The sequence below is a fragment of the Streptomyces sp. NPDC057002 genome (assembly GCF_042673825.1).
Taxonomy (GTDB): Bacteria; Actinomycetota; Actinomycetes; order Streptomycetales; family Streptomycetaceae; genus Streptomyces.
The window spans coordinates 57,672-111,546 of the sequence record NZ_JBHURZ010000014.1 but is presented as its reverse complement, the minus strand read 5'-3'; the positions used below and the strand labels follow the sequence as shown (position 1 = coordinate 111,546).

Here is a 53,875-nt window from a genome sequence, read left to right as displayed (position 1 = left end):
GGTACTGCAGGGGGGACCCTGTGGGAGAGTAGGACGCCGCCGAACAAATATTGAGAAAACCCCCGCATCTTCGGATGCGGGGGTTTTCTGCGTTTCAGGGCCCCGTGGGGCCTTGAATGTCATAGGCGTCCGGCCGCCTTCAATGCCAGGTACGCATCCGCGAGTGCCGGCGCCAGGTCGTCCGGTGTCGCGTCCACGACTGTGACGCCGTGGCGGCGCAGTTGTTCTGCCGTGCGGTGGCGTTCGGACTGGGACTGGGCTGCCGCTGCGGCCTCGTAGACGGCGTCGGTGTTTCCGCGTGCTGTGGCCATTTCGGTGATGTGCGGGTCTGCCACCGATGCCAGTAGGACTGTGTGGCGCTGGGTGAGCTGGGAGAGAACCGGGAGCAGGCCTTCTTCGATGGGGGCCGTGTCCAGGGTGGTGAGCAGGACGATCAGGGAGCGGCGGGGGGATGTACGGAGGGCGGTGGCGGTGAGGCCTCGGGCGTCCGTTTCCACGAGCTCCGGCTCCAGCGTGGCCATCGCGTTGACCAGGGACGGAAGGACGTCGCCTGCGGTGCGGCCCTGGACGAGGGCGCGGACCCTGCGGTCGTAGGCGAGGAGGTCGACGCGGTCGCCGGCTCGGGACGCGAGGGCCCCGAGGAGGAGGGCCGCGTCCATGGAGGCGTCGAGGCGGGGTGCGTCGCCCACGCGGCCTGCCGAGGTGCGGCCGGTGTCGAGGACCAGGAGGATGTGGCGGTCGCGTTCGGGGCGCCAGGTGCGTACGGCGACCGTGGTCTGGCGGGCTGTGGCGCGCCAGTCGATCGAACGGGTGTCGTCGCCGGGGACGTACTCGCGGAGGCTGTCGAATTCGGTGCCCTCGCCGCGGGTGAGCACGCTGGTGCGGCCGTCCAGTTCGCGGAGGCGGGCCAGTTTTGAGGGCAGGTGCTTGCGGCTGGTGAACGGGGGCAGGACGCGAACCGTCCAAGGGACCTTGTGGGTGCCCTGGCGGGAGAAGAGGCCGAGGGGGCCGTAGGAACGGATGGTGACCCGGTCGGCTTCGCGGTCGCCTCGGCGGGTGGGGCGGAGGCGGGTCGTCACGCGTCGGCGTTCGCCTGCGGGGACGGTGAGGCGGTGTCGGGAGGCCGTCGTTTCCGTGCCCGGCTGCCAGCTGCTGGGAGGCCAGGCGTCGCGCAGGTGGGCGCGGAGTGGGCGGCGGGACGGGTTGGTGATTGTGAGGGTGACGTCTGCTGTGTCTCCGAGGCGTACCGAGGTGTCGCCGGAGTGGGTCAGGCCCAGGCGTCGTACGGGCGCGGCCAGCGCGAAGTCGCAGGCGCAGGCCACGGCCAGGGGTGCGTTGACTGCCAGGATGCCCGTCCAGCCGGGTGCCCAGATGCCGACGGGGAGGGAGCCCAGGGCCGCGAGGAGGGCGGCGCGTCCGGTGAGTGCCATCAGCGGGGGACGGGGACGTGGGTGAGGATCGCGTTGATGACGGAGTCGGCTGTCACGCCTTCCATTTCGGCCTCCGGGCGGAGTTGTACGCGGTGGCGGAGGGTGGGGAGGGCCAGGGCCTTCACGTCGTCCGGGATGACGTAGTCGCGGCCGGTCAGCCAGGCCCAGGCGCGGGCGGTGGCCAGGAGGGCCGTGGCGCCTCGGGGGGAGACGCCGAGGGTGAGAGAGGGCGACTCGCGGGTGGCGCGGCAGATGTCGACGACGTAGCCGGTGATCTCCGGGGAGATGGTCGTCTTGGCGACCGCCGCGCGAGCTGCCTCCAGGTCGGCGGGGCCCGCTACGGGGCGTACGCCGGCGGCGTGGAGGTCGCGTGGGTTGAAGCCCTCGGCGTGGCGGGTGAGGACGTCGATCTCGTCCTGGCGGGAGGGGAGGGGGATGGTGAGTTTGAGGAGGAAGCGGTCCAGCTGGGCTTCCGGGAGGGGGTAGGTGCCTTCGTACTCGACCGGGTTCTGGGTCGCTGCGACCAGGAACGGGTCGGGGAGGAGGCGAGGGGTGCCGTCGACCGTGACCTGGCGTTCCTCCATGGCTTCCAGGAGGGACGACTGGGTCTTGGGGGGCGTGCGGTTGATCTCGTCCGCGAGGAGGAGGTTGGTGAAGACCGGGCCGGGCTGGAAGGAGAACTCGGCGCTGCGGGTGTCGTAGACCAGGGAGCCGGTCACGTCGCTCGGCATCAGGTCGGGGGTGAACTGGACGCGTTTGGTCTCGAGTTCGAGGGCCGAGGCGAGGGCGCGGACCAGGAGGGTCTTGGCGACGCCGGGGACGCCTTCGAGGAGGACGTGGCCGCGGCAGAGCAGGGCGACGACGAGGCCGGTCACGGCGGGGTCCTGGCCGACCACGGCCTTGGCGATCTCGGCGCGCAGGGCCTCCAGGGCGGCTCGGGCGGTGCCCGGGTCCCCGGTCTGCCCGGCGTTGTCAGTGGTCGGGTCCATCATGGACGGCGTACCTCTCTTTCGAGGGCGTCGAGTCGGTCGGCGAGTGCGATGAGTGCCGCGTCGTCGCTGGGCGGTGGTCCGAAGAGGAGTGCGTGCAGGTCCTGTCCGTCGCCGTGGAGTTGGGCGGACAGGGCGGGGAGCAGGGCCTCGGCCGTGTGCGCCTGGGTGACGGGGACGCCTGTGAGGGGGGCGAGGCGGGTGCGGGTCGTGGAGCGAAGAGCGTTTGCCGCGCGGTCGCGGGCGTCGGCCTTGCGGTAGAGGCGGGCGCGGCCTTCGGCGGTTTCGGAGGCGCGGATCGCGACGGGGAGTTTTTCGGGCACAAGGGGGCCGAGCCGGCGTGCCCGCCAGAGGGCGGCCAGGGCTGCGGCGATGAAGAGTTGCAGAGTGCCCCAGAGCCAGCCCGAGGGGAGCAGGTCGAAGAAGCCGCGTTCGTCGTCGGGCGCGGTGGCCGACGTGTCGGAGAGCGAGGGGAGGTACCAGACCAGATGGGGGCGGGAGCCGAGGAGTTGGAGGGCGAGCGAGGCGTTGCCCTGCTGGTCGAGGCGGTCGTTGAGGAGGATGTCGGGTGCGCCGAGGGCGACGGTGTCGCCGTTCCCGGTCGGGTCCGGGATGCGCAGCAGGGTGGCCAGGCGCTCGCTGGGGTAGCACTGGTCGGCGTCGAGGTGGGTGGTGGTGTAGCGGACGCCGCCCGTGTCGGCGGTGCCCGCGCGCTGGGCGGCGGGCAGGTCGCAGTCGGGGGCGAGCGTCGAGTCGAGGCTGGTGGCGGGGTCGGCGGTGACGCCGGGGGCGAGCCGTTCGACGGAGGCGCTGCCGGAGGCGACCAGGACGGTTCGGCCGCCGGAGCCGGCGAACGAGTCGTGCAGACGGGACTGCTGACTTCGGGTCAGCAGGTCGGGGGCGGCGACCAGGAGGGTCGTGTCCGGGCCGGATGCGGCGGCTGCCTCGTCCAGGGTGGTCACCACGCGGGTGTCCACCCCACGGTCGGCGAGGAGTTCGGCGACGGCGCGGCTGCCGCCCGGGTCGACGGAGCGCGGGTCGAGTTCGCCGTGCCGGGCGTCGGAGCGGATCACGGCGATGGCGATGGCTCCCGCGATGAGCAGCACGAGGGCGAGTGCGATACCGCGCGTGCGGGTCCACACCTGGCGGGCGGTGGGCGAGGCCGAGGTGGTCGGGAGCGTGGCCTCGGTGGTCATTCGGCGGCTCCCTGGCGGGTGTGGGGGGCCGTCTGGGCGCTGCTTGTGGCGAGCTGGGGCTTGGTGCGTTCCAGGTCGCGGTCGAGTTCGGCGATGCGGTGGTACGACTGCTCGGTCGCCGAGCGGCCGCCGTACGTCACGTCGTCGAAGTCCCGGGCGGCGGCGCGCAGTCGGTCGGTGTGGGCGGGCAGGGCCCGGCCGGCCTCGGCGGCGGCCTCGTCGGCGGTGCGGCCGGGGCGGACGTCGAGGAGTGCGCGTTCCTCCAGGGCGCGGACGAGGGCCCGCATGCGTTCCTGGACGGCCTGGTTCCAGTGGCCCTGGGCGGCGTGTGCCTCGGCGGCCGCGCGGTGGTCGGCGGCGCTGCGGGGGCGGTCGTCGAACAGGGCTGCGGACGAGGTGGGTTGGCGGCGCGGGGTGCCCAGGCGCCACCACAGGGCGCCCAGGACCGCGACGACGGCCAGGATGATGACGACCAGGCCGAGTGTGCCGCCGGGTGTCGCGGACGAGGCGGCGTTGAACAGTTTGTCGAGCCAGTCCCAGAAGGCGTCGAGGGCGCGCTGGAACAGGCTGGGGTCGTTCTCGTGGTACATCCCCTTGGACAGCTCGCGTCGGGCCGCCTCGCGCGCGGGGTCGCGTGGGGTGGTGAGGGGCGGCTCGTCGGTGGAGCGCGCCGACGACAGTACGGAGGTGTCGCCGGCGTGCAGCAGCGTCCGCATGGCGGTACGTGGCAGTGCCGTTGTGAGAGGTTCCCCCGCCCAGCTCACCGCATCAGCTCCCCGGGGTGGTGCCGGGGGCGTTGGCGCCGTAGCCCTGGACGCCTGCGGCGCGGGCCAGTTCGAGGTCGAGGGCCTCGCGGCGGATGCGCTGGTCGATGTAGAGGAGCACGGTGACGCCGGCCGTGATCGGGAAGGTGATCATGGAGCCGATCACCGCGCCGATGCCGCTGACGATGAGGAAGGTCCAGCCGAGGCCGGCGCCGCCGCTGTTGAGCCAGCCGGTCACGCCGTCGCCGCTGAGGGCCGCGGCGAGGAAGGTGAACGGGATGACGATGATCGAGGCGACGACGTTCGCGATGATCGTGGCGAGCAGCTGGATGCCGAAGATCCGCCACCAGGTGCCCTGGACCAGCTTCGTGGAGCGGCTCATGGCCTTCTTGATGCCCTGCTTCTCCAGCATGAGGGCGGGCGAGGCCAGGGAAAAGCGGATCATCAGCCAGAGGGCGACGATGCCGGCGCCGATGACGCCCAGGACAGTGAGGGCGACGCCCGGCCCGGTGCTCCCGGAGGCGGTGATGAGAATGCCGGGCAGGGTGCCCACGGTGACGATGCCGGCGGTGATGAGCAGCAACAGGCAGATGAGGCCGAACAGTTTGGCGACCTGAGGGCGGGCGTCCCGCCAGGCCTCGCCGATGGTCACCGACTTGCCGAGCACGGCGCGGCTGGTGACGGTGGTGAGCAGTGCGGTCGCGATGACGGTGCCGACCAGGGAGATCACGAAGACGACGCTGGAGTTGAGCAGGGCGTCGCTCATGGCGCGGCTCAGCTCGCTGAGGGTGGCGCTCGGGTCGTTGAGGGCTTCGGTGCTGGAGTCGTCCAGGACGAGGCCCTGGAACAGGACGACGATGATCTCGGTGAGGACCGCGACGGTCAGGGAGATGCCCAGGACGGTGCGCCAGTAGGTGCGCATGGTGGAGACGGCGCCGTCGAGGATCTCGCCCACGCCGAGCGGGCGGAGCGGGATGATGCCGGGCTTGGCGGCGGGCGGGGGGCCGCCCCAGCCGCTTCCCCAGCCGCCGTAGGGGCCAGGGCTGCCGGGGGCTCCGTATCCGCCGTGTCCGCCGGGGCCTGCGGGGCCGCCAGGGCCGTATCCGGCCGGGCCGTGGCCGCCGGGGGGCTGGGTGCCCCAGCCCGGGCCGGGTGGCGGGGGCGGGGGAGCCTGTCCGGGGACGGTCGGGCCGCTGGGGGCGGACCACTGGGCGGGTGGCGGCTGGTCCTTGGACCACTGTGGGCCGGGGCCCTGCGGGGCCTGGCCCGGCTGGGCCGCTTGGCCGGGCTGGTCCGCGGGCTGTGCGGGGCCGGGGCGGTCGGTGGGCTCGGCAGTACCGGACGAGTCCGGCTTCTGCCCGTCGGACGGGGCGGATCCGGGCGAGGCCCAGCCCGGAGTGTCGTTCATCGTCGCTCCTTCACGGTGCCCGTCCGCGGTCGCGGCGGCAGGTTGGCAGCCATCGTGCCATGGGGTGGTCTTGGAATGACCGGCCGCGGTATGGGCTGCGTACCTTCAATTGTCCGCTCGATTGGGGGCAGACTGACCGCATGGCTGATCAGTACGCGTACAGCGGCGATGACAAGCGGCCGACCGAGATCCCCGCGATCCGTTGGGAGGAGCCACCGGAAGGACCCGTTCTGGTCCTTCTCGACCAGACGAGGCTGCCGGCTGAGGAGGTCGAGCTGGTCTGTACGGACGCGTCCGCGCTGGTGGAGGCGATCGGCTCGCTCGCCGTGCGCGGGGCGCCGTTGCTCGGTATCGCGGGGGCGTACGGTGTCGCGCTCGCCGCCGTGCGGGGCTTCGACGTGGACGAGGCCGCGGCGGCGCTGGCGAGTGCCCGGCCGACCGCGGTGAACCTGGCCGTCGGTGTGCGCCGGGCGCACTCGGCGTATGAGGCGGCGCTCGCCAAGGGCGGTGATGTCAGGCAGGCGGCCTCGGCGGCGCTGGCCGCGGCGCGGCAGTTGCACCGGGAGGATGCCGAGGCCAGTGCGCGGATGGCCGAGCACGGGCTGACGCTGCTGGACGAGCTGCTGCCCGGCGGCGGGCACAGGGTCCTCACTCACTGCAACACCGGTTCGCTGGTGTCGGGCGGGGAGGGGACGGCGTTCGCGGTGGCGCTCGCGGCGCACAGGGTGGGCAGGCTGCGGCGGCTGTGGGTGGACGAGACACGTCCGTTGCTGCAGGGCGCTCGCCTGACGGCGTACGAGGCGGCGCGCAGCGGGATGGCGTACACGCTGCTCACCGACAACGCGGCGGGGTCGCTGTTCGCCGCCGGGGAGGTGGACGCGGTGCTGATCGGAGCGGACCGCATCACGGCGGACGGCTCGGTCGCGAACAAGGTGGGGAGCTATCCGCTGGCGGTGCTGGCGCGGTACCACCATGTGCCGTTCATCGTGGTGGCACCGGTGACAACGGTGGATCCGGACACCCCGGACGGGGCGTCCATCGAGGTCGAGCAGCGTCCTGGTCACGAGGTGACCGAGGTGGTGGCGCCGCAGGTGCCGGTGGCCGGTGCGCCGGAGGCGGGGGGTGGCATTCCCGTGGCGCCGCTGGGGACGCAGGCGTACAACCCGGCGTTCGATGTGACCCCGGCCGAGCTGGTGACGGCGATCGTCACGGAGGAGGGTGTGGTGTCGCCCGTGACGGCTGAGGCGCTCGCCGAGGTGTGTGCGCGGTCGCACAGGGTGACGGCGGGCTGAGCCGTACGGCTGCCGGGGTCTGCGCGGGGCGGGTGGGCTCCGGCGGCGGCGTCCCTCGCCCGTGTGCCTGGGCCCGGGCCTGCGGGCGTCGTCGAGATCAACTGTGGGCCGGCGAGGGCAGACAGTAGCGCTTGCTGCGACTATGGTCACTGGCCGGTGACCTACCTCACCACTGCCTTCGCCACTGTTATGAGAATGGGATGATGTCGTTTATGAAGGGACGAGTCCTTGTCGTCGACGACGACACCGCACTGGCCGAGATGCTCGGCATCGTGCTGCGTGGTGAGGGTTTTGAGCCGTCGTTCGTGGCCGACGGTGACAAGGCGCTGGCCGCTTTCCGTGAGGCCAAGCCCGATCTGGTGCTGCTGGACCTGATGCTGCCCGGCCGGGACGGCATCGAGGTGTGCCGTCTGATCAGGGCGGAGTCCGGGGTGCCGATCGTGATGCTCACGGCGAAGAGCGACACGGTCGACGTCGTGGTGGGCCTGGAGTCGGGTGCCGACGACTACATCGTGAAGCCGTTCAAGCCGAAGGAGCTGGTCGCCCGGATCCGGGCGCGGCTGCGGAGGTCGGAGGAGCCCGCTCCGGAGCAGCTGGCCATCGGTGACCTGGTCATCGACGTTGCCGGGCACTCCGTGAAGCGGGACGGGCAGTCGATCGCGCTGACGCCGCTGGAGTTCGACCTGCTGGTCGCGCTCGCGCGCAAGCCGTGGCAGGTGTTCACGCGCGAGGTGCTGCTGGAGCAGGTGTGGGGCTACCGGCACGCGGCGGACACGCGTCTGGTCAACGTGCATGTGCAGCGGCTGCGCTCCAAGGTCGAGAAGGACCCGGAGAAGCCGGAGATCGTGGTGACCGTCCGTGGCGTCGGGTACAAGGCAGGACCGAGCTGACATGTCCGGCGACAGTGCCGCTTCGGCGCCCGGACGGTCCGGGGCCCGCCCGGGGCGGCCTGTCGGGCGGAAGAAGGCGGGTTCCCGCTGGGGACGGTTCCTGGAGAGCGGGCTGCTGCTCCAGGGCGGGGTTCAGGGCAGTCCGGTCATCCGCCTGTTCATGCGGTGGGTGCGCCGGCCGCTGCTGCCCGTCATGCGGCTGTGGCGGCGCAACATCCAGCTCAAGGTCGTCGCCACAACGCTGTTGATGTCGTTGGGCGTGGTGCTGCTGCTGGGCTTCGTCGTCATCGGGCAGGTGCGCAACGGCCTGCTGGACGCCAAGGTGAAGGCGTCCCAGAGCCAGGCCACCGGCGGGTTCGCGGTGGCCAAGCAGCGGGCCGACGAGGCGGCGAGCGGGACCGGCGACGATGTCGCCACGGCGGACGGCCGTCCCGCGCAGAACGTCATCCAGTGGATGAGTGATCTGGTGTCCTCGCTGTCCAGCGGCGGGCAGGGCGCTTTTGACGTGGTCACGCTTCCGGCTTCCGACGCCGATGGTGCCGGCGGGCGCGGTCCGCGTGCCTCCGGTGAGGTGGACTGGAGCAAGAGCGTGCCCGCGGCGCTGCGGGAGCGGATCGGCAGCAGTACGGCGGCCGCGCAGAGCTACAGCAGGGTCATCTACAACAACGACACCAAGGACTCCCAGCCCGCTCTGGTCATCGGCAAGCAGGTCAACGACCCGAACGGCGATCCGTACCAGCTCTACTACCTCTTCCCGCTCACCCAGGAGGAGAAGTCACTGAGCCTGGTCAAGGGGACGCTGGCGACGGCCGGGCTGTTCGTCGTGGTGCTGCTCGGGGCCATCGCCTGGCTCGTGGTGCGCCAGGTCGTCACGCCGGTGCGGATGGCGGCGGGGATCGCCGAGCGGCTGTCGGCCGGGCGGCTTCAGGAACGTATGAAGGTCACCGGCGAGGACGACATCGCGCGGCTCGGCGAGGCTTTCAACAAGATGGCGCAGAACCTTCAGCTGAAGATCAGCCAGCTGGAGGACCTGTCGCGGATGCAGCGCCGGTTCGTGTCGGACGTGTCGCACGAGCTGCGTACGCCGCTGACGACCGTACGGATGGCGGCGGACGTCATCCATGAGGCGCGGGAGGACTTCGACCCGATCACCGCGCGGTCGGCGGAGCTGCTCGCCGACCAGCTGGACCGGTTCGAGTCGCTGCTCGCGGACCTGCTGGAGATCAGCCGTTTCGACGCGGGTGCCGCGGCGCTGGAGGCGGAGCCGATAGATCTCAGGGAGGTCGTGCGGCGGGTGGTCAGCGGGGCCGAGCCGCTCGCGGAGCGCAAGGGGACGCAGATCCGGGTGTCCGGAGACCAGCAGCCCGTCGTCGCCGAGGCCGACGCCCGGCGCGTGGAGCGCGTGCTGCGCAACCTCGTCGTGAACGCCGTGGAGCACGGCGAGGGCAGGGACGTCGTCGTCAAGCTCGCCGCGGCCGGCGGCGCGGTGGCCGTCGCGGTGCGGGACTACGGGGTCGGGCTGAAGCCGGGCGAGGCGACCCGGGTGTTCAGCCGCTTCTGGCGGGCCGACCCGGCACGCGCGCGTACCACGGGTGGTACGGGCCTGGGGCTGTCCATCGCCCTGGAGGACGCGCGGCTGCACGGAGGCTGGCTGCAGGCGTGGGGCGAGCCGGGCGGCGGCTCACAGTTCCGGCTGACGCTGCCCAGGACCGCGGACGAGCCGCTGCGGGGCTCCCCGATACCGCTGGAGCCCAAGGACTCGCGGCGCAACCGGGGGCTCGACGACGCGGGTCTGCCGTGCGGTGGCAGGGACGGTGAGAAGCGGGCGACCGTGCCGGCGCAGCCGGCGGGCGGTCCGGTGCCGCCGGGGCAGGCGCGGAACCCGATACCGCCTCGGGCGGGCACCGTGGCTCCTACGGCCGATCCGACGGCGCTGCCCGGCAACGGCGCGCGCGTGGTGCCGCGGCCCGCCTCGGGCACGCGGCGGCCGGACGATCCGACGGCGGCGGAGCAGTCGGGTCGTGGCGGGGATGCAGAGAGTTCGGCCGGCGCCGGCGGTGTGGGAGGGCCGGCGGGGGCGGATCGCGACGAGGCTGCGGGCGATCCGGCCGGAACGGCTGGTGACGGGGCCGGCGGTGATTCTGCGGGGGCGCCCCGGGAATCGGTTGTGAGCGGGCCGCGGGACAAGGACAACGGCTCCGCGGACTCGGGCAGGGAAGTCGAGCCAGGACACGCGGACAGGCAAGGGGAGGCATCTCGTGGGCGCTGACCGCGAGGGGCGCGGTCGGCGTACGCCCGCGCGCGTGATGGCGTACGCCGCGGGTGGCGTGCTGGTGCTGGCGGGGTGTGCCTCGATGCCGGACAGCGGGGATCTGCGGGGCGTGGAGTCCACCCCGCGCCAGGACAGCCAGGTGCGGGTGTTCGCCGTGCCGCCGGGGGAGGACGCGCCGCCGTCGGAGATCGTGCAGGGCTTCCTGGAGGCGCTCACCAGCGACGATCCGCACTACAAGACCGCGCGCCAGTACCTGACCGGCGAGGCCGCGAAGACCTGGCGGCCCGAGCTGTCCACCACGGTGCTCACGGACGGGCCGGGTGCCAAGGCCGAGGGTGCCGGCGGCCGGGAGGACACCGGCGAGATCTCGTACACGCTGACCGGCACCAAGGTGGCCACCGTGGACGCGCAGCAGTCGTACGCGCCGGCGACCGGGGCCTACGGCAGGACCGTGCACCTGACGCAGGACGAGAAGACGAAGCAGTGGCGGATCGACGTGCTGCCCCAAGGCGTCCTCATGGGCCAGTCGGACTTCCAGCGCAACTACATGTCCGTCAACAAGTACTACTTCGCCTCGAACACCATGGCGGCCGGGGCGAACACGCAGCCCACGGCGGTCGCCGACCCCGTCTACGTCCGCCGTCGCGTGGATCCCATGACGCAGATGGTGCGCTCCCTGCTCAACGGCCCCACGCGATGGCTCGGGCCCGTGGTCAGGTCGAGCGTCCCCACCGGTACGGCGCTGGCGAAGGATGCCGGAGCGCTGACGCCCGACGAGCGGAACAAGCTGACGGTCCCGCTCAACGACAAGGCCGCGGGCATCGGCACCAACAGGTGCCAGGAGATGGCCGCCCAGATGCTGTTCACGCTGCGCAACCTCAGCCCGGCGGTGGACGAGGTCGAGCTGCGGGCCGGCGGGTCCGAGCTGTGCTCGCTCACGCAGGAAGCGGCCGATGCGGCGGCCTTCCGGACCACGGCGCGCCACCCCGACTACCTGTACTTCGTCGACGCCAAGGACCGGCTCGTACGGATCCCGGCGGGCAGCAGCGACACCAAGCCGGACACGGCGCCGGGGGCGCTGGGCGAGGGTGACACGGCGCTGCGGTCGGTGGCGGTGTCGCGGGACGAGCACACCGCGGCCGGTGTCGGCCTCGACGGCAGGTCGCTGTACGTGGGGTCGCTGGTCTCGGGCGGTTCGCTGGGCGAGCCGGTGCTGCGCAGCCAGGGCCGGACCGAGGAGGACCGGCTGACGACGCCCAGCTGGGACGCGGACGACGGCCTGTGGGTGGCCGACCGCGACCCGGACGACCCCCGCCTGCTTCTGTTCCAGGAGGGCAAGGGCGATCCGCTGGAGGTGCGCACACCGCACCTGGACGGGCGGATCCAGTCCGTGCGGGTGGCCGCCGACGGGGTGCGGATCGCGCTCGTCGTGGAGAAGGGCGGCAAGAAGACCCTGCTCATCGGGCTGATCGAGCGGGAGGAGAAGGCGGGCGAGAAGCCGGCCGTCAGGGTGGTCGAACTTCGCTCCGCGACGCCGGAGTTGGAGGAGGTCACGGCCATGTCGTGGGCCGGGGACAGCCGGCTCGTGGTGGTCGGGCGCGAGCACGGGGGCGTGGAGCAGATGCGGTACGTACAGGTCGACGGCTCCACGCCGGACGTTCCGGCACCCGCGGCGCTGACCGGCGTCAAGGAGGTCACCGCCGCCGAGGACGACCGGCTGCCGCTGGTGGCGTACTCGGTGGACGGGATCGTCCGGCTGCCGTCGGGCGCGCAGTGGCAGAAGGTGACGGAGGGGACGGCGCCGGTCTATCCGGGGTGAGGCGTCCTGGTGGGGGTGCGAGGCGTTCTGGCGGGGGATGTGAAGCGTCCTGGTAGGGACGTGAGGTGTCCTGGTAGGGACGTGAGGTGTCCTGGTAGGGACGTGAGGTGTCCTGGTAGGGACGTGAGGTGTCCTGGCGGGGGTCGGTGAAAGCGGGCCGTCGGCCCGCCCCGCGCGTTGTCCACAGGTGGTTGTCCACAGGGGTGGCAGGGGGGCCTCGCTGTTGGCACAGTGGTGGACATGCGGGGGTGGTGGCAGGACCTCACCGACCTGGTGCTGCCGGGCGAGTGCGGGGGCTGCGGGGCGCCTCGGACCGTGCTGTGCTCGAAGTGCCGTGCGGTGCTGGGCGGAGCCGTGGCGCATCGGGTGCGGCCGGTGCCGGAGCCGCCGGGGCTGCCGGTGGTGCACGCGGCGGCACGGTACGCGGACGAGGTCCGGGCGACGCTGCTGGCCCACAAGGAACGGGGTGCTCTGGTACTCGCCGGTCCGCTCGGGGCTGCTCTGGCGGGAGCGGTACGGGCGGGGCTTTCAGAAGCGCGGAGAGGGGTGAGGGCCGGAGGGGCGTGGTCGCGGGGCACCGGGGCGCCTGTGCTGCTCGTGCCCGTTCCGTCCGGGCGGCGGGCCGTGCGGGCCCGGGGGCATGATCCGGCGCGGCGGATCGCGCTCGCGGCGGCGGGTGAGCTGCGGCGGAGCGGAGTGCCGGCCAGAGCGCTCGGCGTGCTGCGGCAGCGGCGGGCCGTGGCCGACCAGTCGGGGCTCAACTCCCGGCAGCGGCTGGACAATCTCGCGGGCGCGCTGGCGGTGGTGCCCGGTGGCGCCCGGCTGCTCTCGGAGGGCCCGGTCGTCCTTGTCGACGACGTGATGACCACGGGGGCGTCCCTGGCGGAAGCCGCGCGTGCCGTGCGGTCGGTGGTGGGGCTGGTTTCGAACGCTGCGGGGACTGGGCCCGTGTACAGGGGAGAGACCTGGGAAAGCAGAGAAGAACAGAATGTCGGAACAACGCGAGAGAGGACGGGCCGGTGGCCCGCCCGGCAGGGAATCACGGGCGCGGGCGGCGCCGGCGGAGTCGTTGACGTGGTGTGCGCGGCTGTGGTCGCGGCATCGCCGGACTCTTTCGAAATAAACCGGAACTGACTGAGAACTTGCGTCGTTGCAGGTAACGAGAGGGCCTATTCACCTGAACGGAGGTACGCCGCAGTAGAGGGTGACGACATCCGTCCGGGCGAGATATGTTCGGTTGAGAGGGAAAGCCGCAGGCCACACCTCTCAAAACCGAATGCCGTGCTGCGGGTTTTTCTTCATCACTCGCGACGGTGGAGTGGAGATCTCGCTCACGGGGGAGGAGGTGGAAGTCACCGAGTGTCCGAGGTTCCGGGCCTCACCGGAACCTGGTGCAAAAGGGAGATGCTCCGCACCGAAGCGGAGTGATCCGGGAACGGAGTTCTGCGTGGACATCGTCGTCAAGGGCCGCAAGACCGAGGTGCCCGAGCGGTTCCGGAAGCACGTGGCCGAGAAGCTGAAGCTGGAGAAGATCCAGAAGCTCGATGGCAAGGTGATCAGCCTCGACGTCGAGGTGTCCAAGGAGCCCAACCCCCGGCAGGCCGACCGCTGTGACCGAGTGGAGATCACGCTCCGCTCCCGCGGTCCGGTGATCCGGGCGGAGGCAGCGGCGAGCGATCCGTACGCGGCGCTCGACCTGGCGGCGGAAAAGCTGGAAGCCCGGCTGCGCAGGCAACACGACAAGCGGTTCTCGCGCCGTGGCTCGCGCCGGATCCCGGCCGCCGAGGTCGCCGATCACGTCCCGGGCGTGGCGACGCTCAACGGCAACGGCCTGGTGCCGACTCCGGAGGAAGAGCCGGACGCCGTGCCCACGAAGAAGATCGGCTCGCTGGAGGTACAGGGTGACGGCCCCATCGTCGTCCGCGAGAAGACCCACGTCGCAGCGCCCATGACCCTCGACCAGGCTCTCTACGAGATGGAGCTGGTCGGGCACGACTTCTACTTGTTCGTCGACTCCGAGACCAAGGAACCGAGTGTCGTCTACCGACGGCACGCCTACGACTACGGCGTGATCCACCTCAGCACGGACACGATGGTCACGCAGGTGCACGCCCCCGATGCGGGCGGTGCGCTCGGCGGCTGACCGTGCCGGGCGACAGCGGAGCAGGTGCCCCTGGAGCGCGTGTGCGCCCCCAGGGGCACCCCTGTGCGACCACTGCGCGCCCCGCTCGGTCGCCCCGGTGCCGTCCGGGCATGAAATCATGGTGGCCACGACCCAACCGGTGGGTCGTTGCTCTGGGTTGGCGATGGCTCAGGACCTCAGGCCACAGCCTTCAGGGGGAGGAACGATGGCGGACAGCTTCGGACCGATGCGTGACGAGGATGCCGACGACGGCGTCGTCGGCATGGGCCCGGACACGGGCTCTCCACGCAAGGAACCGATCAGAGTCCTTGTGGTGGACGACCACGCCCTGTTCCGCCGTGGCCTGGAGATCGTGCTCGCGGCCGAGGAGGACATCCAGGTCATCGGGGAGGCCGGTGACGGCGCCGAGGCCGTCGAGAAGGCCGCCGACCTGCTGCCCGACATCGTCCTGATGGACGTGCGGATGCCCAAGCGGGGCGGGATCGAGGCGTGCACCTCCATCAAGGAAGTCGCGCCCAGCGCCAAGATCATCATGCTGACGATCAGCGACGAGGAAGCCGATCTCTACGACGCCATCAAGGCGGGTGCGACCGGCTATCTCCTCAAGGAGATCTCGACGGACGAGGTGGCCACCGCCATTCGCGCGGTGGCCGACGGGCAGTCGCAGATCAGCCCGTCCATGGCGTCGAAGCTGCTCACCGAGTTCAAGTCGATGATCCAGCGTACGGACGAGCGTCGGCTGGTGCCCGCGCCGCGGCTGACGGACCGCGAACTCGAAGTCCTCAAACTCGTCGCGACGGGGATGAACAACCGTGACATCGCCAAGGAGTTGTTCATCTCCGAGAACACCGTGAAGAACCATGTGCGCAACATCCTGGAGAAGCTGCAGCTGCACTCCAGGATGGAGGCGGTGGTGTACGCGATGCGGGAGAAGATTCTCGAGATCCGGTGAATCGGTGAAACGGTGATCCGCTGGAGCTCAGCCCATAGAGCTCAGCCCAGGATGCGGGCGATCTCCTTCGCGAGGGGCTCGCGCAGGGCCGGGGTGTCGACCCGCTCCACGCGCACGTCCGTGCAGTCCACCCAGGTCGCCGCCTCGGCCAAGGCCTGGGCGACGGCCGGGACCGCCTTCGGGCCGTCGAGCGTGACCTGCCTGGCCACCAGCGTGCCGCCCTCGCGGGCCGGGTCCACGCGGCCGACGAGCCGGCCGCCGGCCAGCACCGGCATCGCGAAGTAGCCGTGCACCCGCTTCTGCTTGGGGACGTAGGCCTCCAGGCGGTGGGTGAAGCCGAAGATCCGCTCCGTGCGCGCCCGCTCCCAGATCAGGGAGTCGAAGGGCGACAGGAGGGTGGTGCGGTGGCGGCCGCGCGGAGGTGTCTCCAGGGCCGCGGGGTCGGCCCAGGCCGGCTTGGACCAGCCCTCGACCGAGACCGGGACCAGGCCCGAGTCGGCGATCACCGCGTCGACCTGTTCGCCCTTGAGGCGGTGGTAGTCGGCGATGTCCGCGCGGGTGCCGACGCCGAGGGACTGGCCCGCCAGACGGACCAGGCGGCGCACGCACTCGGTGTCGTCGAGTTCGTCGTGCAGCAGGGGGCCCGGGACGGCGCGCTCGGCAAGGTCGTAGAGGCGCTTCCAGCCGCGGCGCTCCACGCAGACCACCTCGCCGTACATCAGGGCGCGTTCGACGGCGACCTTAGTGCCGGACCAGTCCCACCAGTCGTTCGTCTTCTTAGCGCCGCCCAACTCCGTCGCGGTGAGGGGGCCTTCGGAGCGGAGCTGCTTGATGACCTGGTCGTAGACACCGTCCGGGAGATCGTGGTTCCAGTGCGGGCGGTTCCGGTAGGCGCGGCGGCGGAAGGCGAAGTGGGGCCACTCCTCGATGGGGAGGATGCACGCCGCGTGAGACCAGTACTCGAAGGCGTGCGTGTCCTTCCAATACGCGTTCTCGACTGTCTTTCGGCCTACCGCGCCCAGGCGGGCGTACGGGATGAGCTCGTGGGAGCGGGCCAGGACCGAGATGGTGTCGAGCTGTATCGCGCCCAGGTGGCGGAGGATGCCGCGGACGCCGGAGCGGCGGTCCGGGGCGCCGAGGAAGCCTTGGGCGCGGAGCGCCAGTCGCCGGGCTTCGTCTGCGGAGAGCTGTGCGGCGGGGGGCGGGGTGGTCATGGGTCCGCACGATAGGGGGTGGGACTGACAGAGGGGCGTGACCTGCGGGGTTGGGTGTCTGGTGCTGGGCGTTGCGGCTGGGGTGGGGGCGTTCCGCAGCCCGGCGGAGCGGGGTGCCGCTGCGCCCACCTGTGCCGCCCCTGGCGGCACGCATGCCCGCAGCTAGGCGGGGGCGGGCAAGTAAGGCGCTGTTGACGGGAGGCTCAGGTCTGAGGGGATGAGGGAGCCTACCCAGGAGTCTCGGCGGACTCCCTTGTTGTTGACTGCGGCGCGCAGGGTGCCTTCGATGGTGAAGCCGGAGCGTTCCGCGACGGCGCGGGAGGCGCGGTTGCCCACCTCGGCGCGCCATTCGATGCGGTCGAGGGCGGCGTGGACGAAGGCCCAGCGGCAGGCGGTGAGGACGGCCTCCGTGATGTAGCCGTTGGCGCGGTGCTGCTTCGTGGCCCAGAAGCCGATCTCGCCGACGCCCAGGGCGCGCATGGTGATGCCGAGCATGCCCGCCAGCTCTCCGGAGTGGAGGAAGACGCCGAGAGTGAACATGGACCCGTCCGTCCAGCCGTCCGGGACCATCTGTTCCGTGAAGCCCTGGGCGTGCTCGCGGAGGTAGGGCGAGGGGATCGTGGTCCAGCGCTGGATGTCGGGGTCCTGGCAGGCGTCGTACACCGCGTCGGTGTCCTGAGGGCCGACCGTGCGCAGCAGGAGGCGGTCCGTGGTGAGGGTGACGGGGTCCATCGGCCGATTCTGCTCGGACGTCGCCGAACGTGCCATCTGTTTGCTGTGGGTGAGCGCCTTATCACGCTTCGCTTAATTCGGTCGGGGGATGCGGCACTATCCGCGGCGCCCGGACGTTGTCCCCTTTGAAGCACACGTGAATCAGAATTGAAGCAGCGGACGGTCGCCGTCACGGCAGGCCCTCCCGGCGCGGTGGGGTCCTCGCATACGATGGCCGTTGCTCAGTAAGTCAAGTGGTAACCGACCGTCCCAGGCCCGACCGGCAAGGAGACCAACCCCCGTGTCCGTCCTCTCGAAGATCATGCGTGCAGGCGAAGGCAAGATCCTGCGCAAGCTGCACCGCATCGCGGACCAGGTCAACTCCATCGAAGAGGACTTCGTCGACCTCTCCGACGCCGAGCTGCGCGCCCTCACCGATGAGTACAAGCAGCGCTACGCGGACGGCGAGACCCTGGACGACCTGCTGCCCGAGGCGTTCGCCACCGTCCGCGAGGCCGCCAAGCGCGTCCTCGGCCAGCGTCACTACGACGTGCAGATGATGGGTGGCGCCGCCCTGCACATGGGCTACGTGGCGGAGATGAAGACCGGTGAGGGCAAGACCCTCGTCGGCACCCTGCCGGCGTATCTGAACGCGCTGTCCGGCAAGGGCGTCCACATCATCACGGTCAACGACTATCTGGCCGAACGCGACTCCGAGATGATGGGCCGCGTCCACCGGTTCCTGGGCCTCGAGGTCGGCTGCATCCTCGCCAACATGACGCCGGCTCAGCGTCGCGAGCAGTACGCCTGCGACATCACGTACGGCACGAACAACGAGTTCGGATTCGACTACCTGCGCGACAACATGGCGTGGTCCCAGGACGAGCTCGTCCAGCGCGGTCACAACTACGCCATCGTCGACGAGGTCGACTCGATCCTCATCGACGAGGCCCGTACGCCGCTGATCATCTCCGGCCCGGCCGACCAGGCCACCAAGTGGTACGGGGACTTCGCCAAGCTGGTGAAGCGACTCAAGCGCGGCGAGGCCGGCCAGCCCCTCAAGGGCCTCGAGGAGACCGGCGACTACGACGTCGACGAGAAGAAGCGCACGGTCGCCATCCACGAGACCGGTGTCGCCAAGGTCGAGGACTGGCTGGGCATCGACAACCTCTACGAGTCGGTGAACACCCCTCTGGTGGGCTACCTGAACAACGCCATCAAGGCGAAGGAGCTCTTCAAGAAGGACAAGGACTACGTCATCATCGACGACGAGGTCATGATCGTCGACGAGCACACCGGACGTATCCTCGCCGGCCGCCGTTACAACGAGGGCATGCACCAGGCGATCGAGGCGAAGGAGGGGGTGCCGATCAAGGACGAGAACCAGACGCTCGCCACGATCACCCTCCAGAACTTCTTCCGCCTCTACAAGCGCCACGACCACAACGAGAAGGAAGAGCACGGTCTGGCCGGCATGACCGGTACGGCCATGACCGAGGCCGCCGAGTTCCACCAGATCTACAAGCTCGGTGTGGTGCCGATCCCGACCAACCGGCCGATGGTCCGCAAGGACCAGTCGGACCTGATCTACCGGACCGAGGTCGCCAAGTTCGAGGCGGTCGTCGACGACATCGAGGAGAAGCACCGCAAGGGTCAGCCGATCCTCGTCGGCACCACCTCCGTCGAGAAGTCCGAGTACCTCTCGCAGCAGCTCAGCAAGCGCGGCATCCAGCACGAGGTGCTGAACGCCAAGCAGCACGACCGTGAGGCGACGATCGTCGCCCAGGCCGGCCGCAAGGGCGCCGTCACGGTGGCCACGAACATGGCCGGCCGTGGTACGGACATCAAGCTCGGCGGCAACCCCGAGGACCTCGCCGAGGCGGAGCTGCGCCAGCGCGGGCTCGACCCCGAGGAGCACATCGAGGAGTGGGCGCACGCCCTGCCCGAGGCGCTCAAGCGGGCCGAGAAGGCCGTCCAGGCCGAGAAGGACGAGGTCGAGAGGCTCGGCGGGCTCTACGTGCTGGGCACCGAGCGGCACGAGTCGCGGCGGATCGACAACCAGCTGCGCGGTCGTTCCGGCCGTCAGGGCGACCCGGGCGAGTCCCGCTTCTACCTCTCGCTCGGCGACGACCTGATGCGGCTGTTCAAGGCCCAGATGGTCGAGCGCGTGATGTCGATGGCGAATGTCCCGGACGACGTGCCGATCGAGAACAAGATGGTCACGCGCGCGATCGCCTCCGCCCAATCGCAGGTCGAGCAGCAGAACTTCGAGACCCGTAAGAACGTCCTGAAGTACGACGAGGTCCTCAACCGCCAGCGCGAGGTCATCTACGGCGAGCGCCGCCGCGTCCTGGAGGGCGAGGACCTGCACGAGCAGGTGCAGCACTTCATGGACGACACCATCGACGCCTATGTGGGCGCCGAGACCGCCGAGGGCTTCCCCGAGGACTGGGACCTCGACCGGCTGTGGGGCGCGTTCAAGCAGCTCTACCCGGCCAAGGTCGCGATCGAGGAGCTGGAGGAGGCCGCCGGTGACCGGGCGGGCCTGACCGCCGAGTTCATCGGCGACTCCATCAAGGACGACATCCACGAGCAGTACGAGACGCGTGAGGCGCAGCTCGGCTCCGAGATCATGCGTGAGCTGGAGCGCCGGGTCGTGCTGTCGGTCCTGGACCGCAAGTGGCGCGAGCACCTCTACGAGATGGACTACCTCCAGGAGGGCATCGGCCTGCGCGCGATGGCCCAGAAGGACCCGCTGGTCGAGTACCAGCGCGAGGGCTTCGACATGTTCACCGCGATGATGGAGGGCATCAAGGAGGAGTCCGTCGGCTACCTGTTCAACCTGGAGGTCCAGGTCGAGCAGCAGGTCGAGGAGGTCCCGGTCGAGGACACCAAGCCGGTGGCCGACCTGGCGAAGCAGGACGCGGTGCCGGCGCAGGCGGGCTCCCGGCCGGAGATCCGTGCCAAGGGGCTCGACGTCCCGCAGCGGCGCAACCTCCACTTCTCCGCGCCGACGGTCGACGGCGAGGGCGGCACCATCGAGGGCGACTTCACCGAGGACGGCGAGCCGGTGCGTTCCGAGTCCGACGGCCTCACGCGCGCGGAGCGCCGGAAGCAGGCGAAGGGCCGGGGGCGCCGTAAGAAGTGACGGCGGCCGTGGCACCGTAGCGGCTTGAACGTGAAGGGGCCGGACGCCCGAGGGTGTCCGGCCCCTTCGGTTTGCCTGTGGCGGTCGTGGCTCGGCTGGACCGGGCTCAGCAGGCCTCTGGGCGGGGTGGGCGGGGGCCGCCCAGTTCCACGGCCGTGCAGCGCCAGCGGAGGTCCTGGCCGAGTTCCAGGCGGAAGGCCATGGCGCGGAGCCGGTCGCCGGCGCCGATGCGGGCGAACGCCTCGATGGCGCCGGGGCGGGGCTCGTACCAGCCGATGTCCCGGACGACGGGGCGGGCGCCGCGGGTGCGCAGGGGGCCGCGTTCGGCGAGCCAGGCCAGTTCGTCGTAGGCGCGGCCCCGGGTGTGGCGGAGCATCGAGTGGACGGGGCGGCGGCCGCTGAGGACGGCGAGCAGGAGGTCGGCGAAGCGGTCGGTGGGGAGGAGCGGCTGCGGGACCGGCCGGCGGGGGCTTTGGGCCGGGACGCGGGGCGTGGGGTCCGTGGGGGTGCCGGGCGTCGGCCGGGTTGCCGTGGGGGTGCTGGGCGTCTGCCGGGTTGCCGTGCGGGATCCGGAGGGGGGCGCCGTGCGGGATCCGGAGGGGGTCGGTGGGCGGGTGTCCGCGGGGCGGCTGTGGGCGGTTGCGGCGCGGCCGGTGGTCGGCGGCCGGTCTCCGGCGGCCGTGGTGCGGGCGGGGCCACCGCCGGGGGTGCGCGGAGGGGCTGCGCCGCCGGGGCTGCGTGAGGCGGTGGCGGCAGGGGTGCGTGAAGTGGTGGCGGCAGGGGTGCGTGAGGCTGTGCTGCCGGGGCGGCGGGGGTCGCGGCGGGCCGGGGGGCGGCTCGGTGGGCGGTGCTGTGCCCTGGTCATGACCTTGTTCATGGGAGTCCCCGTTTCATGGGCCGGTTGATACCCGTGGGCCGGTTGATACCGGCGAGTAACTTCTGGTTGGTGATCTTGTACGGGGTGGATGGGGGCACGAGCAAGGGAGAGGGCCTCGGGCCGCGGGTGCCGGAATGTTCACCTATCCGGGTGATCCGGGGGGTGAGGAGCCCGTCGGTGCCGGGGTGCGCCGGGTGAATTCCGGGCCCGGGGTGGACGCCTCGGGCGTCACGGGGCGGAACTCGAAAGGGGACCCCCCGCACGTATCCTGGAGGCCCTCCGGTGCCCTCCTGGGCCCTCCGACCTGAACCGACCACGAAAGAAGCGGCCAGCCATGCGTGTCTACGTGCCCCTGACCCTCCCCGGTCTCGCCGAGGCGTACAAAACGGGTGAGCTGGGAGCCGGGCCGTTCGTGGCGTACGCCGTGACGCCCGCGCTGCGTGAGTGGTACGTCTCCGACGACATCGAGGAACTGGAGTACGCGGCGCTGAACCGGGCCGCGCTGGCCTCCCTGCGGCTGCTGGCGATCGAGCCGGGGGTGCCGCGGCGCCGGGTCGTGGTGGCCGTGGACGTGCCCGACCGGGCCGCGAGTGCCGATCCCGACCGGGGGCTCGATCAGGCGGCGCTGGGAGAGGTACGGGTTTCGGCTCCCGTGGCGCTGGCCAGGGCGGCGGCGGTGCATGTCGACGCGGATGACGCGGAGGCGGATGTGACGGCGGCCGCCGCGGCGCTGGGGGCGGCGGATGCCGGGGACGACGACGCGCAGTTCGTCGTGGACGGTGCCGAGGATCACGAGCTGCTGTGGTTCGCCACGCAGGAGATTCCGAACCTGGTGGGGCAGGGGGACTGAGCGGCCCCGCGCTCGGGCGCCGGGGGCGCGTTGGGGCGCTGTTCTCTTGATTGTCAGTGGGGCCGGGTACGTTTTTGGCATGGGGATGAAGACGGGCGCGCACATTGTCTGGGACTGGAACGGGACGCTGTTCCATGACATCGACGCGATCATCGGGGCGACGAACGCGGCCTTCGCCGAGCTGGGGCTGGAGTCGCTGACGCTGGAGAAGTACCGGGAGCTGTACTGCGTGCCGGTGCCGAAGTTCTACGAGCGGCTCATGGGGCGGCTGCCGACCGAGGCCGAGTGGGAGGCCATGGACGAGATCTTCCACCGGTACTACACGGAGCACCGGGGGGCGTGCGGGCTGACGGTGGGGGCCGCGGAGCTGCTGTCGGGGTGGCGGTCGGCGGGGCGCAGCCAGTCGATTCTGAGCATGTATGTGCACGAGGAGCTCGTGCCGTTGGTGCGGGGATTCGGGATCGAGCCGCACTTCATACGGGTGGACGGGCGGACCGGGCCGTCGGGGGGCAGCAAGGCCGAGCACATGGTGCGGCATCTCGCGTCGCTGACGGGGGTGGAGCCGGGGCGGACCGTGGTGATCGGGGACGCGGCGGATGATGCGGTGGCCGCGTTGCATGTGGGGGCTCGGGCTGTGCTGTACACCGGGGGGTCACACAGTCGGGCGAGTCTGGAGGCGGTGGGCGTTCCGGTGGTGGACACGCTGGAGGATGCGGTTGCGGAGGCTGAGCGGCTCGCGGCGGCCTGACTGGAAACCGGCGGGTTCCGGGTGCTCGGCGTTGGTGCCGGTGCCGGGTGGGCCGCAGCCAGGGAGACCGAACTGTGCAGAACGTCAAACTTCCAGGCCTGGTTTTGTACACATACGGCTCATGACGGGGCCCCTGTAAGGAGCGATAGCCTGGTGGCGTGATCAGCGCGATAGTTCGCGGGGACGTCGTCGTCCCTGCCCTGCGCCCGGAGAGCACGGACCACATCCGTGACCGGGCGGCGGTCGCTGGTCTTCGCGGGCGGTACGGGGCATCGATGACTCCCGGGACGCCGAGCACCACCGGGCCCGAGGCGTCGCAGAGAGCAGCGTCACACCCGTGGGGCAGCTCAAGAATGGCTCAGACACCCCCGCTCCTCTCGTCTGGCGGCATAGCGTCGGAACAGACCGGATACCCCGTGTCACGGCGTGACGTCGTCAGCGCAGAGACCGTACTTCCTTCTACGTCACGCAACGGCGCGCGACAGGAGCCAGAGGACAATGCAGACCAAGCTGGACGAAGCAAAGGCCGAGTTGCTCGAGAGGGCCGCCCGGGTAGCTGAGAACAGCCCGGTCGGGGGGCACCTACCGACCGGGTCGACGGGCGAGGAGACCCCAGACGCCCAGGAGGCCCCGGACCGCGAGTCCCTGATCTCGTTCCTCCAGCGTTACTACCTGCACACGGCCCCGGAGGACCTCGCCGACCGCGACCCGGTCGATGTCTTCGGAGCCGCCGTCTCCCACTACCGGCTGGCCGAGAACCGCCCCCAGGGCACGGCCAACGTGCGGGTTCACACTCCCACCGTGGAAGAGAACGGGTGGACGTGCAGCCACTCCGTCGTCGAGGTCGTCACCGACGACATGCCCTTCCTCGTCGACTCCGTCACCAATGAGCTGACGCGGCAGGGGCGCGGGATCCATGTCGTCATCCACCCGCAGTTCGTGGTGCGGCGCGATGTGACCGGCAAGCTCATCGAGGTGCTGCCCACGCCCGCGACCGGCGCCGGCGACCTCCCGCACGACGCGCACGTCGAGTCCTGGATCCACGTGGAGACCGACCGCGAGACGGACCGGGCCGATCTGAAGCAGATCGCCGCCGACCTGCTGCGCGTGCTGTCCGACGCCCGTGAGGCCGTCGAGGACTGGGGCAAGATGCGGGACGCGGCGACCCGGCTGGCGGAGGGGCTGCCGGACGAGTCCATCCCCGGTGACCTGCCCGGACCGCAGGTCGAGGAGGCCCGCGAGCTGCTGCGCTGGCTGGCCGACGACCACTTCACCTTCCTGGGCTACCGCGAGTATCAGCTGCGCGAGGACGACTCCCTGGCCGCCGTCCCCGGAACCGGGCTCGGCATACTGCGCTCGGACCCGCACCACGCCGCCGAGGAGAGCCACCCGGTCAGCCCGTCGTTCGAGCGGCTGCCCGCCGACGCCCGGGCCAAGGCGCGCGAGCACAAGCTGCTCGTCCTGACCAAGGCGAACAGCCGGGCGACCGTGCACCGGCCGTCGTACCTGGACTACATCGGGGTGAAGAAGTTCGACGCCGACGGCAATGTCGTCGGCGAGCGGCGCTTCCTCGGGCTGTTCTCATCCGCCGCCTACACCGAGTCCGTGCGCCGGGTCCCCGTCATCCGGCGCAAGGTCGAGGAGGTCCTGGAGCGGGCCGGGTTCTCGCCCAACAGCCACGACGGGCGCGACCTGCTGCAGATCCTGGAGACGTACCCGCGCGACGAGCTCTTCCAGACCCCGGTCGACGAGCTGCGGTCCATCGTCACCTCCGTCCTCTACCTCCAGGAGCGCAGGCGGCTCCGGCTCTACCTGCGCCAGGACGAGTACGGGCGCTACTACTCCGCCCTCGTCTACCTCCCGCGCGACCGCTACACCACGGCCGTGCGCCTCAGGATCATCGAGATCCTCAAGGAGGAACTGGGCGGCATCAGCGTCGACTTCACCGCCTGGAACACCGAGTCGATCCTCTCCCGGCTGCACTTCGTGGTCCGGGTCCCGCAGGGCACCGAGCTGCCGGAGCTGTCCGACTCCGACAAGGACCGCATCGAGGCCCGGCTGGTGGAGGCGGCCCGCTCCTGGGAGGACGCCTTCGCCGAGGCGCTCAACGCCGAGCTCGGCGAGGAGCGCGCGGCCGAACTGATGCGCCGGTACGCGCACGCCTTCCCCGAGGGCTACAAGGCCGACCACAACCCGCGCGCCGCGGTCGCCGACCTCGTCCACCTCGAACAGCTCAATGCAGAGGAGGGCAAGGACTTCGCGCTCAGCCTGTACGAGCCGGTGGGCGCAGCCCCCGAGGAGCGCCGCTTCAAGATCTACCGCACGGGCGACGCCATCTCCCTCTCGGCGGTGCTGCCGGTCCTCAACCGGCTCGGCGTCGAGGTCGTGGACGAGCGGCCGTACGACCTGCGCTGCCCGGACCGCAGCGTGGCCTGGATCTACGACTTCGGCCTGCGCATGCCCCGCTCGCAGAACGGCAGCGGGGACTACCTCGGTGACGACGCCCGCGAGCGCTTCCAGGACGCCTTCTCCGCAACCTGGACCGGCAAGGCGGAGAACGACGGCTTCAACTCCCTCGTGCTGAGCGCCGGGCTCACCTGGCGTCAGGCGATGGTGCTGCGGGCGTACGCGAAGTACCTGCGCCAGGCGGCTTCGACGTTCAGCCAGGACTACATGGAGGACACCCTCCGCAACAACGTCCACACCACCCGGCTGCTCGTCTCCCTGTTCGAGGCGCGGATGTCGCCGGACCGGCAGCGCGCGGGCCACGAGATCGTGGACGCGCTGCTGGAGGAGGTCGACGCGGCCCTCGACCAGGTGGCCTCGCTCGACGAGGACCGGATCCTGCGGTCGTTCCTCACGGTCATCAAGGCGACGCTGCGGACGAACTTCTTCCAGGAGGCGGCGGGCGGCAAGCCGCACGACTACGTCTCCATGAAGTTCGACCCGCAGGCCATCCCCGACCTCCCGGCGCCGCGTCCGGCGTTCGAGATCTGGGTGTACTCGCCGCGGGTCGAGGGCGTGCACCTCAGGTTCGGCAAGGTCGCGCGCGGTGGTCTGCGCTGGTCCGACCGGCGTGAGGACTTCCGCACCGAGATCCTCGGCCTGGTCAAGGCGCAGATGGTGAAGAACACCGTCATCGTGCCGGTGGGCGCCAAGGGCGGCTTCGTCGCCAAGCAGCTGCCCGACCCGAGCGTGGACCGGGACGCGTGGCTGGCCGAGGGCGTCGCCAGCTACAAGACCTTCATCTCGGCGCTGCTCGACATCACCGACAACATGGTGGCCGGCGAGGTCGTGCCCCCGGCGGACGTCGTCCGGCACGACGAGGACGACACCTACCTCGTCGTCGCCGCCGACAAGGGCACCGCGACCTTCTCCGACATCGCCAACGGGGTCGCCGAGCAGTACAACTTCTGGCTCGGTGACGCCTTCGCCTCCGGCGGCTCGGCCGGCTACGACCACAAGGGCATGGGCATCACCGCCCGCGGCGCCTGGGAGTCCGTCAAGCGGCACTTCCGGGAGCTGGGCGTGGACACCCAGACCGAGGACTTCACGGTCGTCGGCATCGGCGACATGTCCGGTGACGTGTTCGGCAACGGCATGCTGCTCTCCGAGCACATCCGGCTGGTGGCCGCCTTCGACCACCGGCACATCTTCATCGACCCGAACCCGGACGCCGCCACCTCCTACGCCGAGCGCCGCCGCCTGTTCGAGCTGCCCCGCTCCAGCTGGGAGGACTACAACAAGGAGCTGCTGTCGGCCGGCGGCGGCATCTTCCCGCGTACGGCCAAGGCGATCCCGGTCAACGCGCACATCCGCGAGGCCCTCGGCATCGAGGCCAAGGTCACCAAGCTGACCCCGGCCGACCTGATGAAGGCGATCTTCCAGGCGCGGGTGGACCTGCTGTGGAACGGCGGCATCGGTACGTACGTGAAGTCCTCGGCCGAGTCGAACGCGGACGTCGGTGACAAGGCCAACGACGCCATCCGCGTCGACGGCAAGGACCTGCGCGTCAAGGTCGTCGGCGAGGGCGGCAACCTGGGCCTGACCCAGCTCGGCCGGATCGAGTTCGCACTGCACGGCGGCCGGATCAACACCGACGCCATCGACAACAGCGCGGGCGTGGACACCTCCGACCACGAGGTGAACATCAAGATCCTGCTCAACGGCCTCGTCGCGGACGGCGACATGACCGTCAAGCAGCGCAACAAGCTGCTCGCCGAGATGACCGACGAGGTCGGCCGCCTGGTGCTGCGCAACAACTACGCGCAGAACACGGCGATCGCCAACGCCCTCGCCCAGTCCGGCTCCATGCTCCACGCCCAGCAGCGCTTCATGAAGGACCTGGTCAGGGAGGGCCACCTCAACCGGGCGCTGGAGTTCCTGCCCACCGACCGGCAGATCCGCGAGCGGCTCGCCCAGGGCCAGGGACTGACCGGCCCGGAGACGGCCGTACTCATGGCGTACACGAAGATCACGGTCGCCGAGGAACTGCTGCACACCTCGCTGCCGGACGACCCGTACCTGAGCACCCTGCTGCACGCGTACTTCCCGACCGAGCTGCGCGAGCAGTTCCCCGAGCACCTCGTCAGCCACCCGCTGCGCCGTGAGATCACCACGACCGTCCTGGTCAACGACACGGTCAACACGGGCGGTACGACGTATCTGCACCGGCTGCGCGAGGAGACCGGGGCGTCGCTCGAGGAGATCGTGCGGGCGCAGACCGCGGCCCGGGCGATCTTCCGCCAGTCCCCGGTGTGGGACGGGGTCGAGGGGCTCGACAACAAGGTCGAGGCCGAGGTCCAGACCCGCATCCGCCTGCACTCGCGTCGTCTGGTCGAGCGCGGCACGCGCTGGCTGCTCAACAACCGGCCGCAGCCGCTGAATCTCGCCGAGACGGTCGACTTCTTCGCCGACCGGGTCGAGCAGGTCTGGGGGCAGCTGCCGAACCTGCTGCGCGGCGCCGACCTCGAGTGGTACCAGAAGATCTTCGACGAGCTGACGGGCGTCGGTGTCCCGGACGAACTCGCCACCCGGGTGGCCGGTTTCTCCTCGGCCTTCCCGACGGTCGACATCGTCTCGGTCGCGGACCGTATGGGCCGGGAGCCGCTGGACGTCGCCGAGGTCTACTACGACCTCGCCGACCGGCTGCGCATCACCCAGCTGATGGACCGCATCTCCGAGCTGCCCCGTGCCGACCGCTGGCAGTCGATGGCCCGCGCGGCGATCCGTGAGGACCTGTACGCGGCGCACTCGGCGCTGACCGCCGACGTCCTGGCGGTGGGCAACGGCAGCTCGACGCCCGAGCAGCGCTACAAGGCGTGGGAGCAGAAGAACGCGGCGATCCTCGGCCGCGCCCGCACCACACTGGAGGAGATCCAGGGCTCCGACGCGTTCGACCTCGCCAACCTGTCGGTGGCGATGCGCACGATGAGGACGCTGCTGCGGACGCATTCGTAGTGCGTACGGCCTCTTGGGCGCCCCGGGCCGCTGCCGGCCCGGGGCGCTTTCTTCTTGGCGAGCCTTAGGGCGATTCGACTGGAGGACTTACCGTTTCCGGCTAAGGCTTGTGCCGTGACGGTGAACCTCTCCGAGGAGCGAGTGGCCGCTCCCGCCCTGCCGGTCAGACGCCTCGTCCTCGAAGTGCTGAACTTCGCGCTGGTCGGCGGGAGCGGTGTCGCGGTGAACTTCCTGGTGTTCAACGTGCTTCTGCACGGGCTGCACCGGGCCGCCATGGTCGCGACCGTGCTGGCCAGCCTGGTCGCCATGGGCGGCAACTACCTCGGATTCCGGTACATCACCTACCGCGACAGGGCGTCCCGTACGCGACGCCAGATCGCGCTGTTCTTCGGCTTCAGCGGAATCGGCGTCGCCCTGGAGAGCGGGCTGTTCTACGCCGGATACCACGGTCTCGGACTGGCCGGTCCCCTCGAGTCGAACGCGGTCAAGGCGGCCTCCATCGTCCTGGCCTCCGCCTTCCGGTTCCTCGTCTACCGCACCTGGGTGTTCCAGCACGATGCGCGCCGCGCCTAGAGGGGCCCTCGCCGCGCAGGCCGCCGCGGTGGTGGCCGTCGTGGCGGTCGTCGTGCTGCTGCTCCTCGTGATCCTCCGGCTGCCCTGGGCCGGGGATCTCGGTGTGCACGCGGCGACCGTCCAGCGGCTGCGGCACAATCTCCTCGACCCCGGCAATCCGCTCGTCGACGCGGACACGCCGAGTCCGTACTACTCGCCCTGGATGCTGGTGCTCGGCTGCGTCGCACGGGTGGGTGATCTGTCGGTCTTCTGGGTGCTGCGGATCGGGGCGCTGGCCGGACTCGCGCTGCTGGTGACCGGGGCGTGGCGGTACGTGCGGACGCTGAGCGGCCGTCGTGCCGCGCCCGCCCTGGCCCTGCTGAGCCTGCTGTTCCTGTGGGGGACGGTGCTCTTCAACTGGAGCGGCTTCTACGGGCTCAACTCGCTCGCGCTGACGGTGTCGTATCCGAGCGTGTTCGCCCTGGGGCTGGCGTTTCACCTCTGGGCCTGGCTGGGGCGGGCGGTACGGGAGAACGGGGGGTGGGGGGTGTGGCTCGGGCTGGGGCTGCTGTGGGCGGTGATCCTGCTGTGCCATCAGTTCTCGGGGGTGGTGGCCTCGCTGGGGGCGATCGCGACGGTGGTCGCCGCGCGGCCGGGGCGGGCGGTGTGGGGGCGGCTGGCGTGCGGGGTGGTGCTGGGGCTTGTGGTGCTGCTGGTGTGGCCGTACTACGACTTCTTCGCGCTGGTCGGGGCGTGGGGCGGGCTGGAGTCGGTGCATCGGCCGCTGTACGAGGACCTGTTCGGGCGGTACTGGCTGGTGCTGCTCGGGGTGGTGGCCCTGGGGGTGCGGTGGTGGCGGGATCGGTGGGATCCGCTGGTGCTGTTCTTCGTGCTGGGGTTCCTTGTGGTGGCGGTGGGTGGGGTGAGCGGGCAGTACGCCTGGGGGCGGGCGTTGCCGGCGGTGTTGATTCCGGCGCAGGTCGCGGCCGCGGTGGAGGTGGGGGAGGCCGGGCGGCGTGCGATGCGGGTGGGGTGGGGGTGTGTGCTGGGGGTGGCGCTGGCTGTGGGGGCGTGGACGCAGGTGGGGACGGTGGGGTACGTGGTGAGGCCGGGGGATCTGCCGGTGGCTGTCGCGGAGAAGTACCGGGAGCCGTGGGCGGGGTATCAGTGGATGACGCGGTGGGTGAAGTACGGGGATGTGGTGATGGCTCGGTTGGGGCGGCCGAGTGCGCAGATTCCGGCGTATGGGGCGTACACCGTGGCGCCTGGGTATCCCGACTTCTTCCTGCCGGATGTGGGGCGGAGGGAGGAGGCGGTGCGGAGGTACTTCGGGGGCGGGGTGTCGGAGGGGGAGCGGGGGGTGATTTTGCGGGAGTACGGGGTGCGGTGGGTGATGGGTACGGCGGTGGATGGGCGGGGTGGGGTGGGGTTGCGGGAGGTGGGGCGGGGGCCTGGGGGGCAGGTGTTGTACGCGGTGGTGCGGTGATGTCGAGCGGGGTGTTCTCACTCGTGTTGAGGTGCCGCGGGTGTCGGTGCTGGGGGCGGGTGGGTCCGCAGCCCGGCGTAGCGGGGTGCCGCTGCGCCCACCCGTGCCGCCCCTAGCGGCACGCATGCCCGCAGCTAGGGTGGCCAGCTCAGCGGAGTGCGCTTGCCACCAGGCGTGCTGCTCGCTTCACCCGGGGCCGGGCCAGGCGGCGGACAGTTGGGCGGATCAGTTTGGCTGTTGCTCCTGTGGGTTCCCAGCGGGCCTGTAGGCGGCCGGGGGCGTGGCCTTCGGGTTCGACGGTGAGGTGGTGGTGGGGGACCTGGGCGGTGAAGGCCGCGAAGGTCAGGGGGGCCAGGAGGAGGCCGGTGTGGGAGACGCCCTGGTGTTGCAGCCGGAGCAGGGGGTGGCGGACACCGGAGAAGCCGTAGAAGGGCAGCAGCGCTGCTCCGAGGTCGAGGTGGGCGTGGCCCTCGAAGACGCCGGGCCCGACGGGGGAGAGGCGGAAGTGGACGTGCACGCGGTGGCCGCCGGGGGCGATCAGCAGCGTGGCGCGCCGGGGGCCGACGGGCAGGCGCAGGGCCGGGTCGTAGGTGCGGATCGCCAGGTCGACGGAGGCGCCCGGGCCCCGGGTGATCTCCGTGATCTCGTGGCGGAACTGGGCGCTCGGGAAAGGGCGGGTCTCCAGATCCAGGTCTGAGATGTCCAGTTCGCGGCGGGCCCATTCGGAGGCGGGGATCCGGTCGCCCCAGTACGTGCGGCCCTCCCCGTCCGTCGTGATCCGCCGCGGCCCCACGCCGTGGCCCAGTCCTCGGGCCGCCACCCGGGCCTCCGCCAGGCGCCGGTCGCGGATCAGCTGGAGGACGACGCGTTCGGCGCGCGGGAGTCGGGCGAACGCGCCGGGGGAGAGCGTGTCGAGGTACGGAGTGACCAGGTCCGCGAAGGAGGACAGCCACGCCTCGTCCCGGTAGGGCAGGTCACCGGCGTACATCCGGAAGTCGTGCTTGAGGAACTTGTGGTCCTTGTCCTCGCGCAGCGACTCGTGCCCGTTCTCGGCCAGGAAAGTGTCGATGAGGTGCTGGACGTGGATCCGGTCACGGACGTTGGCGAGCTTGTGCCGCTGATTCGATATCGAGGCCGCCTGGGAGGCCGCGTAGGGCGCCACGTACCAGCGGTAGACCGGCTTCGGGACGATCGTGAAGCTCTTGGCCAGGCAGTACGCCTGCGCCGAGAACAGCTGGTCCTCGTAGTGGATGCCCTCGGGGAAGCGCAGGCCGTGCCGGTCGAGGAAGGCGCGGGCGTACATCTTGCTCGTCGACAGGTGCTCGAAGAACAGGCGTGGGTCGGCCTCGACGCCGTCGAGGGTGCGGCGCTCGGCGACCAGGTGCGGCATCCAGGTCGAGCGGCGGCCGTTGTCCACCCGGACCCGCTGCACCGCCCCCATCGCGAAGTCGATCTCGCGTTCGCGGTGCGCGGCGAGCAGCAGTGCGACGGCGTCGTCGGGGAGTTCGTCGTCGCTGTCGAGGAACATCAGGTACGGCGCCCGGGCGATGTCCAGGGCGCGGTTGCGCGGGACGCCGCAGCCGCCGCTGTTCTGCTCCAGTCGGAGGTGGCGGACGCGGGGGTCCTGGGCCGCGAGACGCCGTGCGACCTCCGCGGTTCCGTCCGTTGAGTGGTCGTCGCTGATGATGATCTCGACGTTCGCGTGGGTCTGCCGGCGGACCGAGTCGACCGCGCGCGTGAGGCGTTCGGCGTCGTTGTAGACGATGACCGTCACGGTGACGTCGGGGGTGCTCATGCGGTCGCCTCCTGCGGGGTCGGGGCCGGGGTGCGTTCCTCGATCGGCAGCACCGGCGGCAGGGAGCGTTCGTCCTGGCCGAGGAAGACCCGGCGTACGACGCGCTCGGCGGCGCGTCCGTCGTCGTACTCGCAGAACCGGCGCCGGAAGACGGCCCGGGTCTTCGCCGCGCTCTCGTCGCGCCAGGCCTCGGTGGTGAGGATCTCCGTCAGCTCCTGCTGGGTGCGGGCGACCGGGCCCGGGGCCTGGTCCATCAGGTCGAAGTAGACGCCGCGGGTGGTGCGGTACGTCTCCCAGTCGTCGGCGTGGATCACGATCGGCCGGTCGAGGTTGGCGTAGTCGAACATGATCGAGGAGTAGTCCGTGACCAGGACGTCCGCCGCCAGGCACAGATCCTCGACCGGGTCGTAGGAGGAGACGTCGATGATCCGGCCCGTGCGACGCAGGTTGGTGAGCGGGGAGGCCGCGCCGCCGTAGAAGTAGTGGCCGCGCACGAGCAGGACCGTGTCCTCGCCGAGGCGGTCGGCGAGGGCGGCGAGGTCCAGGCGCGGTGTCCAGCCGGCCTCGTAGTCGCGGTGGGTCGGCGCGTAGAGGACGGCCCGGCGGCCCGGGTCGATGCCGAGGCGGTCTCGGACGGCTCGGATGTCGTCGGCCGTGGCCGTGTAGTAGACGTCGTTGCGCGGATAGCCGTGGTCGAGGGAGACATAGTGCGAGGGGTACGCGCGCTCCCACATACGGGTGGTGTGGCTGTTGGCGGAGACGCTGTAGTCCCACTTGTCGATGCGCTCCAGCAGCACCTTGAAGTCCAGGCCCTGCGCGGCGGCCGGGTACGCCATCTGGTCCAGGCCCATGCGCTTCAGCGGCGTGCCGTGGTGGGTCTGGACGTGGATCGCGTCCGGGCGTTTGACCACCGCGTTGGGGAAGTTGACGTTGTTGACGAGGTACTTGGCCGTCGCCAGCACCTCCCAGTAGCGGCGGCTGCCGGGCACGACATGGTCGGTGCCGGGCGGGAGGAGGGCCTCGTTCTCCTGGGTGACCACCCACACCGGGTGGATCTGCGGGGCGAGTTCGGAGAGCTCGGCGGCGATCGCGGCGGGGTTGCAGGCGACGCCGCGGTTCCAGTACGCCGCGAAGACCGCCAGGTGGGGGTCGACCGGGCGGGCGAGTGCCCTGCGGTACTGGTGGTCGCGGAGCTTGGCGCCGGCCTGGCGCTTCCGGTTCCGCAGGGCCGACTTGGCGGTGCGGCGGGTGCGGTTGACGGCCTGGAAGGCCCGGTACCTGGAGTAGGCGCCCTCTTCGAGCAGGGAGCGGCGGACGCCTTCGAGACCGGCGGGGCGGCTGTAGCCCTCGGGGCGGCGGCGCAGGGCGGCCAGGGACGCCCGGCGGAAGAACTCCCGCGCGACCTCCTCCTCCATGCCGCCGCGCGCGAAGGCGCGCAGGAGGTCGCGGACCATGACGTCGTAGAGCACGGCGTGGGCGGCGGGGCGGTCCCGGGTGAGGTCGAGGAGGGACTCGTAGCGCTCGACGAGGCCGTAGCGCTGTTCGGGGGTGACCGGCGGCAGGCTCGCGGGGCGCAGGGTGCGGTCCTCGTAGGCGACGTGCGGCAGGCAGGCGACGCGGTCGGCGAGCAGCAGGGCGGCCAGGGCGGCGTGCGGCTCGTCGTCGGTGGTGAGCTGCTGCTCGTGCGCCCGCCAGAAGTCCGCGCGCAGGACGCGGGTGCCGAGCAGCGGAGTGAGGCGCAACAGGGGCGCGCAGACGTCGAGGGCGACATCGGCGCGGCCCGCCCGGGCCAGCAGGGAGCCGTTCGGGGAGGGCATGCCGGAGGTGTGCCAGGTGCTGCGGACGTGGTCGAGCAGCAGGACGTCCACCTCGGCGGGCAGTTCGGCCACCCGCTCGGCGACCGTGCGGGGGGCGCCGGCGGGCAGGCCGTCCTTGGCGTGGACGAAGTGCAGCCAGCGGCCCGAGGCCCGGGCCGCGCCCGCCGCGCGGGCCGCCGCGTCGCCCATGCCGTCCGGCACCGGCAGCACCTGGACGTCCGGGGTGTGCCGCTCGGCCGTCTCCCGGGCCCAGTCGCCGACCGCCGCCACGATCACCTCGGCGTCCGGGAGGGGATGCGCGGCGAGCGAGTCGAGGAGCTCCGTCAGATGGTCCTGAACGTTCGCCCCGTGGACGATGAGGCTGAGCTCGGCCATCGCGAGGGCTCCTTCTCACTGATGCGTCGTATTCGGTCATGGTTTCATCAATAGGACAAAACGGCCGACCGGAGTACGCCTCACGAGCGAACTGGAACCTTCGGCTTGGGCTTCGCGGACTTGTCCCCGGTGAACGCCTCGTACTCCTTGAGGACGTCCTCCGTCGGCCCGTCCATGAGCAGTTCGCCGCGCTCCAGCCACAGCACCCGGTCGCAGGTGTCGCGGATCGACTTGTTGTTGTGGCTGACCAGGAACACCGTGCCCGCGTGCGTGCGCAGCTCGCGGATGCGCTGCTCGGAGCGCTTCTGGAAGGAGCGGTCGCCGGTGGCCAGCGCCTCGTCGATCAGCAGCACGTCGTGGTCCTTGGCGGCGGCGATGGAGAACCGCAGCCGCGCGGCCATGCCGGAGGAGTACGTCCGCATCGGCAGCGTGATGAAGTCGCCCTTCTCGTTGATCCCGGAGAAGTCGACGATCTCCTCGTAGCGCTCCCTGATCTGCTCGCGGGACATGCCCATGGCCAGGCCGCCGAGGTGCACGTTGCGCTCGCCGGTCAGGTCGTTCATCAGGGCCGCGTTGACGCCGAGCAGGGAGGGCTGGCCGTGGGTGTAGATGCGGCCGTTCTCCACGGGGAGGAGTCCGGCCACGGCCTTCAGCAGGGTCGACTTGCCGGAGCCGTTGGTGCCGATCAGGCCGATCGCCTCGCCCTTGTACGCGACGAAGGACACGTTCCGCACGGCGTGCACCCGGCGCACACCGGCCGCCTTCTCGGTCTTCCTGCGGCGCACGATGCGGTTCAGGGCGGCGGTCGCGGAGCCGCGTCCGGCGCCGGTGCCGTTGACGCGGTAGACGATGTCGACGCCGTCGGCGACGACGGTGGGGACCTTGTCGTTGGTGTTGTCAGCCACGGCCGTACGTCTCCTCAGCCTTCCAGAAGTAGATGAAGCCGCCCACGCCGGCGACCAGGGCCCAGCCGGCGGCGAGCGCCCACACATGGGCCGGGAGCTGGCTCGCGTGGAAGCTGTCGATCAGGGCGAAGCGCATCAGGTCGATGTAGATCGCGGCCGGGTTGGTCTCCAGCAGGACCGTCACCACACGCGGCAGGCTGTCCTTGTCGGCCAGCTTGTCGATGCTCCACATGACACCCGAGACATACATCCAGGTGCGCAGCACGAACGGCATCAGCTGGGCGATGTCCGGGGTCTTGGCACCCATCCGGGCCATGACCATGGAGACGCCCGCGTTGAACGTGAACTGCAGGAACAGCGCCGGCAGCGCCAGCAGCCAGGACACGCCGACCGGCACCCCGAAGCAGAGCAGGATGACGACCAGGGCGCCCATCGAGAACAGCAGCTGCTGGAGCTGCTGGAGGCAGAACGACAGGGGCAGGGCGGCGCGCGGGAAGTGCAGGGCGCGCACGAGGCCCAGGTTGCCGGAGATGGCGCGGGTGCCCGCCATGATCGAGCTCTGTGTGAACGTCCAGATGAACACGCCCGTGACCAGGAACGGGATGTAGTCCGGCACGCCGTGCTTGGTGCCGAGCAGGACGCCGAAGATGAAGTAGTAGACCGCCGCGTTCAGCAGCGGGGTCATCACCTGCCAGACCTGGCCCAGCTTCGCCTGGCTGTACTGGGCGGTGAGCTTGGCGGTGGCGAACGCGGTGATGAAGTGGCGGCGGGCCCACAGCTGGCGGACGTACGCGGGCAGCGAGGGCCGGGCGCCGCTGACCGCGAGGCCGTGACGGGCGGCGAGGGCCGCGAGGTCGTCGGCGGCGGGGGCCGGGGCCGGGGTCGGTGGCTGGGGCGGTGTGTCGAGGACCTGGCTCACATCCGCTGCTTTCGTTCGGGGGGCAAGAGGGGGGAGGGGTGTGGGACCTGGGGTCGTGAGGAGCGGGAAAGTGGGTCTTTTACCAGACTCTTCACGAATTCTTACGTCGGGACGGGACCGTATCGTCGCAACGTGAGCGTAGGCCTTTCGAACGTCGGAACGCAACCGTTTCGTCGTGACGCCCCTATGCTGTCGGCATGACGACGAACGCGAACGCCGACGAGCCGCCGCAGCCGCGTCCGCAGCCACGTCCGCGCCGCCGGGCCCCCGCGGGGGCGGCCGTGCTGCGGGAGGACGTGACGGACGCGATCCGGGCGGCCGTGTTCGAGGAGCTCGCGGCCGTCGGCTACGCGCGGATGTCCATCGAGGGGATCGCCCGCCGGGCGGGCGTCGGGAAGACGGCGGTGTACCGCCGCTGGCGCTCGAAGCTGCACCTCGTGCTCGACATCGTCTCGGCGCTCGCCGTGCAGGGCCTGCCCGCGCCGGACACCGGCTCCCTGGAGGGCGACCTGCGGCTGCTGTACGAGGTGACGTCCCGCGCCCTGCGCCACCCCGTCGCCTCGCAGATCATCCCCGACCTCCAGGCCGAGGCGGCCCGCAACGCCGAAATCGCCGAGGCCCTCCAGAAGGCCCTGCGCGAGGGGCAGGACGGCGTCGCGACCGGCATCGTCACGGCGGCGGAACGCCGCGGCGAGCTCCGCGAGGGCCTCGACCACGACCTGGCCCTCGACCTGATCTCGGGCCCGCTCTACTGGCGCTCGGTCGTGATCCGCAGCCCGAAGCTGCCGCAGGGCTACCTGGGGTCACTGGCCCGGGCCACGGCGGGGGCGTTGCGGGCGTTGTGAGGGGGCTTGCCGGCAGGTGACGCGGGTTCAGCCCCGTATTCAGCCCCGTATTGCCCCGTATTCAGCCCCGGGCCGCCTCCGGGTGCAGCCGTACCCACCCTTCCCACGCCGACGCGATCATGTCCTGGACGTCGTGCCGGGCCTTCCAGCCCAGCTCCGTGGCGGCGCGGTCGGCCGAGGCGACGACGCGGGCCGGGTCGCCGGGGCGGCGGGGAGCGACCGTGGGCGGCAGGTCGTAGCCGGTGACGGCGTTGATGCGGTCGATCATCTCGCGGACGGAGACGCCCTCGCCCCGGCCGATGTTGAGCGTGAGGGCGCGGCCGGGGGAGGAGCGCAGCGCCCGGGCCGCCGCGACATGGGCCTCGGCCAGGTCGACGACGTGGATGTAGTCGCGTACGCAGGTGCCGTCCGGGGTCGCGTAGTCGTCGCCGAAGATCCGCGGCGGCGCGTCCTCCGTGAGCTTCTCGAAGACCATGGGCACGAGGTTGAAGACGCCGACGTCCGCGAGCTCCGGGCTCGCCGCGCCCGCCACGTTGAAGTACCGCAGGGACGCGGTCGACAGGCCCGTCGCCCGGCCCGTCGCGCGGACCAGCCACTCACCGGCCAGCTTCGTCTCGCCGTAGGGAGACATCGGCACGCAGGGCGTCTCCTCCGTGACCAGGTCCACGTCCGGCATGCCGTACACCGCCGCCGAGGAGGAGAACACAAAGGACGGCACCTTCGCCGTCGTCACAGCGTCCAGCAGGATCCGCAGGCCCTCGATGTTCTCCCGGTAGTAGCGCAGCGGCTGCTCGACCGACTCTCCCACCTGCTTCTTCGCCGCGAGATGGACGACGCCGGTGACCGAGTGGTCCGCGAGGGCGCGCGCGAGCCGCTCGGCGTCCAGCGTCGAGCCCACCACCAGCGGCACCCCCTCGGGAACGCGCTCGGCGATACCGGTGGACAGGTCGTCGTAGACCACCGCCCCTTCCCCCGCGGCGGTCATCGCCCGTACGACGTGCGCGCCGATGTAGCCGGCGCCGCCGGTGATCAACCAGGTCATGTGCGACCGTCCCCTCGTCAGTTGGCCCGTCGTGTTCAGTGAAGCAGGCGGCGCAGCCTCGCGCGTACGACGGACAGCACACCGCGTACGCCGGGCGCCACCCGCAGCGCCAGCGCGCCGGAGTGGGTGGCGTACGGCTGTACGAGCACCACGCCATGCCGGGCGCTCGGGACGGCACTGCGGCGCAGCAGACCGGCGCCCGCGAGCGCGTGCGCCGTGACCTCGCGGCTCACTCCGTCCCGGAAGCGGACGCGAAGGCGCAGGTCCCAGGTGCCCGTACCGAGCGCGGCCAGTGCGGGCAGGTCGACGTCCGCCTCGGCCGACCAGCCGCCGGCGGCTTCCGCGAACCGGGTCGTGGCGCGGACACTGACATCCCCGCCGTCCCGGTGCCGCCACTCCGCCTCCACCGCCTGCGGGCCCGCCCGCTCCACCCGGCCGTACAGCTCGTGCAGGCGCAGCCGCAGCCGGGCGCCACGCGCGCGTGGCCGCAGCTCCGCGTCCACGGCGAGGGGCAGCGCGCGCACCGGCCGGGTCAGCAGGGGTTCCAGGGAGACCTGCGGAAGGTCCTCCGACCAGACGGGCGTGCCGTCGGCTGCACGGGCGTACGGCGGACAGAGGCGGGCCGGACGGGCCGCCAGTTCCCCCAGCCGGGGCAGGTCGCGCGGCTCCGGGGAGGCCAGGACGACCCGCCCGGCCAGCCGGCCCGGAGCGGCCGGGTTGCGCGCCCAGTCGTCGGCGTCGTACTCGGCGAGATGCGCCCGCGTCAGCTCCCACCACACGCGCCGGTAGGCGGCGTCCCGCAAGCCCAGCTCGCGCATGTACATCCGCAGCTCGTGATCGAGGAACTTGGCGCGTGCGGCCCGCGCGAGTTCCTTCTGCCCGGCGCCCAGCAGGGTCTCGTACGCCTGCCGGCACGCCTCCGTCCGGGCCCGCCAGTTGTCGACGCCGGCCCGGTCCAGGGAGATCGACAGCCGCTCGGCGGACCGGCGCACATGCCAGACGTAGACCAGGTCGGGCACCAGGGCGATGCGCGGGGCCGCGGCCAGCACGCGCGCGGAGAAGACGACGTCCTCGTACGGGAAGCGGCCCTCGGGGAAGCGGATGCGGTGCTCGCGCAGGAAGCCGGTGCGGTAGAGCTTGTTGACGCAGAGCGTGTCGTGGACCAGCTGCGGGCGCTGCGCCGGGCGCGGTACCGCGGCGTGGAGCGCGTAGAGACGCGCCTCCCAGGGCACTTCACGCCCCGACGGCAGCTCCCGGCGTACACACAGCCCGCCCGCGACCTCCGCGTGCGCGCCCGTCACGGCCCCGAGCAGCGCGTCGACCGCGCCGGGCGGCAGGACGTCGTCGCTGTCCAGGAACATCACGTACGGCGACGTCACCGCGTCGAGCCCGGTGTTGCGCGGGGTGCCGCAGCCGCCGCTGTTGACCCGGCGGCGGATCACCCTGAGGCGGGGTTCCGACGCGGCGAGCCGGTCGAGGAGGCCCGCGCTGCCGTCCGCCGAGCAGTCGTCGACGGCCACGACCTCGCGCACGGCCGGGCCCTGCGCGAGCGCCGAGCGCACGGCGTCCGTCACATGGGCGGCGTCGTCGTAGCCGATGACCACGACGGCGACCTGGGGGCGAGGCCTGTCGGCATCCGGAGCGGCATTCATTACAACGGATCGTAAGTCGGATGAATGCCGCGAAAGCGATAAAACGCCCTATGCGACTACGGCTGCCGGTCTGCCGGCACCTCCGAGAGCGCGGCCGCGTCCAGCGCGGAGGTGAGCTCGTCGAGGCGGGCCCGCAGGGCGCGGACCTCGGTGGCGTCGAAACCGGTCGCGCCGGCGATCCGGCGCGGCACCTGGAGCGCCCGCGTCCGCATCGCGGCACCCTCGTCGGTCAGCCGCACCTCCACCGACCGTTCGTCACGCGCGCTGCGCTCCCGGTGCACGAGACCGGCCGCCTCCAGCCGCTTGAGCAGCGGTGACAGGGTGCCGGAGTCGAGGCGCAGATACTCTCCGAGCTTCTTCACGGGCAGCTCGCCCTGCTCCCAGAGCACCAGCATCACCAGGTACTGCGGGTAGGTGAGCCCGAGGTCCTTGAGGATCACGCGGTAGACGCCGTTGAAGGCGCGGGAGGCCGCGTGCAGGGAGAAGCAGATCTGCTGGTCCAGTCGGAGCCAGTCGTCGTCCGGCGTGTTCATGGCTCCAGGGTAGCTCGGACCCACCATTCAATTGCACACAACTTAATTGTGTGCTCTAATCGTGGGTGTCAGGCGACCCGGAAGCGGGCCGCCGGAACGTGATGCGAGAGGGAGATTTCCATGGACGCGCTCTACACCGCTGTCGCCACCGCCACCCACGGCCGCGAGGGCCGCACCGTCAGCTCCGACGGCACGCTGGACCTCGCGCTGGGCATGCCGCAGGCACTGGGCGGCAACGGCCAGGGCACCAACCCGGAGCAGCTCTTCGCCGCCGGTTACGCCGCCTGCTTCGGCAGCGCCCTCGGTCTCGTCGGCCGCGGTGCCAAGGTCGACGTCAGCGACGCCGCCGTGACCGCCGAGGTCTCCATCGGCAAGCAGGGCGAGGGCTTCGGTCTCGCCGTCACGCTGCGCGTCGAGCTGCCCGACAGCGTGGACGAGGCGACCGGCCGCAAGCTGGTCGAGCAGGCCCACCAGGTCTGCCCGTACTCCAACGCCACCCGCGGCAACATCGAGGTCGACCTCGTCATCGAGTAGTCACCCGCACGTCACCCCCGACCCGCGCCAGCACCTCCCCCGTCTCCCCGCTCCACGCCACCACCACGGCCTCCTCGGGCACCGGGTGCCGGCGCGTCAGCAGCAGCCAGCGCACGTGGTAGCGGCGGACGACGGCGGCACGCTGGGCGCGGGTCGAACCGGGGGCCAGATAGGCCCGGACATCGGCCGCCCGGCGCTCCCGCTCCCACTCGTCCAGGGCCGGGTCGGACCGGACGGGCGCGGCGAGGTTCGGCCCGTACCCGGCGAGGGAGTGGCCGGCCTGATACCCGTCGGTGATCACCACCTCGCCCGGCCCGATGTGCCGTGCCGCCCAGTCGTACGCCGGCCAGCGCACGGGCTGTGCGAACCCCACCGGGTCGGCCGAGCGCGGCACGACCGCCCCGGCGTGCACGGTGACGAACCCGGCGCACACCCCGGCCGCCGCCGCCCCGCCCAGCACCTGCCGGGCCCGCCGCCAGGGCCGGGGCGCCGCCAGCTCCACCGCCAGCGCGCACTGCGGCGGCAGAAGTACGGCCCACAGGGCCAGGACATAGGCGTGGTGCCCGCTCACCCAGCCGTACGCCACGAGCGGGCACTCCAGCAGGAACATCAGCACCAGCGGATCACGCAGAGACCCGCGTGCCCGCAGCCACAGCGCGGGCACGCCGAGCAGCGCCAGCCAGGAGCCGGCGAACATCTCCTCGTACGGCCGCCGGTCCCTCGCGTCCCCGCCGGTCCCGCTCACCAGATCCAGCACGTCGTAGTACGGCCACGCCACCGCGACCGCCCCGCAGACGGCCCCGGCGAGCGCCCAGCGCGCCACGACCGGACGGCGCCACCCGCGCTGCCGGGACGCCACGATCGCCACCGCGCCGATGAGCGCCGAGGCAGCCGTGACGAAGTGGGTGAGCAGGATCAGCCCGTACAGGGCGCCGAGCGCCGCGTACCCCGGCCGGCCGCCGAGCCCGCTCGGACCGACGAACCGCACGGTGGGCGCGTCCTCACGCGCACGGGTCGCCGTCCAGGCCCACGCCCAGAGCGTCAGCCCGGTCGTGAGCGCGGACGGATAGCCCAGGTTCGTCGTCATCGGCAGCAGAGCGAGGTGACCGCTCCACGGGTTCCGCGCCGTGCCCCACAGCAGCGTCATGAACAGCAGGGCCGTCACCGGCGCCCAGGGGCGCGTGGTGAGGGTCCGGACGAAACGGCCGAGGCCCGTCAGCAGCACCAGCAGATGCACCGGCCCCGCCAGCTTCACGACTCCCCAGCCGGACAGCCCCGTCAGCCGGGCCAGAACGCCCTGCGCGACGGCGTAGGGGCCGTAGGAGGGGCTGCCCTCGCCCGGCAGGTCCGCCATGGGGTGGGCCGGGTGGAGCGGATCGGCCCTGAGCCGCTCCACGACCGCCGCGTGCAGTCCGGCGTCGCAGCACAGCGGGACCCGCCAGTACGCCAGCGTCATCACCAGCCAGAACAGGGTGCCGAACAGCTGGTACGGGGTGAGCCGGCCCATCGGCCCGCCGCGCAGCGCCGTCGCACCGCGCACGGTCCGCCGGACGAGGACCGAGGCGCTCACGGAAGTGGGGGCGGGCATGCGCCAGATGTTCCCGCCCTGTGCGAGCTCTGACCCCGGGTCACCTCATCGGGTCAGTCGCAGAGCGCCTGCTCCGCCGTCGCGGGCCAGCGGGCGAACCGGAACCCCGTCCGCTCGACGGACCCCGTGAGGTTCCGCCAGAAGCGCTCGGCGGTGAGCGGCGCGCGCACCGACTGCTTCAGCTCGGCCAGCTCACCGCACTCCAGCGCGGCCCGGGCCGCCACGACCGTCTCCAGTGAGGCCCCGGCCCGCAGCAGATCGCGCTGCGGCGGGTGCCGCACGGCCCACTCCGCGAAGACCCAGTGGTTGCGCAGGAACTTCTCGTGCCCGGGCCAGCTCCACCGCTCCAGCGCGAGATGCGCGCCGACGGGACTGGCCAGCCCCCAGGCGTCGTTGACATAGGCGTCGAGCGGTGCCGCGGCTCCCGTGACGCCGAGATGACGGCCGACGATCACCACGTGGTACCGGGAGCCCGGCCGCATCGGCGTGGCGTGCAGCCGCCGCCCGGAGTCGAAATACAGCAGCGTCGGCCCGGGCGCGCGCACGGCCTCCGCCAGCATGCCGCGCCCCTCCGGCAGAGCGGGCCAGTTGCGCACCCAGGTGGCGGTGCGCACCGGGTTGTGGTCGCCGAGGGCCTCCACGTCGGAGCTGCGCACATTGAACGACCCGGGCGTGCCGCGCACGTCGAACGGCGTCCGCAGCGGGCTGACCGCGGCCCCCAGCCACACCAGCAGCAGCGCGCTCGCGACGCCGGTGAATCGGTTCGCCGGAACGACCAGCACCGGCAGGAGCAGCAGCAGAAGGGCGGGCAGGATCATGCGCGCGTGCATGTAGTCGCCGCCGACGCGGATCACGTACGCGGACAGCAGCAGGCCCGCGGCCAGTGGAGCCAGCAGTACCGCGAGCGAGGTCCGCCCCGGGGCGCGGTACCGCCGTTCCCGGCGTGTGCGTCGTACCAGCAGGACGGTCAGCGCGCCGAGCAGGGGGACGACGGGCCACAGCCAGTAGGGCCCGAGCGTCTCCTGCACATAGCCGGCTCCCCGGCTCCAGTCGCTGGCGCTCGCCTCCTTGGCGATGGCGGGCAGCGGCACCAGGATCCCGTAGTACCCCGCCCGGAAGACCTCGTAGGCCAGCGGCAGCGCTGCCGCCGAGGCCAGCATCGCGGCGGTGCCCCGCCGGGTGGGACGCAGCACCCACCACTGCGCCGCCAGGAAGCACGCCGTGACCACCGCGAGGTCGGGCCGGACCAGCGGACCCAGCCCGAACACGAAGGCGGCCGTGTACACCGGCCGGGCCGCCTGCCCGCGCCGGGTGCGCGTCAGCAGCCACCACGACAGGCCGGTCCAGAAGGCGCCCAGGCCGCTCTCCAGGCCCGAGGTCATGTACGACCAGAACGGCGGCACGGCCAGCAGCACGCACACACCCGCCGGGAGCAGCAGCCGGGCGCCCCGGTGCAGCCGGCACGTGGCGTACAGGGCGAGCCCGAACCCGGCGGCGCTCAGCAGCAGTCCGAGCCCGACCGCGAGGAACGCGGGGTCCTCGCCGGTGACCCAGGCGGCGAGCGCGAGCAGCCACTGCCACAGGGTGCCGGTCGAACTCTCCGCCCGCTCTCCCACGTTGAACACGGGACCGTTGCCCGCCAGGATCTGCCGGACCGGACGCAGATAGATCAGCCCGTCGTCGCAGATCCAGCGGCGCCGGTAGCCCAGCACGAACAGGGCCGCGGTGGGCACGGCGACCAGCGCCGCGTGCCACCAGTGCACCGGCCGCGGCCGCTCGGCGGCGGCCGGCGGCCGTGCCGAGGCGGCCCGCTGGCCGGGCAGGGAGGGGACGGCCTCGGGGGTGGCGGGTGTTCTCATCGCTCGACCAGCGCCTCGGACCTCGCACCGGCACCCGCGGTCCGGCGAGCCGCGGGCAGCGGCGCACCGCCCCCCTCGCCCAGCATCAGCAGGCGTACGACCCGCTCGGCGGCCCGACCGTCCTCGAACTCGCAGTACCGCTCCCGGAAGCCCGCCCGCAGCCGCGCCGACTCCCCGTCCTGCCAGGTGCCGGACGCGAAGAGCCAGGCCAGCTCGCGGTAGGAGCGCGACACATGCCCCGGCGCGTCGGCCGTGATGTCGAAGTAGGCGCCCCGGCTGGCCGCGAACGCGCCCCAGTCGTCGGCGTGGACCACGATCGGCCGGTCGAGGAGGGCGTAGTCGAACATCAGGGCCGAGTAGTCGGTGACCAGCGCGTCGGAGGCGAGCAGCACGTCCTCGACGTGCGGCTCGTCGGTCGCGTCCACCAGCACGCCCCGACGGTGCAGCTCGGCCAGCCCCAGACCGCGCGCCACGCCCCCGGCCAGCGAGGGGTGCAGCCGGACGACGAGGGTGTGGCCCGGGCCGAGGTCCTCGGCGAACCGGGCCGGGTCGAACCGGTCGACATGGCCGCCCTTGCGGTAGTCGCGCCGGGTCGGCGCGTACAGCACGACCGTGTCGCCGGCGGGGATGCCGAGCCGTTCGCGCACTTCCGGGCCCCGCTCCGGGTCCGCGCCGACCAGGGCGTCGTTGCGCGGACTGCCGGTCCGCAGCGAGGCGAAGTGGCACGGGTACGCCCGCTCCCAGGCCCGCTCCGCGTGCAGACCCGCGACCAGGCTGTAGTCCCAGCGGTCGGCCCGGCGCAGCATCTGCGGCACATCGAAGCCGTGCCGGGCGCCCGGCTTGGTCAGCAGATCGGCGCCCATGTACTTGAGCGGGGTGCCCTGGTGGGTGTGGATGTGGACGCTGCCGGGCCGCTTGGCCAGGGTGCCGGGCCAGTTGACGTTGTTCACCCAGTACGTGGCCCGCGCCATGACCTCGTGGTAGCGCCGCGAGCCCGGTGTCACATGGTCGATGCCGGGCGGCAGCGCGTCCACCGCGTCCTCCCGGACCACCCACACGCCCCGGATGTGCGGGGCGATCTCGCGCGCCTTGGCGTGGATCGCGGCCGGGTCGCCGGACACGCCCCGGTGGTGGGTCGCCGAGTAGACGGCGAGCTGCGGATCGAGCGGGCGCTTCGACTGGGCCGCGTACCAGGTGCGCAGAGCGGCCCCCGACGCCTTCCGCGCCACCCGCCGCTTCCTGCCCAGGGCACTCGCGCGCAGGTCCCGCAGACCGCGTACCGCCGCGTACGACGCGTAGGGCGACGAGGCCAGCAGCCGCATCTCGATCCCGCGCCAGCCGTCCGGCTCCGGGAAGCCGCCCTCGGGGAGGTGACGGCGGTGGAAGGAGCGGATCTCGCGGTAGAAGTCGCCCCGGTCCGCGGGCCGCACCCGGTCCTCCCGGGCCAGCACGAACAGCATGTGGTCCAGCGCCCGCTCCAGCAGCGGCGGCCGTGCCCAGTCGAGGTCGGGGCGCTGCTCCAGGAACGCGAACAGCCCTTCGTACTGCGGGAAGATCTCGAAGTGCCGGCGCCCCGGCGTCCTGGTGATCGCGCCCTGCCTGCGCTGCCGGTACTCCACCCCGATCCGGCCCAGACAGGCGATGCGGTCCGCCAGCACCATCGCCCGGTAGGTGACCGGCGCGTCCTCGTACAGTCCCGGCCCGTACTCCAGGCCGTGCTCCTCGAGGAAGGCGCGCCGGTACGCCTTGTTCCAGGCGACCAGGAACAGGTTCAGATACCGCGGGCTCTCCCGGATGCCGAACGTCTCCGTGCCCGCCTCGGCCAGCAGGTCCGCCGCCTCGCTGCGCCCGCCCCGGCCCCACCAGTGGGTGCGCACATGGTCGAAGACCAGGATGTCCGGGTCGCCGGTCGCCTCCAGACGCGCCGCCACGGCGGCCAGCAGACCCGGCGTGTAGCGGTCGTCGCTGTCGAGGAACAGGACGTAGTCGCCGGCCGCCTGCTCCCGTCCGGCGTTGCGGGCCCGGCCCAGGCCGACGTTCTGGGACAGGTGCAGCACCCGCACCCGGGCGTCGCGGGCGGCGTACTCGTCGAGGATCGCGCCGCTGCCGTCGGGGGAGCGGTCGTCCACGGCGATCACCTCGAAGTCGCCGTACGACTGGGAGAGCACCGAGTCGAGACACTCGCGCAGGAAGCCCTGCACCTTGTAGACGGGGACGATGATGCTGAAGCGGGGCACTTCTTCGGTCAGCTCCTTACGAGGGTGGCGGCGGGGGCCGGGACGCGCTCCGCGAGCGGGATCACGGGCGGGATCGACTCGGGCGGCTCCCCCAGCAGCACCCGGCGTACGACGCGCTCGGCGGCCCGCCCGTCGTCGAACTGGCAGAAGCGCTCCCGGAACGTGGCGCGCAGGGCCGTCGCGGACTCGTCCGCGTAACCGCCGTCGATGAAGGCCGCCGCCAGCTCCTCGGGCGTACGGGCGACCCTGCCGGGCGGGAGCTCCATCAGGTCGAAGTAGACGCCCCGGGTCTCCCGGTAGACGTCCCAGTCGTCGGCGTACACGACGATCGGCCGGTCCAGGTTGGCGTAGTCGAACATGATCGACGAGTAGTCGGTGACCAGCGCGTCGGCCGCCAGGCACACGTCCTCGGACGAGCGGTGCCCCGTGACGTCGATGATCCGGCCGCCGCCCCGGCCGGGCCCCTGGTCGTAGAAGTAGTGGGCGCGCAGCAGGACCACGTACTCGTCGCCGATCGCCTCGCAGAACTCGGCCAGGTCCAGGCCGGACGCGAAGCCGGTGGCGTAGTCGCGGTGCGTGGGGGCGTAGAGGATCGCCTTCTTGCCCTCGGGGACGCCGAGTTCCTTGCGGACGCGGGCGACGTCCTCGGCGGACGCCGTGCAGTAGACGTCGTTGCGCGGATAGCCGTACTCGAGGGTCTCGTGCGCACCGGGGAACGCCTTCTCCCACATCTCCGTGGAGTGGCGGTTGGAGGTGAGGTTGTAGTCCCAGCGGTCCACCCGGGCCAGCAGTCTGGCGAAGCTCCCCGTCGCCGCGGCCACCACGGGATACGTCGCCTGGTCGGCGCCCATCGTCTTCAGCGGGGTCCCGTGCTGGGTCTGCAGGTGGGTGCTGCCGGGGCGTTTGACCACGGCGTCCGCGAAGTTGGCGTTGTTGACCAGGTACCGGGCGCGGGCCAGCGCCTCCCAGTACTTCCGGCTGCCGATGACCGCGTACTCCACGTCCTTCGGCACGGCGTCCACCGCGTCCGGCTCCACCAGGAACACCGAGCGCAGGTGCGGGGCGAGTTCGCGGGCCTTGGCGTGGATCGCGGCCGGGTTGCAGACGTAGCCCCGGCCCCAGTACGCGCAGTACACGGCGAGGTTCTTGTCGAGCGGGAGACGCAGACTCGCCGCGTAGCGCAGCCGGGTGCGCAGCCCCCGGGGGCGCGGGAGCAGCGCGGCGGCCCGCAGCGCCCCCTGGTTGGCGGCGCGCAGGGTGCGGAACGCCGGGTACGAACCGGCCGCCAGCAGCCGGTGCTGGACACCGAGGCTGCCGCCGGGCGCCCGGTAGCCGGCGGGGCGGTGCCGCCGGTAGAGGGCGCCCGCCCGGCGGAAGAAGGCGCGCCGCCCGGCCGGCAGCCGCCGGGGGTGGGCGGCCGTCTTCAGTACGGCGGCGAAGAGCTGGGTGAACAGCGGCTTCAGCCGGTCCGCGGAAAGCCCCTGCTCCGCCGCCCGAGTCAGCACCAGCTCGGTCTGGTCGAGCAGCTCGGCATGGTGCCCGCCCGGAAGGTTCAGCCGGTTGCCCTGCCGGCGCAGCAGATGCCGGACGACGACCGCCCGCAGGGCCGCCACCCGCTCCGCCCGCAGGGCGACCAGGGCGCCGAACCCGACGTCGGTGAAGTGGTCCCCGGGGAAGGTGATGTCCCGGTCGGTGAGGAAGGCCCGGCGGTAGACCGCGCTCCACGCCGGGAGTGTCACGCCCGTCAGCTCCGGGGCCCGGCCGGGGGAGAAGACCCCGTCCGGGGTCCTGGCCAGCAGGGGCGCGGCCGGGTTGGCCGGCTCGCCCTCCCACCAGGGGGTGCGTTCGTGCTCGAAGTACAGCGCGTCGACGTCGCCCACCGCGCTCAGCCGGGCGTCCAGTGCCGCCAGCGCCCCCGGGACCAGGACGTCGTCGCCGTCGAGGAACAGCACATGGCCGCCGACGGCCGCCCGCAGCCCGGTGTTGCGCGCCCCGGCCAGACCGGCCGAGGGCGGGGAGTGCACCGGCGTCACCCGGGAGTCCCGCTCGGCGTACCCGGCGACGACGTCGGCCGCCGGTGCGTCGGGTGCGTCGCACACCGGGATCAGCTCGAAGTCGCCGAACGACTGGGCGAGGATCGAGTCCAGCGCCAGGGACAGCCGGCCCGCGACCCCATGGGACGGGACGACGATGCTGAAGCGGGGCATTCTGCTCTTTCTGTCGAGGGGCATCGAGGGGCTGCTTTTCAGGAGCGTGGCCGCCCCGACGGACGCCAGGACGGCGGCCGGCTGGGGGTCGGCCGCGTCGGGCTGGAGGGCATGCGGACTCCCCGGCGTGAGAACCGTGGTCAGAGGTGGTCGGTGATGTTCGGGGGACCGGCCGGGCGCGGCACCGTGGCGAGCGGCTCACGCGCCAGCGAGGCCGCCGCCGACGGCACCGGACGGCGCTCGCCGAGCGGGACGACCGGCGGCAGCTCCGACTCCCCGAGAACGACACGGCGGACGACCCGCTCGGCGGCCCGTCCGTCGTCGTAGGCGCAGAACCGCTCGCGGAACGCCGCGCGCAGCTGGGTCGAGCGGGAGCCCCGCCAGTGGCCGGTGGCGAAGATGTCGATCAGCTCGTCCTCGCCGCGCGCGAGGGCGCCCGGCGGGGAGGCCCGCAGATCGAAGTAGGTGCCGCGGGACGCCTCGTACGCCTCCCAGTCGTCGGCGTGGATCACGATCGGCCGGTCCAGGTTGGCGTAGTCGAACATCAGCGACGAGTAGTCCGTGACCAGGGCGTCCGAGGCCAGGCAGAGCGACTCCACGCTCGGGTGGTCGCTGACGTCGACGACCCGGCCGCGGGTGGTGGCCAGCGGGGCGCCGTAGGCGTGGTGGGCGCGTGCCAGGACGATGAAGCGCGGGCCGAGGCGGCGCACGATCCGCTGGAGGTCGAGGGTGCGGTGCTGGGAGCGGCGGTAGTCGCGGTGGGTTGGCGCGTACAGGATCGCCACCGTGCCCTCCGGGATGCCCAGCGAGGCGCGCAGCCGGGCCACGTCCGCCGTGGTCGCCGTCCGGAACACGTCGTTGCGCGGGTAGCCGTACTCCAGCGTGGTGTAGCGGCCGGGGTGGACGCGCTCCTGGGTCAGGGTGGTGTGGCGGTTGGCGGACAGCACGAAGTCCCACTGGTCGACGCCCCTGAGCAGCCGGGCGAAGTCCCTGCCGCGCGCCGCCGCCGGGCGCTCCTGGAGGTCCAGGCCGATGTGCCCCAGCGGGGTGCCCCGCCCGGTCTGGATCAGGACCTGGCCCCGGCGCTTGACCAGGCGGTGGTCGAAGTCGGTGTTGCTGACCAGGTACCGGGAACGGGCGAGCGCCGTCCAGTAGGCGGCCGTGCCGGGGACGACGCAGCGCGGGCCCGGCGGGCTGGCGTGATGGTGCTCCGGGCGGGCGATCCACGCCGTCCGGATGTGCGGCGCGAGGCCGCGGACCGCGGACTCCAGCGCGCCCGGGTTGCAGCCGTGGCCGCGGCCGTCGTAGGCGGCGAAGACGGCACGGTCGGAGCGCACGGGGAGGCAGCGCTGGACGCCGTAGTGGACCCTGAGCACGGCGGTCCGCAGGCCGTGCAGCAGCCTCTTGGTGGTCCGGGCGGCGGCGCGGTGCAGGGCCGCCGTCAGCTGGAGCGTGCGGTAGGTGCGGTGCAGGCCGAAGCGGATCAGGGTGTGGTGCACCCGGGCGCGCAGGGGGACGGGCGGGCCCGGGGTGCGGTAGCGGCGGTAGTGGGCGCGAGCTCGGCGCAGGAAGTCCGCACGCGAGCCGCGCGGCAGCCGGTCCCGCCGGGAGTACACGATCGCCAGGTGGTGGACCATGCGGCGGAACAGCGCCGGCCGCCACCGGTCCAGCTCGGGGCGCTCATCGAGATACGCGAACATCCGGTCGTACTGGTCGAAGACATCGAAGTGCCGCTCGCTGGTGGTGCGCAGGATGCTGCCCAGCCGCCGCTGCCGGTAGTGCACGCAGACGCGGTCGAGGGTCGCGATCGACTCGGCCGTCATCAGCACCGGGTACGTCCACGGTGTGTCCTCGTAGTAGCCGGGCGGGAAGGCGAAGCCCTTCTCCTCGACGAACTCCCGCCGGTAGGCCTTGTTCCAGGCGACCATCAGCAGCTTCAGCAGGCCCGGCCGGTCCTCCAGGCGGAACGGGGCCGGTCCCTTTTCGGAGAGCTGCAGGGCCGCCTGGTTGCGGACCGCCTCGCCCGTCCAGTAGGTGCGCGCGTAGTCGAAGACCAGGACGTCCGGCTCGCCGGTCTCCTTCAGCCGGTCGGCGATGGAGCGCAGCGCGTCCGGTGTGAGGGTGTCGTCGCTGTCGAGGAACAGCAGGTAGTCGCCGCTCGCGTGGGCCACGCCGGCGTTGCGGGCGGGGCCCAGGCCGACGTTCTCGGGCAGATGGACGGGCTGTACACGCGCGTCGCGGGCGGCGAACTCGTCGATGATCGCGCCGCACGCGTCCGGCGAGCAGTCGTCGACGACGATCAGTTCCAGATCGGGACAGGACTGGGAGAGCACCGACTCCAGGCACTCGTGCAGGTACGCCTGAACCTGGTACGCGGGGACAATGACACTGAACCTGGGCAAGAGGCCATCCATCGGTCGGCGCGGGCGTTCGGCCCGGGAACGGCCGGGAAGGCCACTTGGTTACGGCGGCTACGTCATCCGGGGGAATGTCGAAGGGACGGCCCGCCACCGGCCCGCCCCTCCAACTCCCTTATTTTTTATGGCTACTTGACCGCTCCAGCCATCACGCCGGACACGAACTGCCGCTGGAACGCGAAGAAGACGGCCAGCGGGATCACCATCGAGATGAACGCGCCGGGTGCCAGCACGTCGATGTTGTTGCCGAACTGCCGTACCTGAGTCTGGAGCGCGACCGTGATCGGCTGGCTCCCGGAGTCCGAGAAGATCAGCGCGACCAGCAGGTCGTTCCACACCCAGAGGAACTGGAAGATGCCGAGGGCGGCGATCGCCGGGCCGCCGAGCGGCATCACGACACGGAAGAACAGGCGCAGTTCACCCGCTCCGTCCAGGCGCGCGGCCTCCAGCAGCTCTCTCGGGATCTCCGCGAAGAAGTTCCGCAGCAGGAACACCGCGAAGGGCAGGCCGAAGCCGACGTGGAAGAGCACCACGCCGAGCACCGTGCCGAAGATGCCGATGTTGCCGAAGAGTTCGGCGATCGGGATCAGCGCGACCTGCACCGGTACGACCAGCAGGCCGACCACCCCGAGGAACCACCAGTCCCGGCCCGGGAACTCCATCCAGGCGAAGGCGTAGCCCGCCAGCGAGCCGATGATCACGACCAGCAGGGTCGCCGGGACGGTGATCCACACCGTGTTCAGCAGGGAACTGGTGATGTCGTCGTTCTCCAGCAGTTTCGCGTAGCTGTCGAAGGTGATCTGCGACGGCTCCGTGAACACCTTCCACCAGCCGCTCGCCGCGATGTTCTCCGGCGAGCGGAGACTGGACAGCAGCAGACCGATCGTCGGCACCAGCCAGAACAGGCCGACCACGATGAGGAACACCCGCAGCAGCCCACCGCTGACGCCCTCGGCGAGCCGGGACCCGAGCGACTGTTTCGCCTTCATCGCCGCACCTCCCGCCTGAGCCTGCGTACGTTGAACCACATCACCGGGATCACGAGCAGCAGCAGGAACACCGAGATGGCGCTGGCGATGCCCGGCTGGTCCTCGGAGAAGCCCTTGCGGTACAGCTCCAGGGCCAGGACGTTCGCGTCGTCCTGGGAGGAGCCGGGGGCGATGATGAAGACCAGGTCGAAGACCTTCAGCACGTTGATCATCAGGGTGACCATGACGACCGCGAGGACCGGCGCCAGCAGCGGCACCGTGACCCGTCTGAACACCTGCCACTCGGACGCGCCGTCGACCCGGGCGGCCTCCAGCAGTTCCCGGGGCACGCTCGCCAGCCCGGCCGCGATCAGCACCATCGCGAACCCCGCCCACATCCAGATGTACGAGCCGATGATGGAAGGGGTGACCAGGGACGGGCCGAGCCAGTCCAGGCCGTTGTAAGGCTCCGCGAAGTTGTTTGCCGGAAGCCGCAGTTGGGCCCCGTCGGCCGAGGCGGGCAGCGTGAAGGTGCCGTCGTCGGCGGCCGTCGCCGACGCCACGACCCTGCCGTCCTTCACGGCCTCGACCTTCATGCCCGCATAACCCAGTTCGGCCGGGTCGATCCCGTTGAGCTTGCCGACGCCCTCGCCGCGCGTGAAGTCCTGCCAGGTCGTACCGGTGACCTTGTCCGGCTCGGGCTTCGGCGCCACCGCCGTCTTCGCGTCGTCGGGCATCAGATCGGGCGCCACACCCACCAGGGGCAGCGAGACGGTCTCGCCCGCGCGCACGGGCGACTTGGTGATGAACGCGCCGCCGCCGGCCGGTTCCAGCGGCGAGTCCCTGCCCGGATGGGCCTTCGGGAACGCCGACGACGGGGCGAACGTGTCGTGCACGCCCACCCACACCGCGTTCGCCACGCCCTTGTCCGGATCCTGGTCGTACACCAGGCGGAAGATGATGCCCGCCGCCAGCATCGAGATCGCCATCGGCATGAAGACGACCAGCTTGAACGCCGTACCCCAACGCACCCGTTCGGTCAGCACCGCGAAGATCAGGCCGAGCGCCGTCGCGACCGTCGGCGCGAACACCACCCAGATGATGTTGTTCTTCAGCGCGGTGCGGATGCCCTCGTCGGTGAAGAGGGACTTGTAGTTGTCTATTCCGGCGAAGCCTTCACCGGACTGGTCGTAGAAGCTGCGTACGACCGAGTACCCGATCGGGTACACCACGAGCGCGCCGAGCAGGACGAGCGCGGGCAGCAGGAACAGAGCCGCGACGGTCCTGCGGGTGCCGGTCACACTCTTGCGCGTCTTGGGGGCGGCAGGGGGCCCGTTGCCCCCTGCCGCCGTGGCCGACGTCATGGCATCAGTTCCCGTAGGCCGCGGCCGCTTCGGCCTCCAGCTTCGCCTGCGTACCCGCGATGTCCTTCGGGTTCTTCAGGAAGTCCTGGAGGATCTTCCACTCACCCTTGCCGGGCGTGCCGCCGAAGGCCTGTGGGGCCTGGTCGGACATGTCGAAGCGGAAGTCGTCACCGGCGTCGATGAGCGCCTTGGCGATCTTCTGCTGCACCGCGTTCGGATACGCGGAGTTCGGCACGTTCTTGTTCGGCGAGAGGTAGCCGCCCAGCTTGGCCTGGATCTGTGCCGCGTCGGGGGAGGCGAGCCAGGTGGCCAGGGCCTGGGAGCCCTTCGAGTCCTCCAGGATCACGGCCGCGTCACCGCCCGAGACCACCGGGCCGTTGTCACCGACCGCGGGGAACGGGAACACCTTCGCGTCCGTCCCGATCTTCATGCTCGACGGGATGTTGACCTGCGCGAAGTCACCCGCGGAGACCATGGCCGCCTTGGGCTGGTCCCCGCCGGTGAAGACCTGCGTGACGGAGGCCGGGAAGTCGGTCTGCAACGCCCCGTTCGCCCCGCCCGCGATCCAGTCGGCCTTGCCCCAGACCTGCGCGAGGGTGGTCAGCGCGTCCTTCACG

At 71.6% G+C, this 53,875-nt stretch carries 38 protein-coding genes (1 of these 38 running past the window's edge); 15 read left to right on the top strand and 23 right to left on the bottom strand.

Annotation, left to right across the window (positions count from 1 at the left end):
• Window positions 1–119: 119 nt before the first annotated feature.
• Genes ACFT32_RS42955 through ACFT32_RS42935 form a run of 5 tightly spaced genes read right to left on the bottom strand, consistent with a single transcriptional unit; the run spans window position 120 to window position 5,787 of the window.
• The gene (locus ACFT32_RS42955; protein WP_382500077.1) at window positions 120–1,430 is read right to left on the bottom strand and encodes a DUF58 domain-containing protein; all 1,311 of its coding nucleotides are present in this window, start codon (window positions 1,428–1,430) and stop codon (window positions 120–122) included.
• A complete protein-coding gene (locus ACFT32_RS42950) occupies window positions 1,430–2,419 on the bottom strand; it encodes an AAA family ATPase (RefSeq protein WP_382500075.1) in 990 nt (329 codons plus the stop codon). Before ACFT32_RS42950 ends, ACFT32_RS42955 begins: the two co-directional genes overlap by 1 nt.
• Window positions 2,419–3,615, bottom strand: a complete 1,197-nt coding sequence (locus ACFT32_RS42945; RefSeq protein WP_382500072.1) for a DUF4350 domain-containing protein — start codon at window positions 3,613–3,615, stop codon at window positions 2,419–2,421. Before ACFT32_RS42945 ends, ACFT32_RS42950 begins: the two co-directional genes overlap by 1 nt.
• On the bottom strand, window positions 3,612–4,331 hold the full coding sequence (locus ACFT32_RS42940) for a DUF4129 domain-containing protein (RefSeq protein ID WP_382500070.1): 720 nt from the start codon (window positions 4,329–4,331) through the stop codon (window positions 3,612–3,614). Before ACFT32_RS42940 ends, ACFT32_RS42945 begins: the two co-directional genes overlap by 4 nt.
• A gap of 52 nt (window positions 4,332–4,383) precedes the next feature.
• Entirely contained in the window at window positions 4,384–5,787 is a 1,404-nt protein-coding gene (locus ACFT32_RS42935) for a glycerophosphoryl diester phosphodiesterase membrane domain-containing protein (RefSeq protein ID WP_382500068.1), read from the bottom strand.
• A gap of 140 nt (window positions 5,788–5,927) precedes the next feature.
• Here ACFT32_RS42935 and mtnA point away from each other — a divergent pair, with 140 nt between their 5' ends.
• From mtnA to ACFT32_RS42900, 7 genes are all read left to right on the top strand, one after another.
• Window positions 5,928–7,079 (top strand): S-methyl-5-thioribose-1-phosphate isomerase, encoded by a 1,152-nt coding sequence (gene mtnA, locus ACFT32_RS42930; protein ID WP_382500066.1) that lies wholly within the window; start codon window positions 5,928–5,930, stop codon window positions 7,077–7,079.
• A gap of 200 nt (window positions 7,080–7,279) precedes the next feature.
• On the top strand, window positions 7,280–7,969 hold the full coding sequence (mtrA, locus tag ACFT32_RS42925; protein ID WP_009188938.1) for a two-component system response regulator MtrA: 690 nt from the start codon (window positions 7,280–7,282) through the stop codon (window positions 7,967–7,969).
• A gap of 1 nt (window position 7,970) precedes the next feature.
• A complete protein-coding gene (mtrB, locus tag ACFT32_RS42920) occupies window positions 7,971–10,238 on the top strand; it encodes an MtrAB system histidine kinase MtrB (RefSeq protein WP_382500064.1) in 2,268 nt (755 codons plus the stop codon).
• Entirely contained in the window at window positions 10,228–12,060 is a 1,833-nt protein-coding gene (locus ACFT32_RS42915) for an LpqB family beta-propeller domain-containing protein (RefSeq protein ID WP_382500062.1), read from the top strand. The genes mtrB and ACFT32_RS42915 overlap by 11 nt, the downstream gene beginning before the upstream one ends.
• A 240-nt stretch (window positions 12,061–12,300) precedes the next feature.
• A complete protein-coding gene (locus ACFT32_RS42910) occupies window positions 12,301–13,194 on the top strand; it encodes a ComF family protein (protein WP_382500060.1) in 894 nt (297 codons plus the stop codon).
• A 313-nt stretch (window positions 13,195–13,507) separates the two neighbouring features.
• Complete coding sequence (hpf, locus tag ACFT32_RS42905; protein WP_382500058.1) at window positions 13,508–14,203, top strand: ribosome hibernation-promoting factor, HPF/YfiA family; 696 nt, start codon at window positions 13,508–13,510, stop codon at window positions 14,201–14,203.
• A gap of 205 nt (window positions 14,204–14,408) precedes the next feature.
• Entirely contained in the window at window positions 14,409–15,155 is a 747-nt protein-coding gene (locus ACFT32_RS42900; protein ID WP_382500055.1) for a response regulator, read from the top strand.
• A gap of 41 nt (window positions 15,156–15,196) precedes the next feature.
• On the opposite strand, the gene ACFT32_RS42895 is transcribed toward ACFT32_RS42900, so the two are convergent.
• Together ACFT32_RS42895 and ACFT32_RS42890 are read right to left on the bottom strand one after the other, a co-directional pair.
• Entirely contained in the window at window positions 15,197–16,369 is a 1,173-nt protein-coding gene (locus ACFT32_RS42895; protein ID WP_382500053.1) for a winged helix-turn-helix domain-containing protein, read from the bottom strand.
• A 162-nt stretch (window positions 16,370–16,531) separates the two neighbouring features.
• Complete coding sequence (locus ACFT32_RS42890; protein ID WP_382500051.1) at window positions 16,532–17,101, bottom strand: GNAT family N-acetyltransferase; 570 nt, start codon at window positions 17,099–17,101, stop codon at window positions 16,532–16,534.
• 280 nt (window positions 17,102–17,381) lie between these two features.
• Here ACFT32_RS42890 and secA point away from each other — a divergent pair, with 280 nt between their 5' ends.
• The gene (gene secA, locus ACFT32_RS42885; protein WP_382500048.1) at window positions 17,382–20,228 is read left to right on the top strand and encodes a preprotein translocase subunit SecA; all 2,847 of its coding nucleotides are present in this window, start codon (window positions 17,382–17,384) and stop codon (window positions 20,226–20,228) included.
• Window positions 20,229–20,334: 106 nt separating this feature from the next.
• On the opposite strand, the gene ACFT32_RS42880 is transcribed toward secA, so the two are convergent.
• Window positions 20,335–21,105 (bottom strand): Rv3235 family protein, encoded by a 771-nt coding sequence (locus ACFT32_RS42880; RefSeq protein ID WP_382500046.1) that lies wholly within the window; start codon window positions 21,103–21,105, stop codon window positions 20,335–20,337.
• A gap of 334 nt (window positions 21,106–21,439) precedes the next feature.
• Here ACFT32_RS42880 and ACFT32_RS42875 point away from each other — a divergent pair, with 334 nt between their 5' ends.
• The 5 genes from ACFT32_RS42875 to ACFT32_RS42855 all read left to right on the top strand — a co-directional run bounded on the left by ACFT32_RS42875 (window position 21,440) and on the right by ACFT32_RS42855 (window position 30,201).
• A complete protein-coding gene (locus ACFT32_RS42875; RefSeq protein WP_382500044.1) occupies window positions 21,440–21,955 on the top strand; it encodes a DUF6912 family protein in 516 nt (171 codons plus the stop codon).
• A 79-nt stretch (window positions 21,956–22,034) separates the two neighbouring features.
• Complete coding sequence (locus tag ACFT32_RS42870; protein WP_382500042.1) at window positions 22,035–22,703, top strand: HAD family hydrolase; 669 nt, start codon at window positions 22,035–22,037, stop codon at window positions 22,701–22,703.
• Between the two features lie 498 nt (window positions 22,704–23,201).
• Window positions 23,202–28,163 carry an NAD-glutamate dehydrogenase gene (locus ACFT32_RS42865; RefSeq protein WP_382500041.1) on the top strand — a complete coding sequence of 1,654 codons (4,962 nt, stop codon included), beginning with the start codon at window positions 23,202–23,204 and terminating at the stop codon, window positions 28,161–28,163.
• 114 nt (window positions 28,164–28,277) lie between these two features.
• Window positions 28,278–28,736, top strand: coding sequence for a GtrA family protein (locus ACFT32_RS42860; RefSeq protein ID WP_382500039.1), 459 nt, complete (start codon window positions 28,278–28,280; stop codon window positions 28,734–28,736).
• Window positions 28,720–30,201, top strand: coding sequence for a hypothetical protein (locus tag ACFT32_RS42855; RefSeq protein WP_382500083.1), 1,482 nt, complete (start codon window positions 28,720–28,722; stop codon window positions 30,199–30,201). Before ACFT32_RS42860 ends, ACFT32_RS42855 begins: the two co-directional genes overlap by 17 nt.
• 148 nt (window positions 30,202–30,349) lie before the next feature.
• Here ACFT32_RS42855 and ACFT32_RS42850 read toward each other — a convergent pair whose 3' ends face one another.
• The 4 genes from ACFT32_RS42850 to ACFT32_RS42835 form a co-directional block, all read right to left on the bottom strand.
• The gene (locus ACFT32_RS42850; protein ID WP_382500037.1) at window positions 30,350–31,996 is read right to left on the bottom strand and encodes a glycosyltransferase family 2 protein; all 1,647 of its coding nucleotides are present in this window, start codon (window positions 31,994–31,996) and stop codon (window positions 30,350–30,352) included.
• Window positions 31,993–34,188, bottom strand: a complete 2,196-nt coding sequence (locus ACFT32_RS42845) for a CDP-glycerol glycerophosphotransferase family protein (RefSeq protein ID WP_382500035.1) — start codon at window positions 34,186–34,188, stop codon at window positions 31,993–31,995. Before ACFT32_RS42845 ends, ACFT32_RS42850 begins: the two co-directional genes overlap by 4 nt.
• A gap of 80 nt (window positions 34,189–34,268) precedes the next feature.
• Entirely contained in the window at window positions 34,269–35,093 is an 825-nt protein-coding gene (locus ACFT32_RS42840; protein ID WP_382500033.1) for an ABC transporter ATP-binding protein, read from the bottom strand.
• Window positions 35,086–36,012 (bottom strand): ABC transporter permease, encoded by a 927-nt coding sequence (locus ACFT32_RS42835; protein ID WP_382500032.1) that lies wholly within the window; start codon window positions 36,010–36,012, stop codon window positions 35,086–35,088. Before ACFT32_RS42835 ends, ACFT32_RS42840 begins: the two co-directional genes overlap by 8 nt.
• A gap of 197 nt (window positions 36,013–36,209) precedes the next feature.
• Here ACFT32_RS42835 and ACFT32_RS42830 point away from each other — a divergent pair, with 197 nt between their 5' ends.
• Window positions 36,210–36,857, top strand: coding sequence for a TetR/AcrR family transcriptional regulator (locus tag ACFT32_RS42830; protein ID WP_382500030.1), 648 nt, complete (start codon window positions 36,210–36,212; stop codon window positions 36,855–36,857).
• 61 nt (window positions 36,858–36,918) lie between these two features.
• Here the strand turns inward: ACFT32_RS42830 and galE are convergent, their stop codons facing one another.
• The 3 genes from galE to ACFT32_RS42815 are packed head-to-tail and all read right to left on the bottom strand — an operon-like array spanning window position 36,919 to window position 40,084.
• Window positions 36,919–37,899, bottom strand: coding sequence for a UDP-glucose 4-epimerase GalE (gene galE, locus ACFT32_RS42825; RefSeq protein ID WP_382500028.1), 981 nt, complete (start codon window positions 37,897–37,899; stop codon window positions 36,919–36,921).
• Window positions 37,900–37,934: 35 nt separating this feature from the next.
• The gene (locus ACFT32_RS42820) at window positions 37,935–39,551 is read right to left on the bottom strand and encodes a glycosyltransferase family 2 protein (RefSeq protein ID WP_382500026.1); all 1,617 of its coding nucleotides are present in this window, start codon (window positions 39,549–39,551) and stop codon (window positions 37,935–37,937) included.
• Between the two features lie 56 nt (window positions 39,552–39,607).
• Window positions 39,608–40,084, bottom strand: a complete 477-nt coding sequence (locus ACFT32_RS42815; RefSeq protein WP_382500024.1) for a MarR family winged helix-turn-helix transcriptional regulator — start codon at window positions 40,082–40,084, stop codon at window positions 39,608–39,610.
• A gap of 120 nt (window positions 40,085–40,204) precedes the next feature.
• On the opposite strand from ACFT32_RS42815, the gene ACFT32_RS42810 reads away from it, so the two are divergent.
• Window positions 40,205–40,618: an organic hydroperoxide resistance protein gene (locus tag ACFT32_RS42810; protein ID WP_376393510.1), complete on the top strand. Its 414-nt coding sequence runs from the start codon at window positions 40,205–40,207 to the stop codon at window positions 40,616–40,618.
• Here the strand turns inward: ACFT32_RS42810 and ACFT32_RS42805 are convergent.
• From ACFT32_RS42805 to ACFT32_RS42770, 8 genes are all read right to left on the bottom strand, one after another.
• On the bottom strand, window positions 40,608–42,188 hold the full coding sequence (locus ACFT32_RS42805; RefSeq protein WP_382500082.1) for a hypothetical protein: 1,581 nt from the start codon (window positions 42,186–42,188) through the stop codon (window positions 40,608–40,610). The genes ACFT32_RS42810 and ACFT32_RS42805 overlap by 11 nt on opposite strands.
• A 71-nt stretch (window positions 42,189–42,259) precedes the next feature.
• Window positions 42,260–44,065, bottom strand: a complete 1,806-nt coding sequence (locus ACFT32_RS42800; RefSeq protein WP_382500022.1) for a hypothetical protein — start codon at window positions 44,063–44,065, stop codon at window positions 42,260–42,262.
• The gene (locus ACFT32_RS42795; protein ID WP_382500020.1) at window positions 44,062–46,302 is read right to left on the bottom strand and encodes a CDP-glycerol glycerophosphotransferase family protein; all 2,241 of its coding nucleotides are present in this window, start codon (window positions 46,300–46,302) and stop codon (window positions 44,062–44,064) included. Before ACFT32_RS42795 ends, ACFT32_RS42800 begins: the two co-directional genes overlap by 4 nt.
• 8 nt (window positions 46,303–46,310) lie before the next feature.
• Window positions 46,311–48,509, bottom strand: a complete 2,199-nt coding sequence (locus ACFT32_RS42790; protein WP_382500018.1) for a CDP-glycerol glycerophosphotransferase family protein — start codon at window positions 48,507–48,509, stop codon at window positions 46,311–46,313.
• A 140-nt stretch (window positions 48,510–48,649) separates the two neighbouring features.
• A complete protein-coding gene (locus ACFT32_RS42785) occupies window positions 48,650–50,911 on the bottom strand; it encodes a CDP-glycerol glycerophosphotransferase family protein (RefSeq protein WP_382500016.1) in 2,262 nt (753 codons plus the stop codon).
• 143 nt (window positions 50,912–51,054) lie between these two features.
• Window positions 51,055–51,915 carry a carbohydrate ABC transporter permease gene (locus ACFT32_RS42780; protein ID WP_382500014.1) on the bottom strand — a complete coding sequence of 287 codons (861 nt, stop codon included), beginning with the start codon at window positions 51,913–51,915 and terminating at the stop codon, window positions 51,055–51,057.
• On the bottom strand, window positions 51,912–53,258 hold the full coding sequence (locus ACFT32_RS42775) for a carbohydrate ABC transporter permease (RefSeq protein ID WP_382500012.1): 1,347 nt from the start codon (window positions 53,256–53,258) through the stop codon (window positions 51,912–51,914). The genes ACFT32_RS42780 and ACFT32_RS42775 overlap by 4 nt, the downstream gene beginning before the upstream one ends.
• A gap of 4 nt (window positions 53,259–53,262) precedes the next feature.
• A protein-coding gene (locus ACFT32_RS42770) for an ABC transporter substrate-binding protein (protein WP_382500011.1) crosses the window boundary here: on the bottom strand, window positions 53,263–53,875 show its end. Its footprint extends 794 nt past the window's final position; 613 of the gene's 1,407 nt are visible here — the last part of the coding sequence; the start codon falls outside the window, past its right edge — the gene reads right to left on this strand; its stop codon occupies window positions 53,263–53,265.

Excerpts from the sequence above, each read along its gene's own strand:
- ACFT32_RS42955 (WP_382500077.1), bottom strand. The coding sequence starts at position 1,430 with ATGGCACTCACCGGACGCGCCGCCCTCCTCGCGGCCCTGGGCTCCCTC.
- ACFT32_RS42950 (WP_382500075.1), bottom strand. The coding sequence starts at position 2,419 with ATGGACCCGACCACTGACAACGCCGGGCAGACCGGGGACCCGGGCACC.
- ACFT32_RS42945 (WP_382500072.1), bottom strand. The coding sequence starts at position 3,615 with ATGACCACCGAGGCCACGCTCCCGACCACCTCGGCCTCGCCCACCGCC.
- ACFT32_RS42940 (WP_382500070.1), bottom strand. The coding sequence starts at position 4,331 with ATGCGGACGCTGCTGCACGCCGGCGACACCTCCGTACTGTCGTCGGCG.
- ACFT32_RS42935 (WP_382500068.1), bottom strand. The coding sequence starts at position 5,787 with ATGAACGACACTCCGGGCTGGGCCTCGCCCGGATCCGCCCCGTCCGAC.
- mtnA (WP_382500066.1), top strand. The coding sequence starts at position 5,928 with ATGGCTGATCAGTACGCGTACAGCGGCGATGACAAGCGGCCGACCGAG.
- mtrA (WP_009188938.1), top strand. The coding sequence starts at position 7,280 with ATGATGTCGTTTATGAAGGGACGAGTCCTTGTCGTCGACGACGACACC.
- mtrB (WP_382500064.1), top strand. The coding sequence starts at position 7,971 with ATGTCCGGCGACAGTGCCGCTTCGGCGCCCGGACGGTCCGGGGCCCGC.
- ACFT32_RS42910 (WP_382500060.1), top strand. The coding sequence starts at position 12,301 with ATGCGGGGGTGGTGGCAGGACCTCACCGACCTGGTGCTGCCGGGCGAG.
- ACFT32_RS42900 (WP_382500055.1), top strand. The coding sequence starts at position 14,409 with ATGGCGGACAGCTTCGGACCGATGCGTGACGAGGATGCCGACGACGGC.
- ACFT32_RS42895 (WP_382500053.1), bottom strand. The coding sequence starts at position 16,369 with ATGACCACCCCGCCCCCCGCCGCACAGCTCTCCGCAGACGAAGCCCGG.
- ACFT32_RS42890 (WP_382500051.1), bottom strand. The coding sequence starts at position 17,101 with ATGGACCCCGTCACCCTCACCACGGACCGCCTCCTGCTGCGCACGGTC.
- ACFT32_RS42880 (WP_382500046.1), bottom strand. The coding sequence starts at position 21,105 with ATGAACAAGGTCATGACCAGGGCACAGCACCGCCCACCGAGCCGCCCC.
- ACFT32_RS42875 (WP_382500044.1), top strand. The coding sequence starts at position 21,440 with ATGCGTGTCTACGTGCCCCTGACCCTCCCCGGTCTCGCCGAGGCGTAC.
- ACFT32_RS42870 (WP_382500042.1), top strand. The coding sequence starts at position 22,035 with ATGGGGATGAAGACGGGCGCGCACATTGTCTGGGACTGGAACGGGACG.
- ACFT32_RS42865 (WP_382500041.1), top strand. The coding sequence starts at position 23,202 with ATGCAGACCAAGCTGGACGAAGCAAAGGCCGAGTTGCTCGAGAGGGCC.
- ACFT32_RS42855 (WP_382500083.1), top strand. The coding sequence starts at position 28,720 with ATGCGCGCCGCGCCTAGAGGGGCCCTCGCCGCGCAGGCCGCCGCGGTG.
- ACFT32_RS42850 (WP_382500037.1), bottom strand. The coding sequence starts at position 31,996 with ATGAGCACCCCCGACGTCACCGTGACGGTCATCGTCTACAACGACGCC.
- ACFT32_RS42845 (WP_382500035.1), bottom strand. The coding sequence starts at position 34,188 with ATGGCCGAGCTCAGCCTCATCGTCCACGGGGCGAACGTTCAGGACCAT.
- ACFT32_RS42830 (WP_382500030.1), top strand. The coding sequence starts at position 36,210 with ATGACGACGAACGCGAACGCCGACGAGCCGCCGCAGCCGCGTCCGCAG.
- galE (WP_382500028.1), bottom strand. The coding sequence starts at position 37,899 with ATGACCTGGTTGATCACCGGCGGCGCCGGCTACATCGGCGCGCACGTC.
- ACFT32_RS42820 (WP_382500026.1), bottom strand. The coding sequence starts at position 39,551 with ATGAATGCCGCTCCGGATGCCGACAGGCCTCGCCCCCAGGTCGCCGTC.
- ACFT32_RS42815 (WP_382500024.1), bottom strand. The coding sequence starts at position 40,084 with ATGAACACGCCGGACGACGACTGGCTCCGACTGGACCAGCAGATCTGC.
- ACFT32_RS42810 (WP_376393510.1), top strand. The coding sequence starts at position 40,205 with ATGGACGCGCTCTACACCGCTGTCGCCACCGCCACCCACGGCCGCGAG.
- ACFT32_RS42800 (WP_382500022.1), bottom strand. The coding sequence starts at position 44,065 with ATGAGAACACCCGCCACCCCCGAGGCCGTCCCCTCCCTGCCCGGCCAG.
- ACFT32_RS42790 (WP_382500018.1), bottom strand. The coding sequence starts at position 48,509 with ATGCCCCGCTTCAGCATCGTCGTCCCGTCCCATGGGGTCGCGGGCCGG.
- ACFT32_RS42780 (WP_382500014.1), bottom strand. The coding sequence starts at position 51,915 with ATGAAGGCGAAACAGTCGCTCGGGTCCCGGCTCGCCGAGGGCGTCAGC.
- ACFT32_RS42775 (WP_382500012.1), bottom strand. The coding sequence starts at position 53,258 with ATGACGTCGGCCACGGCGGCAGGGGGCAACGGGCCCCCTGCCGCCCCC.